Origin of the sequence: Burkholderia sp. IO2, assembly GCF_029522185.1 — a bacterium.
GTDB lineage: Bacteria > Pseudomonadota > Gammaproteobacteria > Burkholderiales > Burkholderiaceae > Burkholderia > Burkholderia cenocepacia.
Map to the genome: position 1 here is coordinate 57,672 of NZ_JAKWFH010000026.1, position 46,889 is coordinate 104,560.

Genomic DNA, 46,889 nt, shown 5'->3' on the forward strand with positions numbered 1-46,889 from the left:
AACCAGTTCGTGCCCGACTACTTCCGCCTGAGCCCCGACAACCGGCTGCTGTTCGGCGGCGGCTGCACGTATCTCGGCGGCATCCCGGCCGATATCGCGGCGGCGACGCGCCCGCACCTCGAACGCGTGTTTCCGCACCTGGCCGGCGTGCCGCTCGACTACGCGTGGGGCGGTCACATCGACATCAGCATGCGCCGCACGCCGGACATCGGCCGCCACGGGCAGCGCTTCTGGCTGCAGGGTTTTTCGGGGCACGGCGTGCTGCCGACGCTCGCCGGCGCGCGCGCGGTGGCCGACGCCGTGCTCGGCGACACCCATCTGCTCGCGCAGTACCAGCGCATCCGCAACCCGCGCTTTCCCGGCGGCGGTGGGCTGGCCGCGCCGCTCGAGGCGATCGGCAAGGCCTGGTACCGTTTGCGCGATACCGTTTGATTGCACCGGAATCCATCATGAACGAACAGGAAGAGATAGAAGGTCTGGCGATCCTGATCCGCGACCTGCGCAAGCATCGCAAGGTCACGCTGAACGATCTCGCCGAACGGATCGGCCGCTCGGTCGGCTTTCTGTCGCAGGTCGAGCGCGGGCTGTCGCGTCCGACGGTCGCGGATCTCACCGCGATCGGCGAGGCGCTCGGCGTGCCGACCACCTATTTCTACAGCCTGAGCAAGCCGCGCAGCGTGCCGTGGGTCACGCGGCCCGACGAACGTCGCACCGTGTATTACGCGGCCGGCATTACCGACATCCTCGTGTCGCCGAACATGCGGTCGCGTTTCTCGATCCTCGAAAGCCATCTCGGGCCGGGCGCGAGCAGCGGCGAGCGGCCGGTCGACGACAGCGACGAGCAGGGCGGCTTCGTGCTCGAAGGAGAACTGACGATCTGGATCGACGGCGACGACACGCCGGTCACGCTCGGCCCGAACGATGCGTTCCAGCTGCCCGCGCACAAGCGCTTCCGCTACGCGAACCTGACCGACGCGCCGACGCGCGTGATCTGGGTATTCACCTGAGTGGTCGACGGGGCGGGCGGTGTTGGAGGCGGCCCCGCCGCGCAGCCTGTTTGCAGTACTGATCGACATGCGGCGTGCGTTGCGCCGTGCGCCGCCCGAATCCGGCTCGCCGCGTTGCGGCACCGCCATACAAGACATGGAAAGGATGAGACATGGCTGACGTCGTTCCCGCGCTGGTCAGTGAAGTCCGCGCATTCCGGCAGGCGCACCCCGAAATCCGTTATGTCGACCTGATCTGCCTCGACCTGCCCGGGCACTTCTACGGCAAGCGCTATCCGATCGATGCGCTCGAGAAAGTCGCATCGGGCTCGCTGCTGAAGCTGCCGCAGAACTGCGTGCTGCTCGGCACGCAGGGCGGCCTCTACAAGATCGGCGACTACTGCTTCAACGACGGCGATCCCGATGCGCCGCGCCGCCTGATCCCCGGCACGCTGAAGCCCGTGCGCTGGGAGCGGCAACCGCTCGCGCAGATGCTGATCAGTTCCGATGGCACCGATTCCCCGATCGAATTCGAGCCGCGCGAGGTGCTCGCACGCGTGCTGCGGCGCTTCGCGGCGCGCGGCATCCGGCCGGTCGTCGCATTCGAGCTCGAGTTCTACCTGTTCGCCGCGCAGCTCGCGGACGGGATGCCGCAGTATCCGCGCGACCGCCTGAGCGACGACCGCGACGATCAGCCGAACATGCATATCGAGCGCCTGTCGCGCTTCTCCGACGTGCTGCACGAGATGGTCGAAGCCGCGTGCGAGCAGGGCGTCGATGCGACGGTGATCACCGCGGAGCTCGGGCCCGGCCAGTTCGAGATCAATTTCGGGCATACCGACGACGCGCTGCGCGCGGCCGACTGGTCGGCGCTGTTCTGTCGCAGCACGCGCGGCGTCGCGTTGCGGCACGGCTATCGCGCGAGCTTCATGGGCAAGCCGTATTTGCATGCGCCGGGCAGCGGCATGCACGTGCACGTGAGCCTGTATGACGACGCGGGGCGCAACCTGCTTGCGGCGGACGGGCAGCGGCCGTTGCGTCACGCGGTGGCCGGCTGCCTCGCGCTGCTGCCGCATTGCATGCCCGTGTTCGCGCCGAATCACAATGCGTTCCGCCGCTACGGGTCGATGGTGAACGCGGCGAGCCGCGCGAGCTGGGGTTTCGAGGATCGCGACGCGTGCATCCGCATTCCCGAGTCGGACGCCCGCAACCTGCGGATCGAGCACCGGCTCGCGAGTGCGGATGCGAACCCGTACCTGGTGCTCGCGGCGATTCTCAGCGGGATGGAGCACGGACTCGATGCGCGCCTCGAGCCGATCGCGCCGCTCAACGAGGATCGCGGCAGCGGGATCGATTTTCCGAAGGAGATGCTGTCGTCGGTCGCCGCGATGCAGGATCATCCGGCCGTGCGCGACGGGCTCGGCAGCGAGTTCGTGATGGTGTATTGCGAGAACAAGCGGCAGGAGGAATTGGATTTCCGCAATGAGATCGGCGCGCGGGAGTATCGCTGGTTTCTGTGAGCCGATGCCGCCGTCCGCACGGCTTATCGTCCGCGCGCCTGTTCCATCGGCAGGTGCGCGCCCCACGCGTTCGTCAGCGCTTCGCTTTCGGCGACCGGATCGATCCGTTGTCGAGCGCTGTCGCTTACGTCGTCGCTGAATAACAGGTGCGCGAATTCACGCGCACGCTCGGTGATCGCGGCGGTTTTCCCGCTGCGCCGCAGCGTGAACGCCGCAAGCGCCGCATCGAGATCGCCGCCGTTGGCTGAATCGTATTCGTCGAGGCACCGGGCAAGATGCCACGCATCTTCGAGCGCCTGGCAGGCGCCTTGTCCGGAGGTCGGGAGCGGCGCGTGCGCGGCGTCACCGATCAGCAGTACGTTGCCGCGGTGCCATGCGTCGACCGGATCCAGATCGTGCACGCGGATCTTCGTGAGCGTGTCCGCTGGCGTCGCACGTATCACGTCCGTGACGGGCGCCGGCCACGGCGCGAAGCGCCGTTCCAGCATCCCGCGCGGATCGTCTTCCGCCGTATCGCACCTGTCGGCTTCCGGCCATGCCGCCGCCCAGTACACGCGATGCCGGTCCAGCGCGACGATGCCGAAGCGTTCGCGCGTGCCCCAGTAATCGAATATCGACACTTCGTCGACCAGCGGCGCATTGCTTTGCGCGACGCCGATCCAGTTGACGAAGCCCTGATAGACGGGGGTGTTGTCGCCGACCACATGACGTCGCGCGACGGAGTTCATGCGGCCGTCCGCGCCGATCACGAGATCGGGGGCGATCGTCGTGCCGTTGTCGAAGCGAACGACGGCGCGACCGTCCGCGCCGGTATCGATGGCCGTTGCGCCGTGGCCGAAGTGGACCTCGATGCCGCGCGCGGCGAGGTGCCGGGTCAGCACGGCCTGCAGGTCGCGCCGCAGGATCGACACCGTCGGGAAGCCCATGCGGCGGTCGAGCGCGCCGATCTCGGTGGCCTTGAGCAGGGTGCCGTGCCGGTCGATGCGCCGCATCGCATGCAGGCGGCCGCCTGCCTCGACGATGTCCGGCAGCAGGCCGAGCTGGGTGAGGACGAAGCCGGCATTCGGCCACAGCACCACGCCTGCGCCCATCGTCGATTCCGTCGGCCTGCGTTCGTACAGCCGGATCTCGTGGCCGCGCCCGGCGAGCGCGAGTGCGGTGCTCATGCCGGCCACGCCGGCGCCCAGGATTGCAATGTTCATGACGCTCCTTGCCTGTGTCGTGCGAACGCTCGCTGGCCGCGGGTGCGTGCCCGGGCGTCGCATTGACGGGATGAGCATCGTAAATTATGGTCTCTGGCGGGATAAGCCATCGAAATCGGCAGGCTTTGATACCTAAAACGGGATAATGATGCGTAGCAAGCTGGATCTGAATGCGGTGCGTGTGTTCGTGACGGTCGTCGATGAAGGCAGCTTTGCCGGCGCCGCACGCATGCTCGCGCTGCCGGGTTCCAACGTGAGCCGTCATGTGGCGCAACTGGAGTCGCGGCTCGGCGTGCGTTTGCTCGAGCGTAGCACGCGCCACCTGCGGATGACCGAGGCCGGGCGGTTGCTGCACGAGCGTGCGCGGCCGATGCTCGACGCGCTGACGCAGGCCGAATGCGAGCTGACGTCGCAGCAAACGGAATTGCGCGGCGTGCTGAAGCTTTGCGTCCCGGGCGAAATCGGGCCGCGCATGCTGGGGCCGATCGTCGCGGAATTCGCGAGCCGCCATCCGCGTGTCGAGATCGACTGCGATACCAGCCTCGCGGGCATGTCGACGCTGCGCGACGATATCGACCTGTCGATCATCGTCAATCGCGGCAAGCTGGACGACAGTGCGTTCGTCGTCAGGCCGCTCGCGAGTTTGCCGAGCGTCGTCGTGGCCGCGCCGTCACTGGTCGCGCGGGTCGGGATGCCCGGCCTGACGGAGCAGCTCCGGCAGTTGCCGTGCATCACGACGTTGAGCACGCTGAAAGGGCAGCCGTGGCAGTTCGCCGATCGCGACGGACGGATTCACAAGATTCCGGTGGCGAGCCGGTATCGCGTCAATAGCGGCGAGATGGCGGGCCTCGCGGCGGTGAACGGGATCGGCTTCGCGATTCTGGTCGAACGCGCGTGCGCGGTGGAGCTTGCCGAAGGGCGGCTGGTGCGCGTGCCGCTGGAGATGGCGCCGGCGCCGCTGCAGCTGCATGCCGCTTACGCGAGCCGGAATTCGGTCAACGCGAAGATTCGCGCGCTGCTGCAGCTGATGCAGGAACGATTGGCGACGGAGGAGGCGCTGCCGTCATCGCGACCGCTTCGGTAGGGCGCGCCAGTAGCGCACTTCCTCGATCGGCGTACCGTCGATCTCGAAGGTCTTGATGTCGTCTTCGGCGACGAAACCTTCGCGTTCGTAGAATGCTCTTGCCCGACGGTTTTTGACCAGCACCCACAGCGACACCCATGCATGACCCGCGTCGTGCAGCGCCCGGCATGCATGGTCGACCAGCCGCGCACCGATCCCTTGCCCGCAATGCGCAGGATGCAGATAGATCGCTTCGATTTCGCCCCACGCCCGGTCCTTGTCGGCGTCGCGCGTCGGGCCGTACGCGATCCAGCCGGTCGGTGCGTGGTTCGCGAACGCGAGCGCGACGCATGGCCGGCCCGCGTCGAGTACCGCGCGCCATGCGGCCGTGCGCTTTTCGACCGACAGGCCGGCGAGGAACGGGGCCGGCATGATGTCCGTGTAGGTCGCTTGCCACGACGCGACGTGGATGCCGGCGATGGCCGGTGCATCGGCGGCGGTGGCCGCGCGGATGTCGATCGTCGTCGTATTCGATGCCATGCGCCCTCCGTGTGGCCGGTTGCCGGTTGCCGGTTGCCGCGCTGCCGCCTGCCGGATTCACGTCGCCGGATCCAGGCTGGCGTCGATGGCGAAACGGTAGTGGATGTCCACGTGTGATGCGTTGCCCGGTGCGTCGGTTTTCTTCAGCACGAACTCGAACGCGGGTTCGAACCAGCCGTCGCGTGCGATTTCTCCGCCGAGGATCTCGACGTCGTACCAGCCGTTGTCGATTTCAATGACGGGCCGGCCCGGTTCGTGATAGCGCGCAAGCAGCGCATTCACCGTGTCGTCGGTGAAACGTTCGAGAATGCGCCACGTGTAGAGCATCACCGCACGATGCGCGACGCGCAATACGTACCCGCCGCGTCGATGCTGCAGGCGGCTGCCTGTCTTCAACAGTTCGGGCGTGCCGTCGTCCAGCGTGAAGATGACCGTATATGGATGATTCTCGATGCCGGCCAGCGGAATGACGATGCCTTCGAGCACCGCGTGGTCGCCGCTGTCGCCGGTCGTGAACGCCGATGCGACGTCGTCCGGCAGCCCGTGTTCGTCCTTGTAGCGTTTCAGCAGCAGAAGATCGCCGACGAGAAAGTAGTCGATCAGATCGTTGAGGACTTCGGCGAATTGATGCCGCATCGTCGTTCCTTTCGAGCAGCGTGCCGTGCCGCGACGTGCTTCGCGGCACGGCACGCGTGGCGACCTTATTCGCCGAGCTTCGACGTCACGCAGCCGGTGCTCGAGCATTCGCGCTCACGCTCGCGCAGGAACGACAGTCGCGATTGCGTCATGTCGTTCGCGCACTGGATGTCGACGAGGTAGCTGCTGCCGCGCGTTTCGCTGCACTGCGCATCGCGTTGCTTCAGCCACGCGAGCTGGCCGGCCTTCAGCGTCGCCTGCTGGTCGCCGCTCAGTTGCTTGCGCAATCGGCCGTATTCGTCGTTGAGATCGCGGTCGGACTGCGAGAACTGCGTGCTCGTGCAATAGACCTGGTCGAACGCGCTGCGCGGCTTTCCGCAGCCGGCCGCGTGCGCGGCGAACGGAACGGCGAGCGCGAGCAACGCGCAGGATGCGAGCAGATTCTTTTTCTTCATGGTGATGCTCCTGACTGGGTGAAAACCGTTGAACGCGACGGGCGAGACCGTCGTTATTGGGGCGTCGTGCACGCGTCGATGCCGCCCGCGATCGCGGCGGACAGGCGCTGGATCGTCTCGCGGCGCGCGAGCCGCGCTTCTTCGTCCGGATTGACGATCACGCCGGCTTCGACGAGCACGGCCGGAATCGGCGCGGTGCGCAGCACGACGAGATCGTCGAAGCGGTGGATGCCGAGTTGCGGGTCGATCAGCGGACGATTCTCGCCGCGGATCGGCTGCGCGTGATACAGCGACGGCCGTTCGCCGGCCGCGACCAGCCGCTCGGCGATCGCCTTCGCGCAACGCAGGCTCTCCGCATAGTGCGGATTGCGCTCCGACACGAACACCGAGAAGCCGCGGAATTCGCGCTGCCGGCCCGCGTCGATGAACTGCTGCTGCATCGAGTCGTGATGGATCGACACGAACAGGTTCGCGTCGGGCGCCTGCGTCGAGCGCTGATTGAGCGCGATCTCGCGACCGTCCGCCGACGTGCGCAGCACGCGGTCGCCGTGCGCGGCGAGTTTGTCGGCGACGGCGCCGGACAGGTCGAGGTTGTACAGATATTCGACGCGGCCGCTGGCGCCGGTGGAGCCCGGATGCGCGGGCGTATGACCGGTGTCGACGACGATGTAGCGGCCGGACGCGGGCTCGGTAACGGGCGTGGCCGCGGTGTCGGCCGCGTGCAGCGCCAGCGGCGCGCCGAGCAGCGGGGCGCACGCGAGCATGCGCGCGGCGGCGCGCACGAGCGGGCGAAGGCGTCGGAAGGTTCGGTTCGTCATTGTTGTTGTCGAGAGGGGCGGACGGCGCGTCGAACGGCGCGCCGCCGTCGGCCTGCTCAATGCAGTCGGAATGTCGCGCGATTATAGCGGGTGGCGGCGACGCCGCAATGACGCGCGACGGTTGTCAGGCGAGCACGCGATGTGCCGCCAGCATGCCCCAGTACGACGCTTCCTCGAACAGCGACAGTCCGGACAGGTCGGCATGCGCGAACACGACGGGGCCGTCGGCATCGCGCAGCGCGAGCAGCCCCGGCCGGCTCAGGAAGCCGACGTCGGGCGTGGCCATCGCATGGCCGCGGACGGTGATCTCGAGCGCGGTCGCATGCTTCCACAGCTCGCGTCCGTACACGGCCTGCAGGTCGATCGCCGCCTGCTCGCGCAATGCGTCGGGCTTCGCCTGCGCGAGCCAGCGGCGCGTATCGTCCGGCGTTTGCGCGCTCAATGCCTGATAGGCGGAGAACACCGAGCGCGTCGGCGGCGACATCCGGATCAACTGGTGCGTCGACACGACGTAGCCGAGCCCGGCGCCGTCGTAGACGACGTTGTCCCACGCGAGCGGCACGCCGGCTTCCTCGGCCGGCATGCCGTCGAGCAGGAAGTTGGACACGAGCCACGGCGCGCGCGGCGGCAAGTCGCGCGCAGGTTCGAAACCGTACGCGGCAAGCTGCGGAAACACGCGCGCCGCGACGAACAGCGGCATCGCACATACGACACGGCGCGCCTTCAGCGTGAACGTCGACAGCGTGCCGTCGTGACCGACGCGTGCGCACAGCACGTCGACGCCGCCCGCGCGTTCGGTCGCGCGCACCGCGAAGCCATCGCGCGACCACGTGTTCGAGCCGGTGCGCGCGGCGATCGACTCGCTCAGCTTCGTCACCATCGTGTGCAGCCCGTCGGGCCAGGTCAGCACCGCGCCGTCGCTCGCATCGCCCGCATGGCCGCCGCGCGACGAGAAATAGTGCAGGCCGGCCCAGGCGGAGACATGCTCGTAGCCGGCGCCGTAATCGTCGCGGCAGCAGTAGTTCAGATACCAGTGCAGCGCCTTCGCGGTGTAACCCTCGTCGTGCAGCCACTGGCGAAACGAGCGCCGGTCGAGTGCGCGCCAGCGCGGGTCGCGCGACGATTCCGCGATCGGGATGCAGAATACCTTGCGGCCGTCGGCGCCGCGCGCGGTGCGCAGCCCGTCCGTGTACGCGAAGAAGCGCGCCTGCTGCGCGAGCGCGTCGGCGTCGAGGCCGGTGGCCGGCACGATGCCGTCCTGCCACTGTCCATCGATGAACAGGCGTTCATCCGGTGCGTGGACGAGTGCACGCTCGTCGTACACGGGGCGCGCGGAGAACGGCGCAGATTCGATCACGCCGAGATCGGCGAGCATGTTGCGCAGATGCGCGGATTCGAGCGACGGCAGCGGCAGGTAGTGCGCGCCCTTCGGATAGCCGAGCGCGCCGAAACGCCCGCCGGCCGCGTTGCCGCCGAATTCGGGGCCGGCGAGCACCGTGAAGCGCGTATGGCCCGCGCGCGCGAGCTGCCATGCGCACGACAGCCCGGCCGCGCCGGCGCCGAGTATCGCGACATCCGTGTCGATCGTGCCGGACGGCGCGGGCAGCGCGGCATGGTCGCGCAGCGCATGGCCTTCGCGCATGCCGGGGTAGTCGACGCGCGGCGTCGTCTCGATCCAGCCGGTGCGGCCGCATGCGGCGAGCGACGCGGCCGCCGATGCGACGAGGAACGTGCGGCGATCCATCAGCGCAGCACGTGCTTCCAGTCGTCGTCGAAGCGGCGCACGAGCGGCTGGTCGTTGAGTTCGTTCGGCGACATCGACAGCGCCGGCATGTCGGCCGGGAAGTGGAACATCTCGGCGGCCGTTTGCGTATCGAGCCAGCGCGTCGGCACCGAGTAATGCGTCGGCACCGTGAAGTCGCGGCGCTTGCCGGCGATCACGAAACCCCAGTCGCCGAACGACGGCACGTAGCAGTGGTATGGCCACGTGTTGAGCCCGGCTTCGTGCAGCGTCGCGATGATGGTCCAGTACGCGTGCGGCGCGAAGTACGGCGAGGTCGACTGGATCACCGTGTAGCCGTTCTCCGACAGGTGGCGCGCCAGCAGCCGGAACACCGGCACCGAGTACAGGCGGCCGAGCCCGAAGTTGGTCGGATCGGGGAAATCGACGACGATCGCGTCGTACACGTCGGCATTCGATTCGAGCCAGCGCACCGCGTCGTCGTTGATCACGTGCACGCGCGGGTCCTTCAGCGCGCCCTGGTTCAGCTTGACGAGCGGCACGGACGTCGAGAACAGCTTCGTCATCGCGGGGTCGAGATCGACGAGCGTGATTTGTTCGAGGTTGCGGTGCTTGAGCAGTTCGCGCACCGCGAGGCCGTCGCCGCCGCCGAGCACGAGCACGCGCTTCGCCCACGGCAGCGCCTCGATCGTCGGGTGGATCAGCGCTTCGTGATAGCGGTGCTCGTCGCGCGACGAGAATTGCAGGTTGCCGTTCAGGTACAGCCGCATGTCGTCGTGCCATTGCGTGAGCACGATGCGCTGGTACGGCGTCGTTTCCGAATAGATCGTCTCGTCGCCGTACACGCCGTGCTCGGCCCAGTGCGTGATGCGGTCCGACAGCGCGAATCCGGCGACCAGCAGCCCGATCACGAGCGATGCGCGCATCAGCTTGCCGCGCACGTTGCGGATCTCGTCGCGGAACAGGTGCGTGGTCCACAGTGCGACGAGTGCGTTCAGGAGGCCGAACAGGAAGCTCGTGCGCAGCAGGCCGAGACGCGGCGCGAGCACGAGCGGGAAGATCAGCGACACGGCCAGCGAGCCGAGATAGTCGAAGGTCAGCACCTCGCTGACGGTATGGCGGAACGCCTGGCGTCGCTGCTGGAACGCGCGCATCACGAGCGGAATCTCCATCCCGATCAGCAGGCCGAGCGCGAGCACCAGTGCGTAAAGCGCCGCACGAAACGGCGCGGCGAGCCAGGCGAACACGACGAACAGCAGCGCGGCCGACACGCCGCCGAGCAGGCCGACGAGCAGCTCGATGTCGACGAAGCGGTCGAGCACGTCGTCGTCCTCGACGAACTTCGCGAGCCACGAGCCGATCCCCATCGCGAACAGGTAGCAGCCGATCACCGACGAGAACTGCAGGATCGAGTCGCCGAGCAGGTAGCTCGACAGCGCGCTGCTGATCAGTTCGTAGCCGAGCCCGCAGGACGCGAGCACGAGAATCGACAGGACGAGCGCGCGCTTATGCAGCATCGCGCATCCGTTGTGCAGTGTTCGGCAATGTGGATATACTGGCGCGGATTTTCGTCTGGCGGCCCCGTGCGGGCCGGCCGGCGACGGGGCGGCGAACCGAGCACAAAATCCGAGGAAAAGAATGAATAGTGCCTATCTTTATGCGGTTCATTTACTGTCGGCGTTCGTGCTGCTTCTCATGTTCGCGGCAGTGTACCTGAAGGTCACCCCGTTCGACGAACTGGCGCTGATCCGCGACGGCAACGCGGCCGCGACGCTGTCGTTCGGCGGCGCACTGATCGGTTTCTGCCTGACGCTCGCGTCCAGCATCGCGCACAACGCGACGCTCGGCGAAGTCGTGATCTGGGCCATCGGCGCGATGATCGTGCAACTGATCGCCTACGCGGTGCTGACGCGCGTGATGCCCGGCATGAATCATGCGATCGAGGATCGCAACGTCGCGATGGGCGGCCTGATGGGCACCGCGTCGCTCGTCGTCGGCATCATCAATGCCGCCTGCCTGACCTGACGCGCCACGCGTTCCGAGGAGACCGACATGAGTCTGGGTTCATTCATCCGCAAGCAGTTCATCGACGTCCTGCAATGGACGGAAGACACCGACGGCGTGCTGGCCTGGCGCTATCCGATGGAAGACCAGGAAATCCAGTACGGCGGCAAGCTGACCGTGCGCGAAACGCAGGTCGCGATCTTCGTCAACGAAGGCAAGGTCGCCGACGTGTTCCAGCCGGGCCTCTACACGCTGGAAACGCGCACGCTGCCGGTGCTCACGAACCTGAAGAACTGGGACAAATTCTTTCAGTCGCCTTTCAAATCGGACGTCTACTTTTTCAGCACGCGGCTGCAACTGGGCCGGCGCTGGGGCACCGCGCAGCCGGTGACGATCCGCGACCGCGAATTCGGCTTCGTGCAACTGCGCGCGTTCGGCATCTACTCGTATCGGATCGTCGATGCGGCCGCGTTCCATCGCGAGGTCAGCGGCACGCGCGCGGCATACACGGTCGACGATCTCGAGCAGCAACTGCGCAACCTGGTCGTCACCGCGATGAGCACCACGTTCGGCTCGGCCGACGTGCCGTTCGTCGACATGGCCGCGAACCAGTCGCTGCTGTCGCAGCGTGTCGCCGAGGCATTGGTGCCGGTGTTCACGCGCTACGGGCTGGCGCTCGACGCGTTCGCGGTCGAGAGCGTGTCGCTGCCGGCCGAACTGCAGAAGGCGCTCGACCTGCGGATCGGTGCCGGGATGGCCGGCGATCTCGCGCGCGCCACGCAATACCAGACCGCGCAGGCGATTCCGCTCGCCGCGCAAAACCCGGGCGGCATCGCCGGGGTCGGCGCGGGGCTCGCCGCGGGCGCGGCGATCGGGCAGGCGATGGCCGGCCAGATCGCGGGCGCCGCGCAACCGGCACAGGCCGCACCGCCCGCGCCCGTTGCCGCGCCGGTGGCCGCCGCGCCGACCGAGAGCACCGATTACGTGCAGCGGCTCGAGCAATTGAAGGTGCTGTTCGACAAGGGCCTCGTGACCGAAGACGAATATTCGCGCGCGAAGGCCGAGATCCTCGCGAAGCTCACCCGGTAAGCGTCGCGCATGTTCCGTACCTCGTGCCCCCAGTGCGGCGCGCCGGTCGAGTTTCGCTCGGCCGCGGCGGTAATGGCCGTCTGCGCGTTCTGTCGCAGCACGCTGCTCAAGCGCGGCGCCGACGTCGAGCGCATCGGCGAACTGGCCACGGTGCTCGACGATGCGTCGCCGATCCAGATCGGCACGGCCGGCCGCTACGACAAGCGCGCATTCACGGTGCTCGGGCGCATCCAGATGACCTACGACGCCGGTGCATGGAGCGAGTGGTACGTCGTGTTCGACGACGGCGCGTTCGGCTGGCTGTCGGATGCGTCGGGCCAGTACGCGATCACGGTGCGCGAACCCGACGATGCGTCGGGCCGCGCGTGGCCCGCATTCGACTCGCTCGAACCGGGCATGCGGATCGACCACGGCGGCCGCGCGTTTCTGGTGTCCGACGTGCGCACCGCGCGCTGCACGGGCGGCGACGGCGAGCTGCCGTTTCGCGTCGATGCCGGCTGGGAGGCGCGCGTCGCCGACCTGCGCACGGGCAATGCATTCGCGACCTACGACTATTCCGACGCCGAACCGAACGGCGGCATCCCGGCCGTCTATGCGGGCGAGGCGCTGGAATTCGACGCGCTCGCGTTCACCGGGCTGCGCGACACCGAAAACGATACGCGCGACAAGCGCGGCGCGGAGCTGGTGCCGTTCGCGTGCCCGAGCTGCGGCGCGCCGCTGTCGTATGCACCGAACGTGGCCGACTACGTCGTGTGCGGCAGTTGTCACGCGGGCGTGCAGTGCACGGCGGAGCAGCAGACCGTGTTCGCGGCGCGGCGCAAGCTCGAATCGGTGAAGGGCGCGCTCGAACTCGGCGCGATCGGCACGTTCGACGGCGTGAAGTACACGGTGATCGGCATGATGCGCTGCCGCGTGCCGGGCGACGACGAGACGTGGGACGAGTACCTGTTGCTGAACCCGAAACGCGGCTTCCTGTGGCTCGTGCAGAGCGACGGGCGCTGGGAACGGGTGCAGGTGCTCGACCATTGGCCGACGATCGGCGGCGAATCCGGCAACGTGACCGACGACGGCAAGACCTACCGGCTGCGCGAGGAATACGAATCGGAGGTCGTCTACGTGGTCGGTGCATTCAACTGGCGCGTGCAGGCGGGCGATCGCACGTCGATCATCGACTACGGCTGGCAGAAGGACAAGCTCACGCGCGAGCGCAGTGACGCGGAGATCGTCTGGTCGCGCGCGCGCCCGCTGTCGGCCGGCGCGCTCGCCGAGCGCTTCGGCACGCCCGCGCTCGCGGCGGCCACGCCGGCGGCCGCCGGCGCCACCGAATCGATGGGCCTGTTCGGCCGAAAGGGGCCGCACAGTTTCGCGCCGCTGCCGTTCATGTTCAGCGCGTTGCTCGTGATCTTCAACATGGGCTCGCTGTTCTCGTTCACCGGCCGCTCCGTCTACGTGCTGGTCGGCCTGCTGGTGCTGTGGCTGCCGGAATGGCTGTGGAAACGGTTTGCGCCGGACGGGGGCAACGCGTGATCCGGTACATTCTCTACGGCATCTACGGCCTGATCGTCGTCACGCTGTTCAGTTGTTCTTCGATCGGCGGCAGCGGTTCGGGCGGCGGCGGGTGGGGCAGTTCGTCGGCGCGCAGCGGCTACTCGTCGTACGGGTCGCACAAATGACCGCACGCGACGGGATCGTGTCGCCGGACGCGGCGCTCGGCTCGCACGTGCTGGCCGACCTGGCCGGCATCGATGCGACGCTGCTGCGCGACGCCGCGCGGCTCGAAGCAATCCTCACCGATGCGGCGCAACGGGCCGGCGCGCGCGTGATCGGCGCGCATTTCCATCATTTCGGCGGCGAGCATGGCGTGACGGGCGTCGTGCTGCTGGCGGAGTCGCACATCACGATCCACACGTGGCCCGAGCATCGCTTCGCGGCCGTCGATGCGTTCATGTGCGGCGCGGCGCGTGCCGCCGACGCGGTCGATGCGATCGCTGCGGCGCTCGGCACGCACGCGCAGGTCCGGCAGCAGGTGGCGCGCGGCGGGCTGGCGGCCGCCCGGCGTTTCCCCGGCTTCGGCGAATCTGGCAAATAGCCGATGGCGCAGCCGGCTTACGCCGGTCAGCGCGGCAGTGCTTCGGCTTCGGCCCAGCGCTTGAACGAATCGAGACGCCGGCGGGTCTGCACGAGATAGAACGCGCCGATCAGCGGTTCGAGCAGCCAGCGCAGCCAGGACGGCTGGGCGCGGAAGTGGTACGTGAACTTCACCTCGGTCGATCCGGCCGTGCGCTCGGTGAAGTTCCAGCTGCCGCTGAAGCGTTCGAGCACCTTCGGCCCTTCGACCATTTCGACGGCGGCGACCTGCGGCGGACGGTACGAGATGTAGCGCGACACCATCGTCGCGCCCGACTGGCTGCGGCAGAACGCGTCGACGCCGACGTCGGCGGTCGTGCCGTCGAGCAGATAGGCATCGATGAGGAAGTTGTCCCAGACGAGCCGCCGCCCGTAGTCCTGCGACCACGTGAACAGGCGTCTGCGATCGACGCCGACGGTCCGGCTGACGGAGATCCTCATGAGGGCGGGCGCCGTGGCGCGGATTGGGATGAAATCGAGTGTAACTCGCCAATAACGCGTGTTTCGTCAGACTTCGTCAAGTCGAGCGCGGGCTCGAATCAGCTCGATTGACGTCCCTCGGGAATTCCCCTAGGATTCATCTCAACCCTTCGGGACAGACCCGGAGCGTTTCAATCTCTTGAGGGAGCCTCATGAGTACGCAACAGAACCGGCGCTTCGACGCGCTCGTTTTCATTGGTCGTTTCCAGCCTCCGCATCGTGGTCACCTGAACGTGCTGAAGTCGGCACTGAGCCGGGCCGAGCGCGTGTGCGTGCTGATCGGATCGACCGACAAGCCCCGCACCATCAAGGATCCGTTCTCGTTCGACGAGCGTCGCCAGATGCTGGCTTCGCTGCTCGACGCGTCCGAGCGCGATCGCGTGACGATTGCCCCGCTGCAGGATTCGACCTACAACGACGGCGACTGGGTGCGCTGGGTGCAGGATGCGGTGGCCGTCGCGCTCGGCGACGTCGCGCAACGCAAGGTCGGGCTGATCGGCCACGAGAAGGACGCCACCTCGTATTACCTGCGGATGTTCCCGCAATGGGAGCTCGTCGACGTCGATGCGACGGAAGACATTTCCGCCACCGAGATCCGTGACCAGTATTTCGCCGAACGCACCAACAGCTTCGTGCAGTGGGCCGTGCCGGAACCCGTGTTCGGCTGGCTCGAGCGTTTTCGCACGCAGCCGGAATTCGCGCAACTGAAGTCGGAAGCCGAATTCATCGCCGCGTATCGCAAGGCGTGGGCGGCCGCGCCGTATCCCGTCACGTTCGTGACGGTCGACGCGGTGGTCGTGCACTCGGGGCATATCCTGCTCGTGCGCCGCCGCAGCGAACCGGGCCGCGGCCTGTGGGCGCTGCCGGGCGGCTTCGTGAACCAGGACGAGCGGCTCGATGCGGCGTGCATCCGCGAGCTGCGCGAGGAAACCGGCCTCAAGCTGCCGGAACCCGTGCTGCGCGGCTCGATCAAGGATCGCCAGGTGTTCGATCACCCGACGCGTTCGCTGCGTGGCCGCACGATCACGCATGCGTGCCTGTTCAACTTCCCGACCGGCGAGTTGCCGCGCGTGAAGGGCAGCGACGACGCCGACAAGGCGCGCTGGGTCCCGCTCAACGAATTCGCGCAGATGCGCAACGTGATGTTCGAGGATCACTTCGACATCGCGTATCACTTCCTGGGGAAGCTGTGACGCGCTGATTCCCCGCATCGGTCCGCCGCGACAGACGCGGCGGCACTTCAACGGCCTAGAGGAGCTCTAGCCATGCAAAACGATCCCGGCGGCTTTGCCGCGGTTCTCGCCAATCCGATTCTCAACACGGATTCGTACAAGGCTTCCCACTTCCTGCAGTATCCGCCGGACGCATCGGCGATGTTCTCGTACGTCGAATCGCGCGGCGGCCGTTACGACCGCACGCTGTTCTTCGGCCTGCAGATGCTGCTGAAGCAGTACCTGTGCAAGCCGGTCACGCACGCGATGATCGACGACGCGCGCGATTTCTTCACGGTGCACGGCGAGCCGTTCAACGAAGCAGGATGGCGCTATGTCGTCGAGCACTACGACGGTTACCTGCCGGTGAGGATCCGCGCGGTGCCGGAAGGCTCGATCGTGCCGGTGAACAACGTGCTGATGACGGTCGAATGCGACGATCCGCAGGTGTTCTGGCTCGCGTCGTATCTCGAGACGATGCTGTTGCGCATCTGGTATCCGGTGACGGTGGCGACCCGCAGCTGGCACCTGCGGCAGACGATTCGCCGCTTCCTCGAACGGACCGACGACGATCTCGCGCAACTGCCGTTCAAGCTGCACGACTTCGGCGCGCGCGGCGTGTCGAGCGCGGAGTCGGCCGCGATCGGCGGCGCCGCGCACCTCGTGAACTTCATGGGTTCGGACACGGTGCTCGGCGTGCTGGCCGCGAACCGCTTCTATCGCGAGCCGATGGCCGCCTACTCGGTGCCGGCGGCCGAGCACAGCACGATCACGTCGTGGGGGCGCGAGGGCGAGGCCGATGCGTACCGCAACATGATCAGGCGCTTCGGTTTGCCGGGTGCGATCGTATCGGTCGTGTCGGACTCCTATGATCTGTTCGCCGCGCTCGATCTGTGGGGTGGCGAACTGCGGCAGGCGGTGCTCGATTCGGGCGCGACGCTCGTCGTGCGTCCCGATTCCGGCGATCCGGTGACGATCGTGTTGCAGACCGTGCGCGCGCTCGACGCGTCGTTCGGTTCGACCGTGAACGGCAAGGGGCGGCGCGTGCTGAACCGCGTGCGCGTGATCCAGGGCGACGGTGTCGACGAGCAGTCGATCGAGGCGATCCTCGCCGCGCTCGACGATGCCGGCTATGCGGCCGGCAACGTCGTGTTCGGCATGGGCGGTGCGTTGTTGCAGCGCGTGAACCGCGATACGCAGCGCTTCGCGATGAAGTGTTCGGCCATCCGGCGTGATGGCGTATGGCACGACGTTCGCAAGGATCCGGTCACCGATCGGGGCAAGCGCTCGAAGCAGGGGCGGTTGACGTTGCTGCGCAATTGGCGCACCGGCGAGTATCGGACGGTGACGTTGCCGGTCGCGTGGGATGATCGCGTGCTGGAAGGCGAATGGGAAGAGGCGCTCGAGACGGTGTTCGACACCGGGCGTTTGCTCGTCGATACGTCGTTCGCCGAGGTCCGGGCGAGGGCGCATGCGGGGGAGGTGTGACGCAGGCGGCGGGCCATCCCGCCGCTGCGCGGCAGGTTCGCGTCACTTGCCGGCCAGTACACGGCTGCCGGCATTCGCCGGCGCGCCGCCGCGCTCCACCACCCGCACCGCCTCCATCGCCCGCGCCAGCGCATCGAACACCGCCGGACCCTTGCAACGCGACACGTTGAAGCGCATGTACGACGTCGCGCTGCGCGACGCGCTGAACACGTCGCCGGGTGCGAGCACCACGTCATGGTCCAGCGCATGACGCGCGACGCGCGCGGCGTCGAGTCCGTCCGGCAATTGCGCCCACACGAACAACCCGCCGCGCGGCTCCGTCCAGATCCCGAGCCCGGCCCGCGCGAGGCGCCGGATCGTTTCGCCCATCGCGTCCGCGAGACGCGCGCGCAGGCTGTCGAGATGGCGGCGGTACGTGCCGTCGATCAGCAGCCGGTGCACGACGTTCGCGCCGATCTGCGCATTGCCGAACGACGTCGCGAGCTTCAGGTCGACGAGCGCGTCGATCCATTCCGGACGCGCGGCGACATAGCCGCAGCGGATCGCGGCCGACAGCGTCTTCGAGAAGCTGCCGATCGACACGACGCGCGACAGCCCGTCGAACGCCGCGAGGCGCGGTGCGGGCGTGCTCTCGAAATCCGCGAAGATGTCGTCCTCGACGATCAGCAGCCCGTGCTCGGCCGCGAGCGTCAGCAGCCGGTGCGCGACGGGCGGCGCGAGCGTCGCGCCGGTCGGGTTGTGCAGCGCGGCGTTGGTGATGTACAGGCGCGGCCGGTGCTCGGCGAGTACCTGCTCGAAGCGCACGAGATCGGGGCCGTTCGGCGTGAAGGGGACGCTGACGATCCGTGCGCGATGCGCGCGCAGCAGCGCCTGGAAGTTGAAGTAGCACGGATCGTCGAGCACGACCGTATCGCCGGGCTCCAGCAGCAGGCGGCACACGAGGTCGAGCGCGTGCGTGCCGCCGTCGGTCAGCATGATCTGCGCGGGTTCCGCGTGGACGCCGTGCTGCGCGAGCCGCCACGCAAGCTGCTGGCGCAGCGCGGGCAGGCCGAGCGGGGTCGCATAGTCGGTCAGCGCATCGGCTTCGTCGCGCGACACGGCGCGCAACGCGCGCCGCAGGCTTTCGTCGGGCAGCCACGACGACGGCAACCATCCGCAGCCGGGCTTCACCGACGTCGGCGCCGCTTCGAGCGACTGACGCGACAGCCACAGCGGATCGAGCGCGCGATCGAGGCGCGGGCCGAGTTCCGCGAGCGCGAGCGGCGGTGCGTGCCCCGATACATAGAAGCCCGAACCGCGTCGGGCGACGAGCACGCCTTCGCTCGCGAGCCGTTCGTACGCATCGACGACCGTCGATTTCGACACGCCGAGCGCATCGGCCATCATCCGGATCGACGGCACGCGCGCGCCGGGCATCAGCGCGCGGCTCGAGATCCGCGCGCGCAACGTATCCATGACGGTTTCCACGCGCGTGCGCGACGGCGCGGGCGGAGCGGGAATCGGGGCGGAATGGTTCATGGCGAACGATGAACTGTACGGCCGGTTGTCCAGTACAGTTTGTCTGAATTGTATTGGGCTGTAGCTTACGCCGTTTTCGCCGGCGGCGGATCATCGGTCATCCATTTCCCCATTCAGGATCGACCGTGCAAAAGACGACCGACGGATGGCTCAGCGGCCTGCTGGGTGTCATCATTTTCAGTGGCTCGCTGCCCGCGACGCGTGTCGCGGTACAAGGGCTCGACCCGCTGTTCCTCACGTTCGCCCGCGCAACCATCGCCGGTGCGCTCGGCCTGCTGCTGCTCGTCGTGCTGAAGCAGCGGCGGCCGTCGCGCGCCGAGGCCGTGTCGCTGGCCATCGTCGCGCTCGGTGTCGTGGTCGGGTTCCCGTTGCTGACGGCGCTTGCGTTGAAGCACGTGACGTCGGCGCACGCGATCGTGTTCGTCGGGCTGCTGCCGCTCGCGACCGCGCTGTTCGGCGTGTGGCGCGGCGGGGAACGGCCGCGGCTGCCGTTCTGGATCTTCTCGATCGTCGGCAGCGGCGCGGTGGCCGCGTTTGCGCTGCGCAACGGCGGGCAGGCGTCGGTGGTCGGCGATGCGCTGATGCTGGCCGCGATCGTCGCGTGCGGGCTCGGTTATGCGGAAGGCGCGCGCCTGTCGCGCCAGCTCGGCGGCTGGCAGGTGATCTCGTGGGCGCTCGTGTTGTCGCTGCCGCTGATGCTGCCGCTCACGTGGCTGACCTGGCCCGCGTCGTTCGACGGAGTAGACGCCGCCGCGCTGTGGGGGCTCGCGTACGTGTCGCTGTTCAGCATGTTGATCGGCTTCGTGTTCTGGTATCGCGGGCTGGCGCTCGGCGGGATCGCGGGCGTCGGCCAGTTGCAGCTGCTGCAGCCGTTCTTCGGCCTCCTGCTCGCGGCCGGGCTGCTGCACGAGACGGTGCCGCCGTCGATGGTGGTCGTGACGGTCGTCGTGGTCGGCTGCGTGGCGGGCGCGAAGTACTTCTCGAAGATGGCGCCCGTGCAGCGTGCGGGGTGACGCAGGGGCAGCGGTGGGGCGCGCATCAGGCCGACGCCCTCCGGTGCGAGGCTGGCCGTAAGCCGATTGCCGCCGATACGCGTGATCGCGACGTGCGCCCGATCCTGCACCCGATGACGCGGCCCAAGGCAAAACGGCCAGGCTGCCGGTAGCGGCAAGCCTGGCCGTTGGGCGTTCGTCACGCCGGGCGCGGGTTACTCGAACGTTTCCAGCGCGAGCAATTCGCCGATCGTCTGCCGGCGGCGGATCAGTCGCGGCGTGCCGCGATCGACGAGCACTTCCGGCGCGAGCGGCCGGCTGTTGTAGTTCGACGACATCGACGCGCCGTACGCGCCCGCGTCGTGCAGGAACAGCAGGTCGCCGATCTGCGGCTGCGCGAGCTTGCGGTGCGTGACCACGCCGCCTGCATCCTGCGTGAACACGTCGCCCGATTCGCACAGCGGCCCCGCGATCGCGAGATCGACGAGCGGCCGGCCGGCGGGCAGCGCGCCATCGTGCGCGTGTACCGACACCGCGTGATAGCTGCCGTACATCGACGGGCGCATCAGGTCGTTGAAGCCCGCGTCGATCAGCACGAAATCGTGCTTCGGCCGACGGTTGACGGCTTGCACCTCGGTGACGAGCGTGCCGGCTTCGGCGACGAGAAAGCGGCCCGGTTCGATCTCGATGCGCACCGGGTGGCCGAGATGCCGTTCGATCCGCTTGCGCGCGGCGTCCCACTGGCTGAAGTAGTGACCGACGTCGACGCGCGGTTCGCCGTCGCGATACGGGATCGACAGGCCGCCGCCGGCCGAGATCGCATCGATGTCGTGGCCGAGCGACGTGACGAGATCGACCATCGCATCGCACACCTGCGACAGGTGGCCGTAGTCGACGCCCGAACCGATGTGCATGTGGATGCCGACCAGCTTCAGCCCGTACTGGCGCACGATCTCGATCGCGCGCGGTACGTCGTCGATCCAGATGCCGTGCTTGCTCTGCGGGCCGCCGGTGTTGGTCTTGTTGCTGTGGCCGTGGCCGAACCCGGGATTCACGCGCAGCCACACGCGGTGGCCGGGCGCGTGCTCGCCGATGCGCGCGAGCATGTCCAGCGAGCCGGCGTTCACGGTCACGCCATGCTTGAGCACCGCCGCGAGCGTCGGGCGATCGATCAGGTCGGCCGTGAATACGACGCCTTCCGGTTCGCCTGCCGGGCTGAACCCCGCCGCGAGGCTGCGCTCGATCTCGCCGAGCGACACGGCGTCGACGCACGCGCCTTCTTCGCGCATCAGCTTGAGGATATGGACGTTCGAATTCGCCTTCTGCGCGTAACGGATCACGTCGAACTGGCGCAGTTGGGCGATGCGGTCGCGGATGACGTCGGCGTCGTACACCCACAGCGGGGTGCCGTATTGCTGCGCGAGCGTCGCGAGCTGGCGGGAATCGAGAGACATGGCGGATGAACCGGATGGAATGAACGGATAGCGGGATGATGCGCCTGATCGGCTATACAGTAAAATGCAGATTTATCTTCATTCGATTCATTTCTGATATATACGATCATGCTGACGCACCGTCATATCGAGGTGTTCCGTGCGCTGATGGTCACCGGCAGCACGACGCGCGCGGCCGAGATGCTGTACACGTCGCAGCCGACGATCAGCCGCGAACTGGCGCGGATGGAGCAGGTCGTCGGCTTCGCGCTGTTCGAACGCGCGCACGGCCGGCTGCGCCCGACGATGGCCGCGCTCACGCTGTTCGACGACGTGCGGCTCGCGTATGTGGGGCTCGAACGCGTCGCGGCGACGGCCGCGCGCCTGCGCGAATTCCGCGACGGGCAACTGTCGGTGATCGCGCTGCCGGCGTTCTCGCACGCGATCCTGCCCGGCGCGTGCCGGCGCTTTCACGATGCGCATGCGGGTGTCAGCGTGTCGGTCGCGACGCAGGAGTCGCCGGTGCTCGAGGAGTGGCTCACCGCGCAGCGTTACGACCTCGGGCTGACCGAGCACGACGTCGCGCCGGCCGGCACCGTGCTCACGCCGCTGCTCGAAGTCGATGAAGTGTGCGTGCTGCCCGACGGCCATCCGCTGCTCGCGCAGGACGCGATCGACTTGCTCGATCTCGCCGACCGCCCGTTCGTGAGCCTGTCGCTGAACGATCCGTACCGCATCCTGATCGACGAGGCGTTCGCGCAACTCGGTGTCGCGCCGCGCTCGGTGGTCGATACGCCATCGGCGGTGTCGGTGTGCGCGTTCGTGCGGCAAGGGCTCGGGGCCGCGATCGTCAACCCGCTCACGGCGCTCGATTTCGTCGGCCGCGATCTGCACGTGCGGCCGCTGACGCGCTCGTTTCCGTACCGGGTCAGCGTGATCGTGCCCGAGCACCGGCCGAAGAGCCTGCTCGTCGATGCGTTCGCCGATGCATTGCGCGGCGAAGCGAAGGCGATCCGCCGCCGGCTCGCCGCGCACCTCGGCTAGCGGCACCGTATGATGGGCGTTTCGCCGCCATCGTCCTCATTTTCCGGAATCCCGTCATGACCGACGCATCGTCTTCCCTCGAACAACCGACCCTCGTCGGCGAACGTGTCGTCCTGCGTCCGCTCGACGTGTCCGACCGGCAAGCGCTGCTGGACGCTGCAGCCGACGGCGAGTTGTGGAACCTGAAGGTCACGGTCGTGCCGGGCGCGCAGACGGTCGACGCCTACATCGACACGGCGTTGCAGGGCCGCGCGGCCGGCACCGTGATGCCGTTCGTGATCGTCGATCGCGCATCGGGTCGCGCCATCGGCAGTACACGCTTCTGGAAGATCGATCGCACGAATCGCAAGCTGGAGATCGGCCATACGTGGTTGAGCGAATCGGCGCAGCGTACGCGGGCGAATACCGAAGCGAAGTGGTTGCTGCTGACCTATGCGTTCGACACGATGCGATGCGTACGCGTGCAGTTCACGACGGACGAGCTGAACGAGAAATCGCGCGCGGCGATCCTGCGGCTCGGTGCGAAACAGGAGGGCATCGTGCGTCACGAACGGATCATGCCGGACGGCCGCAAGCGCAATTCGGTGCGCTTCAGCATCATCGACGACGAATGGCCGGAAGTGCGTGCGCGGCTCGACGCGAAGCTGGCGACGTAACGTGTGCCGCGCCGCCGGCAGGGGAGGCGGCGACGCGACAGGGGGCGGTGCGCCGCGCACGATGCGCGGCGCTGCATCGTGTTACTGCGCCGATGCGAGGTGATGACGCTGCGCGAGCTTCTGCGCGTCTGCATAGTGCGCCTGCAGGATCGGCAGCGCCTGGCGTGCGACTTCCTTCAGCTTGGTGTCGCGGCCCGATGCGATTTCGGCCTGGAATGCCGAGATCGCCTTTTGCTGGCCGGCGAGCGCGACCTGTTCGATGTAGGCCTTGTCGAAGTCGGCGCCGCGCAAGCTCTTGATGCTGTTCAGCACGGTCGTGTCCGGGTCGTTGGCCGGCACGTCGACGCCGCGCGGGCTCGCCGCGCGCATCGCCTGGATGATCTTCGCATCGTCGGTCGACACGCGTTGCGCGAAGGCCTTGACCTGGCTGTCCGACGTGCGCGAATCGGCGATGCGCGCGGCGTCGTGCTGGGTCGACACGGTTTTCGTGCCGTCCGTGATGAAGGTCTGGTCGGCTTCGTGGATGCGCGTCGCGGTGGCAGCCGGCGCGGCGGACGCGGCGGGGGCCGGTTGCGCGGTTTGCGCGGTCGCCGTCACGGCGACGAGAAGCAGGCCGGCGGCAGACAAGGCAAGGCGCGAGATGGGGGGAAAGCGGTTCATGGGACCTCCTTTCGATCGGGGCTCTGGTTGAAAAACGGATCGTGTGATCCGTCGCTGTGCGAGAGACCGGGCGCGCCCGGGCCGGATTCGATGGCCACTCTGCCGCGGCGGCGTTCGAAGTGTTTCCCGGCCCGACTGATTCTAGGAGAGCGCTCGGGTAGCAGGTGCAACCGTGCTGTGGCTTGTGTAACGGTTGGTAAGACGAATCGATGGGCATGCGCGCAGGCAGGTAGCGCGTACCTGATGCGCGTGCGGTGGCGGCAATTTTTGCGCGCGCGTGGCGCATGCAATGCATGAGATGCAGGTGCGTGTCATCCGCATTGCATCGACGTGATGTTGTCGTGGCGGCTGCCGTGGCTGCATGCGCGCGTGGCGCGGCGAACGCGTTACACGCGTTCGAGCAGCGCGTCGAGGCGCGGCAGCAACGGCGTCGCGCAATGCGCCTGCAACGCGTCGGGCGCCGTATAGCCCCACGCGACGCCCTGGAACGCGATCCGTGCACGCCGTGCCGCGTCGGCATCGCGGATTTCGTCGCCGACGTACAGCACTTCGTCGGCGCGCACGCCGGCCTCGCGAACGAGCGCGCGCAGACGACGCGCCTTGCCGAACAGCGGAATCCCGCATGCGAAATGGTCGACGCGCGCGCCGGCGCGCGGGCCGAGCCGGTCGCGCACGATCGCCTCGGTATTCGACGTGGCGATCGCGATGCGGATGCCGCGCGCGGCGAGCGCGTCGAACGTTTCGTCGACGCCGGGGAACAGCCGCACGTGCGCGACACGCGGCTGCATCAGGCGGCGCATGTCGATCGTCACGCGCGGCACTTTCCACATCGGCACGTCGAGCGCGCGGATGATGTCGCGCGCCGACATGCCGCGCAGCGCCGGGCGCAGTTCGGGCGTGGCGTCGCGAAAGCCGTGCAGGCGCGACGCTTCCGACAGCGCGGCGAGAAAACTGTCGAGCGAATCGGCGAGCGTGCCGTCGAAGTCGAAGGCGATGAGGCGGTAGGTCATGATGCAGCGTGGCAGGTTTATCGGGCGATGACATTGTCACCGAATCGAAGCCGGCAGAGTACGACCGTTCGTCCGCGGTGGATCGTTGCGCCCCTTGTCCGCCACTCGCCAGCGCGGTATCGTCGATGCTCCGCCTTCCGTCCCGACCGGAGAACAGACGTGCCCGCAGCCACCCCCGCCACGCTGAGATTTTCCACCGACAAGCGCGAACTCGACATCGACGCGATCTTCGATTTCCTGCATCGCGACGCGTACTGGTCGCAGGGCATTCCGCGCGACGTGGTCGAGCGCGCGATCGACGGTTCGCTGTGCTTCGGCGCGTACGTCGGCGACCGGTTCGTCGGGTTCGCGCGGCTCGTCACCGATCAGGCGACGTTCGCGTACCTGTGCGACGTGTTCGTGCTGCCGGCCGAACGCGGCAACGGCTACGGCCGAGCGCTGATCGACCATATATTCGCGCAGGAGATGGTGCGGCGGCTGCGCCGCATCATGCTCGCGACGACCGATGCGCACGCGCTGTACCGGCCGGTCGGTTTCGGCCCGCCGGCGAACCCCGAGCGGCTGATGGAGATCCGCCGCCCCGACATCTACACGACACGCTGACGGGCGGCGCAGCGCATACAATACGCGCTTTCCGTTTTTGCCGAAGAGAAGCACACCATGACCGAACAGGAAGCCGAACAGCTCGCGACGCACCGCCACTACAAGGGCGGCCTGTACCGCTACATCGGCGTTGCCCGCCATTCCGAAACCGAGGAATCGGTGGTCGTCTACGAGCATCTGTGGCCGCATGCGCGCGGGCTGTGGGTGCGGCCGGAAGCCATGTTCAACGGCAGTCTCGAAGACGGCACGCCGCGTTTTCGCAAGCTGCGCGACTGATCCGCGGCCGGCGGCGCGTACGCCGCCGCGCGGGCCGGCCGCGCGAACCTGTGCGCGTTACGTGTCGGCCAGCGCCTTCACCAGTTCCGGCGGTGCATGCCTGACCGTCACCTCCGGCGTGCCGTGCCACGCCGCGAGTTTCTTCACGGCCTTCGCGACGTCGGCCGCGAGCCCGGTGCCGAAGCGCACGCCCGGCTCGACGTGCACGGCCTTCAGTTCGAACGTGCCGAGCGTGCGATGCGCTTTCGCATCGACGCGGCCCACCAGCCGGCCGCGATGCAGCACGGGCAGGCAGAAATAGCCGTAGCGCCGCTTGTGCTCGGGTGTGTAGCACTCGATCGTGTAATCGAAACCGAACAGCGTCGACGCGCGCCGCCGGTCCCAGACGACCGGATCGAACGGCGACAGCAGCGTCGTGACCGTCGAGCGCAACGTGTCGGCCGCGGCGGCCGGCAGCCACGCATCGAGCGAGCGATGCACGTAGGCCGGCTCCTTCCAGTCGTCGATCTGCACCGGAATCAGGTCGCCGGCCTCCGCCAGCCGTTCCAGCTCCGCGCGGTACGAGCGGCGCGGCAGCCGATAGTAGTCGGCCACCCAGTCCGCGCGCACGACGCCGAGCGCGCGGCACGTGTAGTCGAGCAGCGTGGGCAGCACGGCTTCGCGCGGCGGCAGGTCGCGCGTATCGTCCCAGCCGGGCAGCACGCGTTCGCGCACGTCGTACACACGCTGGAAATTGCGGCGCTCCGACACCATCAGGTCGCCCGTCGTGAACAGCACTTCCAGGTGACGCTTCTCGGGCTTGCGGTCCCACCAGCCGTTGCCCTTCACGCCGTCCTCGCGCGCGAAATCGGCCGACCGCACCGGGCCTTCCGCGCGAATCCGCGCGAGCAGCCGTTCGATCTCGGGACGATTCTGCGCATGCCATTCGGCCGCATATTTCCAGCCCATCCCCGACGGATCGAGCATCTTGTAGCGCATCAGCCCGAACTGCTCGATCGGCAGGAAACACGCTTCGTGCGACCAGTATTCGAACAGGCGCGCCTCGGCGAGATGTTCGTCGAGCCACTGCGGCGAGAAATCGCCGAGCCGGCTGAACAGCACGAGATACGGGCTGCGCGCGACGACGTGGATGGTGTCGATCTGCAACTGCGCCATCCGTCGGATCGTGTCGAGCACGTCGGACTTGGTGGCCTTGCGGCGGGGCGGCGTGAGCAGGCCCTGTGCGGCGAGATGCAGTGCGCGGGCGGCGGCGGGCGAGAGCGTGAGCATCGGCAGGACGGTCGAGGGTGGCGATCGGGAACCACTTTAGCGCGAAAGCGGCGCGCGCGTGCGACGTGCGGCTGCAACGCGTCTGACAATGGTTGACAGATGCGTTTCGCAAGTTTCCCTATAGTGCAGTTCATGGCGCGACGACAAGTGCGCGCAACGATTCCGCTTCCGACGCACATATGTCCATGGCACGCAGGAAGCGAATCCGGGACTCTCAACCCCCATCGGGAGACCCGGAGCCCTGAGCGAACATCCACGCGGCTGTGCACCGGCCCCGTGTGGATGTTCGCTGATTTTTTTGTTTTTCCGGTTTTCATCCGTCGCCGAGCGACAGGTCATGTCGCAGCGCTCGTCTGTCCGGGCCGCAGCGCACGGGACAGGTCGTAGTGTTTCGCCGCACCGTAACGCGGCGAACCGAAGTGCCAGTCGTAGTTGCCGCGAATGTATGTGCGGGCCTCGTCGAGCAGGCGCAGCGACGCGCGATCGTCGGTGCGCGCACGCACCTTTTTTTCCAGATCCAGATAACGCGCGAGATAGCCGTTGTGGATGTCCGCCGCCGCGTCGAGCGCGGCTTGCGGCGCGAGCCCGCGTTCGTGCATCAGGACGCAGACGAGATTGCTGCTCGATTCGCCGGCCTCCTTCGGATACGAAAAGATGTCGTTGCACAGGCACAGGATCAGGCCGGACAGCTTGCGCAGGCGCTCGACTTCTTCGTCTGCGTAGAACGCGGCGGGCGCTTCGTAGCCCGCGGCGATGTCGATCAGCGCGAACGCGCCTTCGCCGCAGCCGTTATAGGTGCGACCGGACAGGTACTCGGCCTCGCCGGGCACGACGTCGGTCGCGAACCGGCCGGTTTCCCATAGCGTCGAGAACAGGAACGTCATCATTCCCGCCACCCAGCGGGCGTACTGCACGCGTGTGGATGCAGCGGCGATACGCGCGCAGATGTCCTGCGTCGCCCGTTGCAGGGCGGGCAGGAACGCGGCCAGGTGCGGCAGGCGCCCCGCGAGCGCGGCGCGCAGCGGCGCCGGATCATGACCGGTCGGGTCGGCGATCATTTCGTACAGCCACAGGTAGAGCGCGCCGAGCTCGCCCGGGGCGCGCGCGACGCCGTGCAGGCTGCACAGGCCGTCGTCGATCGCGAAGATCCAGCCATACGCGCGGCTCGTCGTGCACAGGCCGTCGAAGGTCGCGTGCGCATAGACGCGTGAGCAGTATTCGCCGACCTTGCCGTGACGGATGCCGTTGGCCCAGCGCGGATCGTCGAGCAAGCCATGGCCGTTCATCCACGCGAGCAGGTCGGCTTCGGCGCGGTCGGCGTCGGGATGCACGGGCGTGTCGAACGGGTGGAACAGGTGCGGCAGCACGAGCGCGGGCGCGGCGGCTTCGGCGGTAACGGTTTCAACGGTGGACATGGCGTGCCTCGCGGATGGCGGGTGACAACGGGTGTCATGAAGGACGGTCCGGCGCTACTTGCCGAACCGGCGCGCGCGCTTGCCGTACGCATCGATGGCCTGTTCGAAATCGTCGCGTCCAAAATCGGGCCAGCACGTCGGCGTGAAATAGAACTCCGAGAAAGCGGTTTGCCACAGCATGAAATTCGACAGGCGCTGCTCGCCCGACGTGCGGATCACGAGGTCCGGCTCCGGCTGGCCGGCCGTGTAGAGCCGGCTCGCGATCAGCTCCGGGCTGAGTTGCGCGAGCAACTGTTCGACGGTGCCGGCGGCGACATGCTCCGCGATCAGCGAGCGGACCGCGTGCAGCAGGTCGAGGCGGCCGCTGTACGCGACCGCGATGTTCACGTCGAGCCCGCGCGCGTGGGCCGTGCGTTGCTGCGCGGTGCGGATGCGCTCGGCGGTGGCGGGCGGCAACCGCGTCAGGTCGCCAATCACGTGCAGGCGCCAGCGGCCGCAGGCGGCAAGCTCGTCGAAGACGTCGCCGATCACCGCGAGCAGGTCGCGCAATTCCCCGGCGTCGCGCTGGAGATTCTCGGTGGACAGCGGCCACAGCGTCACGAACGGGATTCCGGTTTCCTCGCACCACGACAGCAGCGCGTGCACGTTGCGCCCGCCGGCCCGATAGCCGTCGGCGGCCGGCAGGCCGAGGCGGTCCGCCCAGCGCCGGTTGCCGTCGAGGATGACGGCGAGATGCGTCGGCAATGGCGGCCGGGCCGTATCCAGTGCAGCGGGCGAGTCGGTGATGAATGTTTCCGGCGCGCGCAGAATCAGCTCTTGAGTCATGGAGACCCCTTCGAGGCGAGATAGCGATCGAAACGTGAAACAGCGGATGGGAGGTTATGACGACTGCTGCAATTCGGCGCGGGGACAATATTGGCGCCGATGCGAGTGATCATTATTGATCAATGGATTTCGGATTTTCAAGTCGTTCGCATGCCCGATATCGGGACGCGCCCGCGCAAGCGACCGAGCAGGCGTGGCGGCGCGTCTGCCGATATCGAAAGCGGTGATGCGCAGTCGATCTTCGGGCCGAGGTTATTTCGACATGCGGATTCGGCGAGTGCCTCGTGCGTTTCGCGCGATTGAATAATTTCGGAATTGAAAAATAAAAGCGATGCAATACGCGGACGATCGATTGCGGCGAAAATGATTTCGCTGCGTCGGCCGTTGGCCGCCTATGCCCGCTTGCCGCGCGCGACCTCGTCGCCGGCGCCGGGCGGCAGCCGCCGCGTGATCGGAATCGATGCGAACGAGCACAGCCCGACCACCACGAATGCCGGCCAGAAATCCGACCACACCATCGCCTGATGGCCCTGGAGCCAGTGCGACACGTGCAGCACGAGGCCGGCCACCGTCACGCCGAGGCCGAGCGACATCTGCTGCACGACACTGCCGAGGCTCGTCGCGCGGCCTGCGTCGCGCGGCGAGATGTCCGCGTAGATCATCGAATTCAGGCTCGTGAACTGCAGCGCGGGGAAGATGCCGCCGACGAGCACGATCATCCAGATCGCCCAGGTGGCCATGCCGGGATGGAATACGCCATACGCGGCGATCGCGAGGCCCGCGAACGCCGCGTTGTAGATCAGCACGGTACGAAAGCCGAAGCGGCGCAGCGTATGGGTGGCCGTCGAGCGGCTGACCGCGCCGCCGAGCGCGGACGCGCACGTGATCAGGCCGGAATGGAACGCGCTCATGCCGAGCCCTTCCTGCAGCGCGAGCGGCAGCAGGAACGGCACCGCGCCGAGGCCGATGCGGAACAGCGACCCGCCGACGACGCTCGCGTGGTACGTCGGGATCTTCAGGAAACTGAGGTCGAGCACGGGGCGCTCCTTGCGGCGCGCGTACGGCACGTACAGCGCGAGCATCGCGGCGCCGGCCGCGCACATGAGGATGGCGTTCGAGCGCGACGTGAGCGAACCGTCGATCAGCGTGAGGCCCATCAGCAGCAGCGCCGCGCCGCTGGCCGACAGCAGGAAGCCGAACCAGTCGAGCGGCCCCGGATCGGGCTCGTGCGTGTTCGCGATGTGCTTGCTCGCGAGGTAGATCCCGTAGATGCCGATCGGCACGTTGATGAAGAAGATCATCCGCCAGTGCAGGTAGGTCGTGATGAAGCCGCCGACGAGCGGCCCGACCGTGGGCCCGAACAGCGCGGGAATCGCGAGGTAGTTCATCGCGCGCACGAGATCGGAGCGTGGCACCGCGCGGAAGATGATGATGCGGCCGACCGGCACCATCATCGCGCCGCCGACGCCCTGTATGAAGCGCGCGAACGTGAGCACGCCGAGGGAGTTGGACGCCGCGCACATCAGCGAGCCGACGACGAAGATGCCGATCGCGGTGCGGAACACGGCGCGCGCGCTGAAGCGGTCGGCGAGCCAGCCGCAGATCGGGATGAACACGCCTAGGCCGACCACGTAAGCCGTGATCGCGATGTTCAGTGTGACGGGGCTGTGCCCGAAGTCCCTCGCCATCGCGGGCAGCGCGGTGACGATGATGTTCGCGTCGACGCTTTCCATGAACAACGCACAGGCAACGATGAGCGGTGCTAGAAAGACGGGCGACATGGGCTGGGCGCGCGGTAAAGACGTCATTATGCCCACAATGTGACCGTTGCGTCACGTACGACAACAGTTGTTCCGCATGTTGCAACAGTCGTCTTTTCCTGTGGATGGGGCGGAAAGAACGACTGCGCGTGGGCAAGCGGCGCATTGCTCGTGCGTGTCGAATGCGTTGCCCGACCGGTGAACGACGCAGCATCGCCGTTGCGGGGCGCGCGTGCGTTTTCGATGCCGGGCAGGCGGTCGACGCGCCCGACATTGCGATCGGGGAACGGCTTCTCGCGCGGCGCGTCGCCCACGCTTTCGCCATTCGGCGTGCGTGAACACGATGAGCGGGACCGACGTCTGCCCGGTCATGGCGATTCCTTTTGACGGAGTGGCGGTGCGTTTCTAGAATATGAGCGTTTGCTCATATTCTAGAAACGCACATTCCCGCCATGTCCGACTCGTCTTTGCGCATCCCGCTGTCGCCCCGCAAGGCGCCGCGCCAGCGCCGCTCGGTGGCCACCGTCGATGCGATCGTCGAGGCCGCCGCGCGCATTCTGGAGCGCGACGGCTTCGACGGTTACACGACGAACGCGGTCGCCGCGCTGGCCGGCGTGAGCATCGGCTCGCTCTATCAATACTTTCCGAACCGCGATGCGCTGACCGCTGCGCTCGTCGAGCGCGAGAGTGCGCATCTGCTCGACGACGTCGACCGGGCGGCCGCGCTGTCGTCGTGCGACGACGTGCTGCGCACGCTGGTGCGCGGGGCCGTCGCGCACCAGATGCGCCGGCCGGTGCTCGCGCGGCTGATCGATTTCGAGGAGGCGCGGCTGCCGCTCGGTGCGCGCAACGCGCGCGTCGTCGACCGCATCCACTCGACCTTGCTGCATGCGCTCCGGTTGCGCGATGCGCCGCGCGTCGCCGCGCCCGACGTGATTGCGCACGATCTGCTCGCGATCGTGAAAGGCATCGTCGATGCGGCGGGCGCGCGCGGCGAAACCGATGCGCACGCGCTCGAAGCGCGGGCGTGGCGGGCGGTGCGCGGTTATCTCCGGGAATCGCGCGAATCGAAACTTGCTTGAGATGCATGTTTCGTGCGACAGTCGGACCCATTCGCACCACAACATGACGCGTATCGATCGAAGGCCATCGAGACGAACGCGCGCGCGAACGAGACCTCGTGCCGATCCACTCACCATCGAAAGGAGGGGACACGCCATGACGTCACGTCGTGCCGCACCGCTTGCATCTCGCTTCTCGTCGCGTCAGTCACCGCCCGCGCCGCGTCTGCGCTGGGCCGCCGCACTGGCCATCGCGTATCTCGCCGTCGCCGGCTGCGCCGCGCAGGCCGACAATGCGAACCAGGCCGCCGCGCAAGCGGCCGGCCAGTCCGCAATACCGGCTACCACCGCAGCGGCTGCCGCTCCCGCGTCGGGCACGCTGCCGCCGCCGAGCCAGCTCTACGGCGATCTGTTCGTCGCGGTGCAGACCGCGCAGCTCTATCCCGACCAGAAGACCTTCGTCGACGCAACGCCCGATACCGACCCCGCGACGATCGTGCAGTTGTATCAGCAACAGAAATCGCAGCCGGGCTTCTCGCTGAAGGCGTTCGTCGACCAGCATTTCACGCCGCCCCCGGCAGGCGGCGTGACGCCGCCGCCGAACCAGACGCTGCGCCAGCACATCGACTGGCTGTCGCCGCAGCTCACGCGCACGAGCGTCACGGTGCCCCAGTACAGTTCGCTGATTCCGATGCCGAAGCCGTACGTCGTGCCGGGCGGCCGTTTCCGCGAAGGGTACTACTGGGATACCTATTTCACGATGCTCGGGTTGCAGGTGTCGGGGCGCGAGGATCTCGTCGACGACATGCTCGACAACTTTGCATACCTGATCGATACGGTCGGCCACATCCCGAACGGCAATCGCACGTACTACGCGAGCCGCTCGCAGCCGCCGTTCTTCGCGTACATGGTCACGCTCGCCGCGCAGGTCGAGGGCGACAAGGTCTACCAGAAATACCTGCCGGCGCTGCGCAAGGAACATGCGTACTGGATGCAGGGCGAGACCACGACGCCGCGCGGGCAGGCGGCGCGCCACGTGGTCGCGATGCCCGACGGCGCCGTGCTGAACCGCTACTGGGATGCGAGCGATACGCCGCGCGACGAGTCGTATCTGGAGGACGTGACGACCGCGAAGTCGGTGCCGTCCCGACCGGCGAACGAGGTGTACCGCGACCTGCGCGCGGGCGCCGAAAGCGGCTGGGACTACAGCTCGCGGTGGTTCGGCGACGGCAAGACGCTCGCGACGATCCGCACGACGTCGATCGTGCCGGTCGACCTGAACAGCCTGATGTTCCATCTCGAGACGACGATCGTGAAGGGCTGTGCGGTCACGCGCGACATCGCATGCGTGGCCGATTTTTCAGCGCGCGCGGGCAAGCGTGCGGCTGCGATCAATCATTACCTGTGGAACCGTCGCGGCTACTATGGCGACTACGACTGGCAGTTGCGCAAGCCGCGCGACGGCGTGACGGCGGCCGCGCTGTATCCGTTGTTTGCAGGCGTCGCGTGGCCGGAACGTGCGAAGGCGACCGCGCGCGAAGTGCGCAAGACGCTGCTGCAGCCGGGCGGTCTCGCGACGACGACCGAGAACACGGGCCAGCAATGGGATGCGCCGAACGGCTGGGCGCCGCTGCAGTGGATCGCGATCGACGGGCTGCGCCGTTATGGCGAACCGGCGCTCGCGAAGGACATCGGCACGCGTTTCCTGTCCGACGTGAAGCATGTGTATGCGACCGAAGGCAAGCTCGTCGAGAAGTACGTGGTCGAGGGTACCGGCACGGGCGGCGGAGGCGGCGGCGAATATCCGTTGCAGGACGGCTTCGGCTGGACCAACGGCGTCACGCTGAAACTGCTCGGGCTGTACGGCGAGTAATGCGCGGTGCGCGGTGCGGGCCGCGTGCCCACACGGCGAGCAATCGCACGGGCCGGACCGTCGCGCAAGCGGCCGTCCGGCCCGCGTTTTCATGCGGCGCGCGTCAGAACGTGATCGTCGTGCGCACGCCGACCACCGTCTCGTCGCCGATGCGCGCGCCGGCCGCGTTCGGGTTCGGGATGCCGCCGCCCGGACGGAAGAAGTGCTGCAGGTCGGCCTGCACCTGCCACCACGGCGCGACCTGGTACTGGTAGGTCGCTTCGATGACGGTTTCCGCGCGGCGCACCGGATAGCCGGGCGTCGTGTACACGCCGGTATCGCCGTCGAGGCCGCGCGCATGCGAGCCGATCTTCGCGTAGCCGATCGCGATGCCGGCGACGTCGTTGTCGCGGCCGGCGAACGGCGCCTTCAGCGTCACGCCGGCGTTGGCCGCGAAATCGACGACGTTGCGGTCGCCCGGCGAGCCCATCACGCGCGCGAACACGCCGACCGAACGCGGGCTGTCGGCGGACGGCCGCCACACCATCTGGTCCGCGACCGCATAGAAGCCGTAGTTGCCGCGATGCGTGGCGGGCGTGCCGTTGCTCGCCGGATCGGCGAGCGACAGCCCGTCGGTGCCGTAGCGCGGATCGTCCGCATGCTGCGAGTGATACCAGAAGCCGAGCTTGTACGTGCCGGGCAGGCCGGCCGGCTGCGGGGCCTTCGGGTCGGCGGGCGGCGCGTTCAGCGCGTACTGCACTTCGCCGATCACGAATGCGCCGCTGCGCAGGTTGAAGTTGGTGCCGTGTGCGTTCAGCACCTGGGCGTCGCCGTCGCTGCGGCCGGCCGGGTTGCCGTCGAACACGCCGACCATCGCGGTCCACGCATCGGCCGGCTTCACGCGCAGCCGCACGCCGAGCGACGACAGCGGGTACGCGGGGCCGCCGGACGGCAGATCGGTGGACGGCAGCACGGGCCAGCCGAACGTCGCGTTCATGAACGTCGCCGCGTTCTGGCTCACCATGAATTCCTGGTCGACGCTCTGCTGGCCGACTCTCACGTCGACCTTGCCGTCGAGCAGCGACTGCTGGTACCAGAGTTCCCACAGGCGCGTGGTCGAGTTCGCCTCGATGCCGGTGGCGGTCTGCAACGTCTGCAGGTAGCGCTGCGTGAGGTTGGTGCCGTGGATCTGCAGCCCCGACACGTTGAACGTGCCGCCCGGCAGGCCGACCGCCTTGCCGGTGTCGACGTTGAAACCGAATTGCGTGAGCCCCTGGTATGCGCCGCCGCGACCCGTGCCGCCGGACGTGTTGTACAGGTACTCGCTGGTCTCCTGCAGGCTCAGCGTGACGCCGTGCTCGTCGAGCACGTCACGCAGCCCGCCCATGTTGCCGAGCAGGTTCGAGCGCTCCCAGAAGCCGGTCGGAGCGGGCGCGGCAGTATCGGCGGCCTGTTGCGCGGGGGCGGCGGCATCGCTCGCGCCGGCTGCCGGTTCGGCAGCGGCGGGCGACGATGCCTGCGCGAATGCGGGCGCGGCGGCGAGCGACAGCAGCAGCGCGGTGAGCGCATCGAGGCGGCGCTTGCGCGGGACGGGTGCGAGGTGATTCTTCATTTGGGTTCCGTTGGCAGTTTGATTAGTTTGGCTGAAGAAACGGGAACGTGATGCGGGACGCATGGCGAGACGGCCCGCACGGAGCAGGGCTTACGGCAGCCAGCCGCCGACGCGCCAGACCTGCGCGAAGCCGACGCGCGGCGCGACCGAGCACAGCAGCGCGGCGAGCGCGAGCGCGGCCGCCGTCGCGGCGATCAGCACGCAATCGAGCGGGCGGGGCGCCGTCGGCACGTGGGCGAGGGCCCGGCCGCGCCAGCGGCTGAATGCCCGGGCGAGCGGCGAGCGGCCGGAAAAAGAGCGGTCGCACGCGACGTGTACGACGCGCTTGAGCTTGACCGCGAACGATTGAACGAACATGACGCTGCCTCCGTTCCGTCCGGCGGACGCCGGACGACGTGATCGAGCGCGGGTGCGTGACGCGGCCTGCGATCGGAGGATGGAACATAACGGAGCATGCGACTGCCGAACCGGCGATGGCCGGCCCGGATGGAGGCGCGCTAACCCGACGAGTGCGAGCTAGCGGCGAAAGACATGCGTCTGGCTGCTATCTCGCGATGGCTTGGCCGGCCTGGACCGGCATCGAACTGCAACTAGAGCATGTATCCACGGAGGGACTCCCGTGATGAATTGGGGCGGATTGTAGTCGCGACTTTTGCTGCGGCGCAAGTAGAAAACGCATGACGGTTGCGCCGTGTGGTGTGCGCGTCGCGGCGGCCCAGGGCCGCCACACGCCCGCCCGGCAACGGCAAAGCGGGTGGTTGCGCGTTGCGCCGCACCGTTGCTTGCACGCATCGGCGCGCGATCGCGTCATCGCCCGCTGAAAGGTTTCGGTACGTCAATTCAAGGGCAAATCTTTCAGTTGCGTCATGCGGGAAATTTATTTCGAAAAACGGGGTTTCGAGGGGTTGACTTCACTTTCGCGCGGTCCATAGAATCCGCCATCTTCACTCTTGGGGCCGCCGCCTTGGACGCCTGCAGTAGTCGATCTTCGAACGAAATTTCCGCCTGAGCGACCGACGTCCGCGCCTCATCGAAGCCGCCGTTTGTCTCCCGGGCAAACGGTGCGCGCAGCAGTATTTCCGCAGCAACTCCCTACGTGCACCCTGATTCGCGCCGGTTAGCGTGATGCGTTCTCGCATGCGTTGTCCGGTTTCACCGCCGCCTGGCAGGCGGCCGCGTTCGCGCATCCGTTTCCCGGGCGCGCGAATGCCGGCCCGCACGCCGGACGGCGGTCAACCGTGTTCCCCGGAACACCGTACAGGAGCCGCCATGAACGACAGTGACAGTTGTCCCTTATGCCCGCTGCATACGCAGACCCTTTTGAACCCGGGTCGCGGGGACACGCCGGCCGACTAGCCTGACACGTCGTTCAGGCCCCTGGCTGGCCCCGCGCCCACGACGCGGCCGGCACGCCTGCCGTCGCCGCACGGAGCCAGACCATGAACTTCGGCCTTCTGCTGTCGACCCTTCCGCACGTCACGGAATCGCGCCCCCACTACGACGCGATGCTGACGCTCGACGCCCGTCCGCGGGTGTTCTCCCGCCTGCTGAACCAGTTGAAAGCGTTGATCCGCTGAAAGAGACACGCCGAGCGCGCCTCGGCATGCGCACGTGCGGCCGCCTTCGAGCGGCCGTCCCGCGCGCATCCCAAGGTCGCACGCTCATCGAATCGCATAACCCTTAGCCGTACGGAACACATCATGTCCACGCCCTCCAACGTCTCTCCACCGATCGCGGTCGACCGCAGCGCCGTGCTCGACGACGCCCACCTGGGCGACATCCGCGGTGCGCTCGGCACGATCCCGCACCACGACACCGGCGCACGCGGCACGTGGTGGGCGCGCCTGCGTACGCTGCTCGCGATCATCGGCCCGGGCCTGATCGTGATGGTCGGCGACAACGACGCCGGCGCATTCGGCACCTATACGCAGGCCGGCCAGAACTACGGCACGACGCTGCTGTGGACGCTGCTGCTGCTCGTGCCCGTGCTGTACGTGAACCAGGAAATGGTGCTGCGCCTCGGCGCGGTCACGGGCGTCGGCCATGCGCGGCTGATCTTCGAACGCTTCGGCAAGTTCTGGGGCGCGTTCAGCGTGATCGACCTGTTCCTGCTCAACGCGCTGACCATCGTCACCGAATTCATCGGCATCACGTTCGTGCTGGATTTCTTCGGATTGCCGAAGGTGGCCGGCGTGTGCGTCGCCGCCGCGCTGACGATGGCCGCGGTCAGTACCGGCGATTTCCGGCGCTTCGAGCGGTTCGCGATCGGGCTGTGCGTGCTGAGCCTGCTGCTCGTGCCGGTGCTCGTGTCGATCCACCCGCCCGTCGCGCAGATGACGCGCGATTTCTTCGTGCCGAACTGGCCCGCGCACGCGAAGCTGTCGGACGTGATGCTGCTCGTGATCGGGATCGTCGGCACCACGGTCGCGCCGTGGCAGTTGTTCTTCCAGCAGAGCTACGTGATCGACAAGCGCATCACGCCGCGCTTCATGAAGTATGAAAAAGCCGATCTGTGGATCGGCATCGCGTTCGTGCTGGTCGGCGCGGTCGCGATGATCGGCTTCAGCTCGGCGCTGTTCGGCGGCCATCCGGAAGCCGGCAACTTCACCGACGCGGGCGGCATCATCGCCGGCCTCGAGAAGTATGCGGGCCGCACGAGCGCGACGCTGTTCGCGATCGCGCTGCTCGACGCGTGCATCATCGGCGCGGCGGCCGTGTCGCTGTCGACCGCGTACGCGATCGGCGACGTGTTCAAGATCCGTCACTCGCTGCACCGCGGCGTGACCGACGCGAAGGGCTTCTATCTCGTCTACTTCGGCATCGTCGCGGCGGCGGCCACGCTCGTGCTGATTCCGGGCAGCCCGCTCGGCCTGTTGACGGAAGCCGTGCAGACGCTGGCCGGCGTGCTGCTGCCGAGCGCGACGGTGTTCCTGCTCGTGCTGTGCAACGACCGTCAGGTGCTTGGGCCCTGGGTCAACTCGACGAAGCTCAACGTGTTCACGGGCGCGGTGATCTGGGTGCTGGTGCTGCTGTCGATCATCCTGACCGCGTCGGTGATGTATCCGGACATCAGCGGGGAGGCGATCGTCGACGTGCTGGTGGGCGGCACCGTGCTCGCCATCGCCGGTTATCTCGCGACGGTACTGATTCGCCGCAACAAGCGCGTCGTCGAGCCGGCCGTCGATCGTTCGCTGCGCGACACGTGGCGCATGCCGCCGCTCGACACGCTCGAGCCGCAGAACATGACGCTCGCGACGCGGATCTGGATGGCCGTGCTGCGCGGCTATCTGGTGATTGCGGTCGGGCTCGTGATCGTAAAGGTCGTGCAGATGACGCTGCTGAAGTAACGGCGACCGTCCGCCGCGAGGAAGCGGCGCCGGCCCGGCGCCGCGCCGCAACCCGAACATGCCGGCCCGCGAGGCCGGCATGTGCGTTTACGCGATCGGCGAAACGAAACTGCGCCGCGCCGTCGCCCGCGCGTCAGATCAGCTCGAGCTTCGACGTCAGGTACGTGAGCTGGATCCGGTTCGCGACGCCGAAGCGCTTGCGCAGCTTGCGCAGGTGATAGTCGACGTTGTGCGCGCTGGTGTCGAGGCGCCGGCCGATCTCCTTGTCGGACGCGCCTTCGGCGATGCCGAGCAACAACTCCTGCTCGAACGGCGTGAGCCCGTTGACCGCGCGCTCGCGCGACGTCGAGATCAGTTGCGGCGACGCGAACTTGTGTACCGACAGCCCGATCGACAGCGCCTGCTCGATCGTCGCGGGCGTGATCCATTCGCGCGTGCGGCGCGGCGCGGTGAAGCTCATGAACGCGTGCAGCCGCGTGCCGGGCACGGCCATCGAATACATGATGCCGCTGCACATCCCGTCGTCCTGCATCGTCTGCAGGAAGCCGTCGAGCGCGGCCGGGCTCACGCACGAGTCGTCGTCGCGCTCGCGGTGTTCGCGGCGCAATTGCTGCAGGTCCCACACGATCGGCATGTTGCACACGCGCGCGCCGAGCGTGCGCGGATCGACGTCGTGATGGTTGTGACGTACGTAGTCGCCGCGATAGGTGGCCGGCGTGAATGCTTCGTGCAGGTAGAGACTTTCGACGCGCTCGCGCGCGAATTCGAGGGCGAAGTACGCGAACGTCGAGAAGCCTGTCAGATGCAGCAGGCTCGTGACGATCCGGTTGCGCTCGGCCGTGCTCTGTGCGTGCGCGAGCGTATCGGCGACGCCGAGCTTCGGCGCGTGCGGCTGCGCGACGTCGCCGCGTTTCACGTCGTCGCACCAGACGACCTGCACGGTGCGCTCGCGCAGCGTGTCCGCGCAGGCGTTCAATCCGCGCGACGAGCGGGACAAGGTGGTTGGGGCGACCGCTTCTTCATGCAATGCAATATCGGACATGAGCCATCCCTCGGAATCGACGCGCATCGCCTGGCGGCGGCCGTATCGTGTACGGCATTCGCGGCGGTGCGACCGAGCATCGTTGTGATATGCGCCGATCGTCATCCCTGACGAAACGCGGGGGCATTGTACAAAAATGCCGGTGTGTGGGTAATATGCCGTAATACTAATTGCGGCGAAAGGTTCATGTTCGTGCGCATATAACGACGACCAGAAAATCATAAAGAAAAGACCAGATCGTGACGGGGCGCAGTTTCACATATTGGGAAAGGGCGGGCTCCTCATGACATATGCTGACGGCGCACCACGCGTCGAGTGGTTCTCACAAGCCGATATAGCGGCCGCCGCCGCTTATTCGAACGAATATCACGCAATCGAGCGTGACGTTTTTACCGGTATTCAAATCACGTCCGGTAAAACCGACCTTGCGTCATTCGATTTCGCGCAATGCCATGCGCGATTGCGGCAAATCGGATTCAGTACGCTCGGTTACGGCGCGTACGAAATGATCGGGCGGCGCATTCTGCGCGCGCATCTGCTGCGCGACCTCGCGCCGGCGACGTTCATGCAGCCGTTCATCGAAGGGATGCTGTACGAAAGCGACCCGCGCTTCGCGCAGGTGCGACAAAGCGGCTTCCCGGTCGCGTGGCGGCTCGACGAGATCGAGGCGGCCGCGCACGGCAGCGGCGACCGCAAGGTGCTGGCGCTCGCCGGCCACTTGCGTGCGCACGCAATGAACAGCGGCGTGATCTTCAGCCTGTCGGCGCCGCGGCTCGACCTGCGCGTCGCGGTAAATGTGACGTCGGAAACGCACGGCACCGAATGGATCGACGATCGGGTGATCGGCGGCGCGCTGTCGGTCAGTCTGGCCGTGCATCGCGTCGCGCTGCCGTTCCTCGAGGCGCGGGTCGCGCGCATGCGCGGCTTCGCGCTCGGCGACGAGCAGCAGCAGGTGCTCGACCGGCTCGTGCACGGGCTGTCCGACCAGGAGATCGCGAGCGCGCTGCGCACGTCGCTGCACAAGGTCGGGCACCACATCCGCTCGCTCGAAAAACTCTTCAACGTACAGAACCGCGCGCAGCTCGCGTACCTCGCCGCGCGCCGGCTGCCGTCCTGACCCGACCCCTGCCGCAGGCGCGCGCCGGCGGCCCGGCGCGCGATGGAAGCGGTTCCGGCGGCGCGTGCCCGAGCCGGCCGCCGGGTTTCGTAGTCCGATTCGATCGTCTGAGGAAAACGCGCTTTCACGCTACGAGGCGCGCTTCTTTTTCCGCCGTTTCCCGTCGCTACACTCGTCCCATTCAACGGTCCGCGCAGCACGGGGAAGGGTTGCCCGTGCCAGCCGGCGATAACGACAGGACGACGGCACGATGGCTGAACCGAAGGCGCTCCCCCGCGACTGGCAGCGGTTGTTTTCCGCCGGCCGCGGCGTGTCCGGACGGCGCCTCGGGGGCGCGTCGCCGCGCGCCGACCTGTTTCTCGCGACCTTCATCGTCGCGGTCGTCGCGCTGTTCATCCTGCCGCTGCCGCAGGCCGCGCTCGACGGGATGATCTCGCTGAATCTGGCGGCGAGCGTCGTGCTGCTGACGGTGTCGACGTACGTGCCGTCGGCGGTCAGCTTCTCGTCGTTTCCGGCGCTGCTGCTGTTTACGACGCTGTTCCGGCTCGCGCTGAACATCGCGTCGTGCAAGCTGATCCTGCTGCATGCGAACGCCGGCCACGTGATCGACGCGTTCGGGCGGCTGGTGGTCGGCAACAACGTGGTGGTGGGCGGCGTGGTGTTCCTCGTGATCGCGGTCGTGCAGTTCATCGTGATCGCGAAAGGGTCGGAGCGGGTGGCCGAAGTCGGCGCGCGCTTCTCGCTCGATGCGATGCCCGGCAAGCAGATGAGCATCGACGCGGACTTGCGCGCGGGCATCATCAGCGCCGACGAAGCGCGCGAGCGTCGCGAGAAACTCGAGCAGGAATCGCAGATGCACGGCGCGATGGACGGCGCGATGAAGTTCGTGAAGGGCGACGCGATCGCGGGCCTCGTGATCGCGTTCATCAACATCGTCGCGGGGATCGCGGTCGGCACGCTGATGCACGGGATGGACATCGGCGAAGCGCTGCAGCGTTACGCGATTCTGACGGTCGGCGACGGGATGGCGTCGCAGATTCCGTCGCTGCTCGTGTCGATCGCGGCCGGCATCGTGACGACGCGCGTCGCGACGCGCGATGCGCGGCAACGCCAGCTCGGCGAACAGCTCGGCGAGCAACTGGGTGCGCATCCGCGCGCGTTGCTGATCGCGGCGTTCGTGCTGAGCGGTTTTCTCGTCGTGCCCGGTTTCCCGAAATGGTCGTTCGCGCTGATCGCGCTCGGCCTCGGCGCCTTCGCGTTCTCGCAACTGAAGCGCAAGACGTCCGCGCCGAGCTTCAACCTGATTCATGTCGCGGGGCGCGTCGGTGCGGCCGACGACGGCCAGCCCGCGAAGGTGTCGCACGCGGCGGGCGTCACATCGCTGATCGCGGTGTCGCTGTCCGACGACCTGCGCACGAACCTGAACCTCGCGCAATTGCAGGCGGCGCTGTCGAGCGCGAAGGCGCGCGTCGACGCGGACATCGGCACGGTGTTCCCGCGCATCACGCTGAACGACGACGAAGGCGCGCCGGCCGGCACGTACCGGATCTACCTGCAGGACGTGCTCGTCGCGCACGGCGCGCTGAAGCCGGGCTGGCTGCTGTGGGACGGCGTCGCGCCGCTGCCCGAGCGCGCGGAGCGCCAGCCGGCCGAAGCGTTCGGCCCGTTCGCGACCGCGCTGTGGATCAAGCCCGACGGCGCGGCGCCGGACGGCAAGTGGCTGTCGAGCGAGAGCGCGCTGGCCGCGCACGTCGAGCAGATCGTGCGCCAGCACGCGGACGAGCTGCTCGGCATCCAGGAGACGCAGGCGCTCGTGCATCTGGTGCGCCGTGATCATCCGGAGCTCGTCGGCGAACTGACGCGGCTCGTGCCGCTGCAGCGCGTGACCGAAGTGTTGCGCCGCCTGCTGGCCGAACAGGTGCCGATCCGGAACCTGCGCGTGATCTTCGAGAGCCTGATCACGTGGGCGCCGAACGAGCCCGACGACGTGATCGCGCTGGTCGAACTCGTGCGCGTCGACCTGCGCCGGATGATCACCGATCGTCACGCGGGTACGGCGCGCCAGCTGCGGGTCGTGCTGTTCGAGCAGAACCTGCAGGAGCGGATCGAGAGCGCGGTGATGCGCACCAAGCAGGGCAATTTCCTCGCGCTGTCGAGCGCGGTCAAGCAGGACATCGGCGAACAGGTGCGCGCGATCGTGCAGGCCGCGCAGGCGGCCGGCCCCGGCGGCCACGGCAACGCGCAGGGTGGCGCGCGGCTCGCGGTGATGGTCGCGCTCGGCGCGCGCCGCTACGTGAAGACGATCCTGCAGCCGGTGCTGCCCGAACTCGCGGTGCTGTCGTACCAGGAAGTCGAGGAGGACGTGCAGTTGCATACGGTCGGCTGGGTGAAGAACCCGCCGGACGACGGCACGGTCGGCGCGGGCGCCGACGTGCGCGCGCCGGGAGCCGCGCAATGACGAGCTCGACGATCCTCGACCTGACGCGCCAGGCGCTGATGCTCGTGCTGCTGCTGTCGCTGCCGATCGTGCTGATCGCGACCGTCACGGGCCTCGTCGTCGCGATCCTGCAGGCCGTCACGCAGGTGCAGGACGCCAATATCGGCATCGCGGTGCGGCTGATCGCCGTGATGGTCGCGCTCGTGCTGCTGTCGGGCTGGCTCGGCGGCGAAGTGCTGCGCTTCGCGCAGCAGGCGCTGGAACGCATGTTCGTTTCTTCCACAGGAGTCCTTTGATGCGTCGACGCGTCGCCTCGATCCGGTTTCAACCGCGCAGCCTGCAACGGGCCGCGCTTGCCGTGTGCGCGACCGCGCTGCTCACGGCGTCGCTGTGCATGGCGCCCGCGCAGCATGCGCGCGCCGCGGACCTGCGCTGGCGCAACAAGCCGTTCACGATCGTCGCAAACGGCAAGAAGATCGGCGACTTCATCCGCGAGCTCGCGTCGTCGCAGGGCGTGACGGCGGTGGTCGACCCGAAGGTCGACGGCGTGATCAGCGGCCGCTTCTCCGGCACGCCGCAGCAGACGCTCGACACGATCTGCTCGACCTACGGGCTCACGTGGTACTACGACGGCTCGTTCCTGTACGTCGATCCGGCCGACCAGTCGCAGACGCAGATGATCCCGATTCCGCCGAATGCGTCCGGCGAAATCGGCCGCGCGCTGCAGGCGATGCAGATTCCGGACAAGCGCTACACGCTGGTGATCAACGACCGCGCGAACAGCGTGTACGTGGCCGGCCCGCGCCGCTATGTCGAGCTCGTGCGGCAGGCGGTCGGCTCGGTTGGCGATCCGTCGGCGAACGGCGCGCATGCGGACATCCGCGCGTTCCGGCTGAAATACGGCTGGGCGTCGGACTTCACGATCAACCGCTCGGGCAAGGAAGTGACGGTGCCGGGCGTCGCGACGATCCTGCGCCGGCTGTTCGGCAAGGGCGGCGGCACGACCGCGGCGCCGTCCAGCACGCCGCTCGGGCAGGCCGCGCGCCAGGTGAAGCTCGGCTCGGGGCTGACGATCGCGGTGCCGCGGCTCGACTTTCCCGACATTTCCGGCGGCCCGCGGCAGGGCGGTTATGGCGGGGCGGACGGCAGCATGGGCGGCGGCTTCTCGCCGTTCTCGAACAACGGCGGCGGCGACACGCTGCCGCAGATCGTCGCCGACCCGGCGATCAACGCGGTGATCGTGCGCGACCTGCCGGAGAACATGTACCGCTACCAGTCGCTGATCGGCCAGCTCGACGAGCGGCCGCGCATCGTCGAGATCAACGTGACGATCATCGACATCAACGAGGATTCGCTCGACAGCCTCGGGATCGACTGGCGCCTGCACACGACGCACGGCGACGTGCAGATCGGCAACGGCCAGAACGCGCTGAACGGCAACACGCAGTACAACGGCGCCGGCAATCCGCCGCTGACGTTCGGCATCGGCACGTCGGAAACCGGGCAGACGGGCGCCTTCATGCCGACCGGCATCGCGCTGACCGCGTCGATCGGCGGGTCGCTGCGCAACTACCTGCTCACGCGCGTGAACGCGCTCGCGCAGAAAGGCCAGGCGCAACTGCGATCGAAGCCGAAGGTGCTCGCGCTCGACAACACCGAGGCGATCCTCGAGAACCTCACGCAGTTCTACGTGCAGGTGCCGGGCTATCAGGATTCGTCGCTGTACAGCGTGACGACCGGCACCAGCATCAAGGTGACGCCGATGATCGTCGACGAGGCGATCCGCAACGCGGCGGCCGTGTCGGGCAACCCGCAGAGCGTGATGATGTCGATCGACATCCAGGACGGCAACATCGTGCCGGGGCAGGCGGTGTCGAACGTGCCGGTGATCCAGCAGCGCAACATCGTCACCAAGACGATGATCGACGAAGGCAAGAGCCTCCTGATCGCCGGTTTCAACGACGACGAGGTGCGGCTGAACAAGAGCGGCGTGCCCTGGCTGTCCGACATCCCGCTGATCGGCAACCTGTTCAAGTACACCGACAAGTCGGGCAACCACATGGAGCGGTTCTACCTGCTGACGCCGCGGGTCGTGACGAGCGCGTCGATGTATGCGCCGGACGGCTCGCCGGTGAATCCGGGCGTCGACGGTCCGGCGAACCAGGAAGGGATGTCGATGTATCGCCCGCCGGACAACGACGTCACGGTGCCGCTGACGCCGAAGCCGCTGCCCGGCACGAAATTCGGTCCGCCCGCGTTGCCGCCGCCGAAGGATACGGCGGCGTCGCAGCCCGCGGCGACGACCGCAGGAGTGGTCACGCATGTCGACGAGCATCATTGATCCGCACGGCGACGGCGCATTGCCCGGCGGCGCGGCGGGCGGGGCCGGCTCGGCCGCCGCGCTCGCGTCGCCGTGGAACCTGTGCTTCCTGAGCGGGCCGATGTACGGCCGCACGATGTCGCTCGCGCGCGGCGCGAACTGGGTCGGCACGGCGGCCGACTGCGAGGTGATCCTGCCCGATCGCGAGATCGGCGCGAAACAGGTGTGCCTGCAGGTCGGCGCGCTCGCGGTGACGGTGCAGAACCACGGCGGCGACGCCGGCGCGCCGGTGCTGTTCAACGACGAGCCGCTCGGCACCGGCCGCCGCTCGTTGACGCCGAACGACGTCGTGACGGTCGGCTCGATCCGGCTCGGCATCGCACGGCATGCGCAGGCGAGCGTCGCGGTGCCCGACGAAACCGATGCGCCGGACGCCGCGCGCGAAGCCGCGTGGCTCGGCTGGCTCACGGGCGGGCTACGGCGGCTGGGCAGCCGGCGGCTCGTGATCGCGCTGGTCGCGCTGTGGGTCGGCGTGCTGCTCGGCGCGCTCGGCTACGGCTTCGTCGCGTGGTCGGGGCGGCTGCCGTGGCAGCACGAATCGGTGCTCGCGCGCACGCACCGGCTGCAGCAACTGCTGCACGCGTATCCGGAGCTGGCGGTCGCGCCGCGCGACGACGGCGTGATCGTGTCGGGCTACGTGAGCGACCCGGCCGCGCGCGAGCGCGTCGCGCAGATCGTCGCGGGCGTCGACAACGCGGCGCTCGGCAACATCTACGTGGTCAGCGATCTCGTGGCGACCGCGCAGACCTATTTCAGCGACACGGCGCTGACGGTCACGTATCTCGGCCGCGGCCGGATCGAGCTGACGGGCACGGCCGCGCGCGCGCAGATCGAGCCGCGCATCCGCAACTACATGAAGGACGCGCGCCCGGCGCTCGAGGTGGTCGATCACGTGCGCGATGCCGATGCGGCCGCGCCGCGCACGGCGACGACACTCGGCGGCACGGCGGGCATTCCGGAGATCACGACCGTGTTCGCCGGCGACGGCGACCAGCGCTACATCGAGACGGTCGACGGCAGCCGCTATTTCGAAGGCGCGCGGCTGAAGGAGGGCGCGACCGTCGTGTCGATCGGCCCGGACGAGGTCGTGTTCGAACGCAACGGCCAGCGCATCACGATGCCGCTCGGCGGCCCGTCGGCGCGTGCGCCCGAGCAGGCGCCGGCGCCGCCCGTGGCGCCGCTCGCGAGCGGTGCGGCGGCGGGCGTCGCGCAGCCGGTGC

General features: G+C 67.8%; 44 protein-coding genes (1 of these 44 only partly in view). 25 read left to right on the forward strand and 19 right to left on the reverse strand.

Going from position 1 to position 46,889, the window contains the following annotated elements:
* From MMB92_RS18300 to MMB92_RS18310, 3 genes are all read left to right on the forward strand, one after another.
* Positions 1 to 432, forward strand: the 3' portion of a protein-coding gene (locus tag MMB92_RS18300; RefSeq protein WP_080322458.1) for an FAD-binding oxidoreductase. The gene continues 858 nt to the left of window position 1, outside the view; the window shows 432 of its 1,290 coding nt (coding positions 859–1,290); the start codon falls outside the window, past its left edge; it ends in the stop codon at positions 430 to 432.
* 17 nt (positions 433 to 449) lie between these two features.
* Complete coding sequence (locus MMB92_RS18305; protein ID WP_265225401.1) at positions 450 to 1,007, forward strand: XRE family transcriptional regulator; 558 nt, start codon at positions 450 to 452, stop codon at positions 1,005 to 1,007.
* A gap of 152 nt (positions 1,008 to 1,159) precedes the next feature.
* Positions 1,160 to 2,506: a glutamine synthetase family protein gene (locus MMB92_RS18310; RefSeq protein WP_006490374.1), complete on the forward strand. Its 1,347-nt coding sequence runs from the start codon at positions 1,160 to 1,162 to the stop codon at positions 2,504 to 2,506.
* Between the two features lie 23 nt (positions 2,507 to 2,529).
* On the opposite strand, the gene MMB92_RS18315 is transcribed toward MMB92_RS18310, so the two are convergent.
* Positions 2,530 to 3,708 carry an FAD-dependent oxidoreductase gene (locus MMB92_RS18315; protein ID WP_277562847.1) on the reverse strand — a complete coding sequence of 393 codons (1,179 nt, stop codon included), beginning with the start codon at positions 3,706 to 3,708 and terminating at the stop codon, positions 2,530 to 2,532.
* A 148-nt stretch (positions 3,709 to 3,856) separates the two neighbouring features.
* Here MMB92_RS18315 and MMB92_RS18320 point away from each other — a divergent pair, with 148 nt between their 5' ends.
* Positions 3,857 to 4,792, forward strand: a complete 936-nt coding sequence (locus MMB92_RS18320) for a LysR family transcriptional regulator (protein WP_012493478.1) — start codon at positions 3,857 to 3,859, stop codon at positions 4,790 to 4,792.
* Here the strand turns inward: MMB92_RS18320 and MMB92_RS18325 are convergent.
* From MMB92_RS18325 to MMB92_RS18350, 6 genes are all read right to left on the reverse strand, one after another.
* Complete coding sequence (locus MMB92_RS18325) at positions 4,772 to 5,311, reverse strand: GNAT family N-acetyltransferase (RefSeq protein WP_034202094.1); 540 nt, start codon at positions 5,309 to 5,311, stop codon at positions 4,772 to 4,774. The genes MMB92_RS18320 and MMB92_RS18325 overlap by 21 nt on opposite strands.
* Before the next feature lie 57 nt (positions 5,312 to 5,368).
* On the reverse strand, positions 5,369 to 5,947 hold the full coding sequence (locus tag MMB92_RS18330) for a hypothetical protein (RefSeq protein WP_346828521.1): 579 nt from the start codon (positions 5,945 to 5,947) through the stop codon (positions 5,369 to 5,371).
* A gap of 65 nt (positions 5,948 to 6,012) precedes the next feature.
* Positions 6,013 to 6,402, reverse strand: a complete 390-nt coding sequence (locus MMB92_RS18335) for a lysozyme inhibitor LprI family protein (protein WP_006480817.1) — start codon at positions 6,400 to 6,402, stop codon at positions 6,013 to 6,015.
* Between the two features lie 53 nt (positions 6,403 to 6,455).
* Positions 6,456 to 7,220, reverse strand: a complete 765-nt coding sequence (locus tag MMB92_RS18340; RefSeq protein ID WP_060210890.1) for an N-acetylmuramoyl-L-alanine amidase — start codon at positions 7,218 to 7,220, stop codon at positions 6,456 to 6,458.
* Positions 7,221 to 7,344: 124 nt separating this feature from the next.
* The gene (locus tag MMB92_RS18345; RefSeq protein ID WP_264834815.1) at positions 7,345 to 8,964 is read right to left on the reverse strand and encodes an NAD(P)/FAD-dependent oxidoreductase; all 1,620 of its coding nucleotides are present in this window, start codon (positions 8,962 to 8,964) and stop codon (positions 7,345 to 7,347) included.
* Positions 8,964 to 10,478, reverse strand: a complete 1,515-nt coding sequence (locus tag MMB92_RS18350; protein WP_080322463.1) for a polyamine aminopropyltransferase — start codon at positions 10,476 to 10,478, stop codon at positions 8,964 to 8,966. Before MMB92_RS18350 ends, MMB92_RS18345 begins: the two co-directional genes overlap by 1 nt.
* 121 nt (positions 10,479 to 10,599) lie before the next feature.
* Here MMB92_RS18350 and MMB92_RS18355 point away from each other — a divergent pair, with 121 nt between their 5' ends.
* From MMB92_RS18355 to speD, 5 genes are read left to right on the forward strand one after another with little or no spacing between them, the layout of a single operon-like run.
* Positions 10,600 to 10,986, forward strand: coding sequence for a DUF350 domain-containing protein (locus tag MMB92_RS18355; protein WP_277562849.1), 387 nt, complete (start codon positions 10,600 to 10,602; stop codon positions 10,984 to 10,986).
* A 27-nt stretch (positions 10,987 to 11,013) separates the two neighbouring features.
* On the forward strand, positions 11,014 to 12,054 hold the full coding sequence (locus tag MMB92_RS18360; RefSeq protein ID WP_062910354.1) for an SPFH domain-containing protein: 1,041 nt from the start codon (positions 11,014 to 11,016) through the stop codon (positions 12,052 to 12,054).
* A 9-nt stretch (positions 12,055 to 12,063) separates the two neighbouring features.
* Positions 12,064 to 13,581, forward strand: coding sequence for a DUF4178 domain-containing protein (locus MMB92_RS18365; protein ID WP_111442779.1), 1,518 nt, complete (start codon positions 12,064 to 12,066; stop codon positions 13,579 to 13,581).
* Positions 13,578 to 13,727, forward strand: a complete 150-nt coding sequence (locus tag MMB92_RS18370; RefSeq protein WP_006491192.1) for a hypothetical protein — start codon at positions 13,578 to 13,580, stop codon at positions 13,725 to 13,727. Before MMB92_RS18365 ends, MMB92_RS18370 begins: the two co-directional genes overlap by 4 nt.
* Positions 13,724 to 14,143, forward strand: a complete 420-nt coding sequence (gene speD / locus MMB92_RS18375; protein ID WP_077189478.1) for an adenosylmethionine decarboxylase — start codon at positions 13,724 to 13,726, stop codon at positions 14,141 to 14,143. The genes MMB92_RS18370 and speD overlap by 4 nt, the downstream gene beginning before the upstream one ends.
* Positions 14,144 to 14,169: 26 nt before the next feature.
* Here speD and MMB92_RS18380 read toward each other — a convergent pair whose 3' ends face one another.
* On the reverse strand, positions 14,170 to 14,622 hold the full coding sequence (locus MMB92_RS18380) for an SRPBCC family protein (RefSeq protein WP_006491214.1): 453 nt from the start codon (positions 14,620 to 14,622) through the stop codon (positions 14,170 to 14,172).
* Between the two features lie 191 nt (positions 14,623 to 14,813).
* Here MMB92_RS18380 and MMB92_RS18385 point away from each other — a divergent pair, with 191 nt between their 5' ends.
* The gene (locus MMB92_RS18385) at positions 14,814 to 15,854 is read left to right on the forward strand and encodes a bifunctional nicotinamide-nucleotide adenylyltransferase/Nudix hydroxylase (RefSeq protein ID WP_012339666.1); all 1,041 of its coding nucleotides are present in this window, start codon (positions 14,814 to 14,816) and stop codon (positions 15,852 to 15,854) included.
* 72 nt (positions 15,855 to 15,926) lie between these two features.
* The gene (locus tag MMB92_RS18390) at positions 15,927 to 17,360 is read left to right on the forward strand and encodes a nicotinate phosphoribosyltransferase (protein WP_006491207.1); all 1,434 of its coding nucleotides are present in this window, start codon (positions 15,927 to 15,929) and stop codon (positions 17,358 to 17,360) included.
* A 42-nt stretch (positions 17,361 to 17,402) separates the two neighbouring features.
* On the opposite strand, the gene MMB92_RS18395 is transcribed toward MMB92_RS18390, so the two are convergent.
* Complete coding sequence (locus tag MMB92_RS18395) at positions 17,403 to 18,878, reverse strand: PLP-dependent aminotransferase family protein (RefSeq protein WP_034202102.1); 1,476 nt, start codon at positions 18,876 to 18,878, stop codon at positions 17,403 to 17,405.
* A 125-nt stretch (positions 18,879 to 19,003) separates the two neighbouring features.
* On the opposite strand from MMB92_RS18395, the gene MMB92_RS18400 reads away from it, so the two are divergent.
* A complete protein-coding gene (locus tag MMB92_RS18400) occupies positions 19,004 to 19,891 on the forward strand; it encodes a DMT family transporter (RefSeq protein WP_006491199.1) in 888 nt (295 codons plus the stop codon).
* A 194-nt stretch (positions 19,892 to 20,085) separates the two neighbouring features.
* On the opposite strand, the gene lysA is transcribed toward MMB92_RS18400, so the two are convergent.
* Entirely contained in the window at positions 20,086 to 21,324 is a 1,239-nt protein-coding gene (lysA, locus tag MMB92_RS18405; protein WP_006491202.1) for a diaminopimelate decarboxylase, read from the reverse strand.
* Between the two features lie 108 nt (positions 21,325 to 21,432).
* Between lysA and MMB92_RS18410 the strand changes: the two genes are divergently transcribed.
* Positions 21,433 to 22,347: a LysR family transcriptional regulator gene (locus tag MMB92_RS18410; protein ID WP_012493476.1), complete on the forward strand. Its 915-nt coding sequence runs from the start codon at positions 21,433 to 21,435 to the stop codon at positions 22,345 to 22,347.
* A gap of 56 nt (positions 22,348 to 22,403) precedes the next feature.
* The gene (locus MMB92_RS18415) at positions 22,404 to 23,003 is read left to right on the forward strand and encodes a GNAT family protein (protein WP_006491209.1); all 600 of its coding nucleotides are present in this window, start codon (positions 22,404 to 22,406) and stop codon (positions 23,001 to 23,003) included.
* 81 nt (positions 23,004 to 23,084) lie between these two features.
* On the opposite strand, the gene MMB92_RS18420 is transcribed toward MMB92_RS18415, so the two are convergent.
* Together MMB92_RS18420 and MMB92_RS18425 are read right to left on the reverse strand one after the other, a co-directional pair.
* On the reverse strand, positions 23,085 to 23,663 hold the full coding sequence (locus MMB92_RS18420) for a DUF4142 domain-containing protein (RefSeq protein WP_006491198.1): 579 nt from the start codon (positions 23,661 to 23,663) through the stop codon (positions 23,085 to 23,087).
* Positions 23,664 to 24,049: 386 nt separating this feature from the next.
* On the reverse strand, positions 24,050 to 24,673 hold the full coding sequence (locus MMB92_RS18425) for an HAD hydrolase-like protein (protein WP_006491197.1): 624 nt from the start codon (positions 24,671 to 24,673) through the stop codon (positions 24,050 to 24,052).
* A 159-nt stretch (positions 24,674 to 24,832) separates the two neighbouring features.
* Here MMB92_RS18425 and MMB92_RS18430 point away from each other — a divergent pair, with 159 nt between their 5' ends.
* Positions 24,833 to 25,276, forward strand: coding sequence for a GNAT family N-acetyltransferase (locus MMB92_RS18430; RefSeq protein WP_006491201.1), 444 nt, complete (start codon positions 24,833 to 24,835; stop codon positions 25,274 to 25,276).
* Positions 25,277 to 25,333: 57 nt separating this feature from the next.
* On the forward strand, positions 25,334 to 25,552 hold the full coding sequence (locus MMB92_RS18435; RefSeq protein WP_048989428.1) for a DUF1653 domain-containing protein: 219 nt from the start codon (positions 25,334 to 25,336) through the stop codon (positions 25,550 to 25,552).
* Positions 25,553 to 25,609: 57 nt separating this feature from the next.
* Here the strand turns inward: MMB92_RS18435 and MMB92_RS18440 are convergent, their stop codons facing one another.
* The 4 genes from MMB92_RS18440 to MMB92_RS18455 form a co-directional block, all read right to left on the reverse strand.
* Positions 25,610 to 26,821, reverse strand: coding sequence for a crosslink repair DNA glycosylase YcaQ family protein (locus MMB92_RS18440; RefSeq protein WP_006498979.1), 1,212 nt, complete (start codon positions 26,819 to 26,821; stop codon positions 25,610 to 25,612).
* Between the two features lie 335 nt (positions 26,822 to 27,156).
* Positions 27,157 to 28,236: a hypothetical protein gene (locus tag MMB92_RS18445; protein WP_006491212.1), complete on the reverse strand. Its 1,080-nt coding sequence runs from the start codon at positions 28,234 to 28,236 to the stop codon at positions 27,157 to 27,159.
* A gap of 54 nt (positions 28,237 to 28,290) precedes the next feature.
* A complete protein-coding gene (gene uppS / locus MMB92_RS18450; protein ID WP_277562850.1) occupies positions 28,291 to 29,061 on the reverse strand; it encodes a polyprenyl diphosphate synthase in 771 nt (256 codons plus the stop codon).
* A gap of 392 nt (positions 29,062 to 29,453) precedes the next feature.
* On the reverse strand, positions 29,454 to 30,842 hold the full coding sequence (locus tag MMB92_RS18455) for an MFS transporter (protein WP_006491205.1): 1,389 nt from the start codon (positions 30,840 to 30,842) through the stop codon (positions 29,454 to 29,456).
* Positions 30,843 to 31,273: 431 nt separating this feature from the next.
* Between MMB92_RS18455 and MMB92_RS18460 the strand changes: the two genes are divergently transcribed.
* Both MMB92_RS18460 and treA read left to right on the forward strand, forming a co-directional pair.
* Entirely contained in the window at positions 31,274 to 31,903 is a 630-nt protein-coding gene (locus MMB92_RS18460; protein WP_080322478.1) for a TetR/AcrR family transcriptional regulator, read from the forward strand.
* A 136-nt stretch (positions 31,904 to 32,039) separates the two neighbouring features.
* Positions 32,040 to 33,755: an alpha,alpha-trehalase TreA gene (gene treA / locus MMB92_RS18465; protein WP_277562851.1), complete on the forward strand. Its 1,716-nt coding sequence runs from the start codon at positions 32,040 to 32,042 to the stop codon at positions 33,753 to 33,755.
* A gap of 103 nt (positions 33,756 to 33,858) precedes the next feature.
* Here treA and MMB92_RS18470 read toward each other — a convergent pair whose 3' ends face one another.
* On the reverse strand, positions 33,859 to 35,346 hold the full coding sequence (locus MMB92_RS18470; RefSeq protein ID WP_080322480.1) for a carbohydrate porin: 1,488 nt from the start codon (positions 35,344 to 35,346) through the stop codon (positions 33,859 to 33,861).
* A 90-nt stretch (positions 35,347 to 35,436) separates the two neighbouring features.
* Positions 35,437 to 35,703, reverse strand: coding sequence for a hypothetical protein (locus tag MMB92_RS18475; protein WP_006487869.1), 267 nt, complete (start codon positions 35,701 to 35,703; stop codon positions 35,437 to 35,439).
* Positions 35,704 to 36,785: 1,082 nt separating this feature from the next.
* Here MMB92_RS18475 and MMB92_RS18480 point away from each other — a divergent pair.
* Together MMB92_RS18480 and MMB92_RS18485 are read left to right on the forward strand one after the other, a co-directional pair.
* Positions 36,786 to 36,923: a hypothetical protein gene (locus MMB92_RS18480; protein ID WP_006487867.1), complete on the forward strand. Its 138-nt coding sequence runs from the start codon at positions 36,786 to 36,788 to the stop codon at positions 36,921 to 36,923.
* Between the two features lie 123 nt (positions 36,924 to 37,046).
* Positions 37,047 to 38,693: an Nramp family divalent metal transporter gene (locus MMB92_RS18485; protein WP_006487872.1), complete on the forward strand. Its 1,647-nt coding sequence runs from the start codon at positions 37,047 to 37,049 to the stop codon at positions 38,691 to 38,693.
* Between the two features lie 133 nt (positions 38,694 to 38,826).
* On the opposite strand, the gene MMB92_RS18490 is transcribed toward MMB92_RS18485, so the two are convergent.
* Complete coding sequence (locus tag MMB92_RS18490; protein ID WP_034178602.1) at positions 38,827 to 39,735, reverse strand: LuxR family transcriptional regulator; 909 nt, start codon at positions 39,733 to 39,735, stop codon at positions 38,827 to 38,829.
* Positions 39,736 to 40,018: 283 nt separating this feature from the next.
* On the opposite strand from MMB92_RS18490, the gene MMB92_RS18495 reads away from it, so the two are divergent.
* The 5 genes from MMB92_RS18495 to sctD form a co-directional block, all read left to right on the forward strand.
* Positions 40,019 to 40,852 (forward strand): autoinducer binding domain-containing protein, encoded by an 834-nt coding sequence (locus MMB92_RS18495; RefSeq protein ID WP_006487859.1) that lies wholly within the window; start codon positions 40,019 to 40,021, stop codon positions 40,850 to 40,852.
* Between the two features lie 250 nt (positions 40,853 to 41,102).
* Entirely contained in the window at positions 41,103 to 43,310 is a 2,208-nt protein-coding gene (sctV, locus tag MMB92_RS18500) for a type III secretion system export apparatus subunit SctV (RefSeq protein WP_006498989.1), read from the forward strand.
* Positions 43,307 to 43,585: a type III secretion system export apparatus subunit SctS gene (gene sctS, locus MMB92_RS18505; protein WP_006480854.1), complete on the forward strand. Its 279-nt coding sequence runs from the start codon at positions 43,307 to 43,309 to the stop codon at positions 43,583 to 43,585. The genes sctV and sctS overlap by 4 nt, the downstream gene beginning before the upstream one ends.
* Positions 43,585 to 45,630: a type III secretion system outer membrane ring subunit SctC gene (gene sctC, locus MMB92_RS18510; RefSeq protein WP_006487858.1), complete on the forward strand. Its 2,046-nt coding sequence runs from the start codon at positions 43,585 to 43,587 to the stop codon at positions 45,628 to 45,630. The genes sctS and sctC overlap by 1 nt, the downstream gene beginning before the upstream one ends.
* A partial coding sequence (gene sctD / locus MMB92_RS18515) for a type III secretion system inner membrane ring subunit SctD (protein WP_277562852.1) occupies positions 45,611 to 46,889 on the forward strand: 1,279 nt, incomplete at its 3' end. The genes sctC and sctD, both read left to right, overlap by 20 nt.

Excerpts from the sequence above, each read along its gene's own strand:
- MMB92_RS18305 (WP_265225401.1), top strand. The coding sequence starts at position 450 with ATGAACGAACAGGAAGAGATAGAAGGTCTGGCGATCCTGATCCGCGAC.
- MMB92_RS18425 (WP_006491197.1), bottom strand. The coding sequence starts at position 24,673 with ATGACCTACCGCCTCATCGCCTTCGACTTCGACGGCACGCTCGCCGAT.
- uppS (WP_277562850.1), bottom strand. The coding sequence starts at position 29,061 with ATGACTCAAGAGCTGATTCTGCGCGCGCCGGAAACATTCATCACCGAC.
- MMB92_RS18365 (WP_111442779.1), top strand. The coding sequence starts at position 12,064 with ATGTTCCGTACCTCGTGCCCCCAGTGCGGCGCGCCGGTCGAGTTTCGC.
- MMB92_RS18460 (WP_080322478.1), top strand. The coding sequence starts at position 31,274 with ATGTCCGACTCGTCTTTGCGCATCCCGCTGTCGCCCCGCAAGGCGCCG.
- MMB92_RS18435 (WP_048989428.1), top strand. The coding sequence starts at position 25,334 with ATGACCGAACAGGAAGCCGAACAGCTCGCGACGCACCGCCACTACAAG.
- MMB92_RS18470 (WP_080322480.1), bottom strand. The coding sequence starts at position 35,346 with ATGAAGAATCACCTCGCACCCGTCCCGCGCAAGCGCCGCCTCGATGCG.
- MMB92_RS18380 (WP_006491214.1), bottom strand. The coding sequence starts at position 14,622 with ATGAGGATCTCCGTCAGCCGGACCGTCGGCGTCGATCGCAGACGCCTG.
- MMB92_RS18495 (WP_006487859.1), top strand. The coding sequence starts at position 40,019 with ATGACATATGCTGACGGCGCACCACGCGTCGAGTGGTTCTCACAAGCC.
- MMB92_RS18345 (WP_264834815.1), bottom strand. The coding sequence starts at position 8,964 with ATGGATCGCCGCACGTTCCTCGTCGCATCGGCGGCCGCGTCGCTCGCC.
- MMB92_RS18445 (WP_006491212.1), bottom strand. The coding sequence starts at position 28,236 with ATGTCCACCGTTGAAACCGTTACCGCCGAAGCCGCCGCGCCCGCGCTC.
- MMB92_RS18330 (WP_346828521.1), bottom strand. The coding sequence starts at position 5,947 with ATGCGGCATCAATTCGCCGAAGTCCTCAACGATCTGATCGACTACTTT.
- MMB92_RS18455 (WP_006491205.1), bottom strand. The coding sequence starts at position 30,842 with ATGTCGCCCGTCTTTCTAGCACCGCTCATCGTTGCCTGTGCGTTGTTC.
- treA (WP_277562851.1), top strand. The coding sequence starts at position 32,040 with ATGACGTCACGTCGTGCCGCACCGCTTGCATCTCGCTTCTCGTCGCGT.
- speD (WP_077189478.1), top strand. The coding sequence starts at position 13,724 with ATGACCGCACGCGACGGGATCGTGTCGCCGGACGCGGCGCTCGGCTCG.
- MMB92_RS18490 (WP_034178602.1), bottom strand. The coding sequence starts at position 39,735 with ATGTCCGATATTGCATTGCATGAAGAAGCGGTCGCCCCAACCACCTTG.
- MMB92_RS18480 (WP_006487867.1), top strand. The coding sequence starts at position 36,786 with ATGAACTTCGGCCTTCTGCTGTCGACCCTTCCGCACGTCACGGAATCG.
- MMB92_RS18415 (WP_006491209.1), top strand. The coding sequence starts at position 22,404 with ATGACCGACGCATCGTCTTCCCTCGAACAACCGACCCTCGTCGGCGAA.
- sctS (WP_006480854.1), top strand. The coding sequence starts at position 43,307 with ATGACGAGCTCGACGATCCTCGACCTGACGCGCCAGGCGCTGATGCTC.
- MMB92_RS18340 (WP_060210890.1), bottom strand. The coding sequence starts at position 7,220 with ATGACGAACCGAACCTTCCGACGCCTTCGCCCGCTCGTGCGCGCCGCC.
- MMB92_RS18475 (WP_006487869.1), bottom strand. The coding sequence starts at position 35,703 with ATGTTCGTTCAATCGTTCGCGGTCAAGCTCAAGCGCGTCGTACACGTC.
- MMB92_RS18310 (WP_006490374.1), top strand. The coding sequence starts at position 1,160 with ATGGCTGACGTCGTTCCCGCGCTGGTCAGTGAAGTCCGCGCATTCCGG.
- lysA (WP_006491202.1), bottom strand. The coding sequence starts at position 21,324 with ATGTCTCTCGATTCCCGCCAGCTCGCGACGCTCGCGCAGCAATACGGC.
- MMB92_RS18485 (WP_006487872.1), top strand. The coding sequence starts at position 37,047 with ATGTCCACGCCCTCCAACGTCTCTCCACCGATCGCGGTCGACCGCAGC.
- MMB92_RS18390 (WP_006491207.1), top strand. The coding sequence starts at position 15,927 with ATGCAAAACGATCCCGGCGGCTTTGCCGCGGTTCTCGCCAATCCGATT.
- MMB92_RS18395 (WP_034202102.1), bottom strand. The coding sequence starts at position 18,878 with ATGAACCATTCCGCCCCGATTCCCGCTCCGCCCGCGCCGTCGCGCACG.
- MMB92_RS18335 (WP_006480817.1), bottom strand. The coding sequence starts at position 6,402 with ATGAAGAAAAAGAATCTGCTCGCATCCTGCGCGTTGCTCGCGCTCGCC.
- MMB92_RS18410 (WP_012493476.1), top strand. The coding sequence starts at position 21,433 with ATGCTGACGCACCGTCATATCGAGGTGTTCCGTGCGCTGATGGTCACC.
- MMB92_RS18355 (WP_277562849.1), top strand. The coding sequence starts at position 10,600 with ATGAATAGTGCCTATCTTTATGCGGTTCATTTACTGTCGGCGTTCGTG.
- sctV (WP_006498989.1), top strand. The coding sequence starts at position 41,103 with ATGGCTGAACCGAAGGCGCTCCCCCGCGACTGGCAGCGGTTGTTTTCC.
- MMB92_RS18350 (WP_080322463.1), bottom strand. The coding sequence starts at position 10,478 with ATGCTGCATAAGCGCGCGCTCGTCCTGTCGATTCTCGTGCTCGCGTCC.
- sctC (WP_006487858.1), top strand. The coding sequence starts at position 43,585 with ATGCGTCGACGCGTCGCCTCGATCCGGTTTCAACCGCGCAGCCTGCAA.
- MMB92_RS18420 (WP_006491198.1), bottom strand. The coding sequence starts at position 23,663 with ATGAACCGCTTTCCCCCCATCTCGCGCCTTGCCTTGTCTGCCGCCGGC.
- MMB92_RS18325 (WP_034202094.1), bottom strand. The coding sequence starts at position 5,311 with ATGGCATCGAATACGACGACGATCGACATCCGCGCGGCCACCGCCGCC.
- MMB92_RS18440 (WP_006498979.1), bottom strand. The coding sequence starts at position 26,821 with ATGCTCACGCTCTCGCCCGCCGCCGCCCGCGCACTGCATCTCGCCGCA.
- MMB92_RS18360 (WP_062910354.1), top strand. The coding sequence starts at position 11,014 with ATGAGTCTGGGTTCATTCATCCGCAAGCAGTTCATCGACGTCCTGCAA.
- MMB92_RS18320 (WP_012493478.1), top strand. The coding sequence starts at position 3,857 with ATGCGTAGCAAGCTGGATCTGAATGCGGTGCGTGTGTTCGTGACGGTC.
- MMB92_RS18385 (WP_012339666.1), top strand. The coding sequence starts at position 14,814 with ATGAGTACGCAACAGAACCGGCGCTTCGACGCGCTCGTTTTCATTGGT.
- MMB92_RS18315 (WP_277562847.1), bottom strand. The coding sequence starts at position 3,708 with ATGAACATTGCAATCCTGGGCGCCGGCGTGGCCGGCATGAGCACCGCA.